Here is a 46,361-nt window from a genome sequence, read left to right as displayed (position 1 = left end):
CGAGGGCTGAGTGTCGGCGGTGATGGTTGTAGTGCCAGAGCCATCCGTCAAGGGCCGCGGTGCGTTCGTCGCTTGAGCGGTAGATCGCGCCGTAGGCCCAGCCGCCGAGCATGGTCCTGATGAACCTTTCTGCTTTGCCGTTGGTCTGGGGTCGGTAGGGCCGGGTGCGGAGGTGGCGGATGCCCAGCACGCGGCAGGCGATCGCGTGGACGGTGGAGCGATAGGCAGGCCCGTTGTCGGTCAGCAAGCGCTGTACGGTGATGCCGTGGCGCTGGTAGAAGGCGACCGCGCGGCGCAGGAACGCGACGACGGTGACGGCCTTCTCGTCGGTGAGGACTTCGGCGTAGGCCAGGCGTGTGCAGTCGTCGATGGCGATGTGGACGTAGTCCCAGCCGACGATGTTGTGGCGCTTGCCAGCTCGGTCGGTGTGCATGCCGGTGTAGTGCTGGCGCTTGGTCTGGCGGACGCGTTTGCCGGCGCCGCCCTGGATGCGTCCGAGCTTTTTGATGTCGATGTGGATCAGCTCGCCAGGACGCTGCCATTCGTAGCGCTGGACGGGCTGAAGGCCGAGCCGGCCGAGCTTGCCCATCCCGATTCGCGAGAGGATCTGGCTGACGGTCGACAGCGCCATGTTCAAGGTCTCGGCGATTTCGGGGCCGGTGAAGCGCAGCCTGCGTAACGCGGCGATCGCCTCGACCCTTTCGGCCGGTGTCTGGTTGGGCGAGTTGCTGGGCGCTGAGGAGCGATCCAGCAGTCCGAGCTCGCCGTCGGCCAGAAACCGGCGGCACCATTTCCGGCAGGTCTTGGCCGAGACGGCGAACCTCTCGGCAGCCTCGGCGATCGATGAGTCGTCCTCGATGACCATCGCAACCATGCGGCGACGGGCATTCAGACTGAGAGCGGCGTTAGCGTGAAGCTGCATCCGGTGTGCTCCTTGGGACTGGGGTGCTTGGCAGCTCTCAGCCTCCAAGAAGCCCCGGATGCAACTACCTCACCCCCGAAACAACGTCCTCAGGAACTACAGCTAGACCGTCCCCAGCGCCCGCAGCGCCAGGAACGTGATAACCAGCGCCGCGGCGGCCATGACGCCCAGCTCCCGGCGGACGATCTGCAGCACGATCGAGCGCTGCTCGTCGGCCGGAAGCCGCCCGACCGCCTGGGCGTCCTCCAGGTCCCGCGCATCGAGGACCGTCTGTGCCGAGGTCAACCGCAGTTGCTCGGCCACGAAGCCCACGGCGACCGGCAGCAAGGCGTACAACCAGTAGAGATCGTCGGCCGGTTGCAGGCCGGCCACCGCGAACACGCCAGCCCCGATCGCCTGCGCCACTGCCGCCACCTGACCGGCACGAATCAGCAGCCATGCGAAGGCATGGGGCTCGACGCGCCACCACAACCAGGCAGCCACGATCCCGGCGATCCCGTTCGAGATCGCCACAAGAAGAGCGAGGACGTGTGCAACATCGGTCACAAGGGTTGTTCGCAAGTGCGGAGCGCCACTTTGTGGCAGCAAGTTACAAGTTGGTGATACAACGGGAGGCCGAGTGCTCCGGACGTACCTTCCAGCCATCGTCTTCCTCGGACTCGGAGGCCTCGTCGGCGCGTTGTTCGTGACCGCCGGCAGCTTCCTCGGTCCGAAGCCAAAGACCCCCACGACCTATCAAGCGGACCCTTACGAGAGCGGCATGCCCTCCGAGGTCCACCAGGGCTTCCGCTTCGGGATCAGCTTCTACCTGATCGCGATGTTGTTCATCTTGTTCGACATCGAGGTGGTCTTCCTCTACCCGATCGCCGTCCAGCTGCGGTCGTTCGGCACGTTCGCGCTGATCGAAACGGTGGTCTTCATCGGATTGCTCGTGGTCGCGTTCGTCTACGTCTGGCGACGCGGCGCCCTCGAGTGGCGCTAGGACGGTAGGAACCTCATGGAGATCATCAAGCGGGAGAAGGCAGGCGAGGCGGATGACTTCCGCATCCGCCAGCTGCAGGCGCGCGACATGCTGCGCGGCGACATCGAGGGCGACGACCTCGAGCGCTACGTGCAGGAGCGCGTCATCACGACGACGCTGGACCGTGCCGCCAACTGGGCCCGCGGCAACTCGCTCTTCCCCGCCACCTTCGGCCTCGCCTGCTGCGCCATCGAGATGATGTCGGTGGTCGGCGCGCGCCTGGACATCGCCCGTTTCGGCTTTGAGGCCTTCCGCGCCTCGCCGCGCCAGGCCGACCTGCTGATCCTCTCGGGCCGCGTCTCGATCAAGATGGCGCCGATCGTCCGGCGCATCTACGACCAGATGCTCGACCCGAAGTACGCCATCGCCATGGGCGCGTGCAGCAGCTCGATGGGCGTCTTCAACAACTACGCCATCGTCCCGGCCGACAAGTTCCTGCCGGTCGACGTCCACGTGCCCGGCTGCCCGCCGCGGCCGGAGGCGCTGATGCACGGCATCCTCAAGCTCCGCTCGATGGTCCACAGCGACCCGGCCATGGGCTGGCGCGAGCGCTACGGGGCCGAGCGCACGGTCGAGGTCCTGCCCGACGAGGGCGACGAGCTGCTCCAGCGCGAGGCCGCCGTCGCGGCCGCCAACGCCGTCAACGTCCCGCTGGCCGGAGATACCGACGGTGCCTGACGCGCCCGGCACAGAGCTGCTGGCCCAGGAGCTGCGCGAGGCGCACGCCGACGCCGTCCTGGGCACCGAGTTCTTCCGCGACAAGGGCGCCATCAACATCTCTCCCGAGGCGATCGGCGAGGTCCTCGAGTACCTCCGGACCAAGGGCTATAAGCACCTCATGAGCGTCCACGGGGTCGACTACTTCCCCGAAGAACCCCGGCTCGGCGTCCAGTACGAGCTGCTGGACCGCGACGCGCTGGATCGCCTCACCGTCAAGCTCCGCGTCCCGCTCGATGCGGCGACGGTGCCGTCGGTCACCGCCAAGTGGCCGACCGCCGACCACCAAGAGCGCGAGGTCTACGACATGTTCGGCGTCGTCTTCGAGGGCCACCCGGACCTGCGTCGCATCCTCATGCCCGAGGACTACGAGGGCTTCCCGCAACGCCGCGACTTCCCGCTCGGCGGCGAGCCCGTGCTGTTCACGCACGACGAGGCCCAGGGCAAGGACTACACCATGGGAACGGGCGGCAACCCCGCATGACCGACGTCACCGACTACCGCGCCGCCGAGGATCGCGTCGACGTCTTCCAGCGCACCCAGACGCTGGCGAGTCCGGCGCCCGACCAGGAGCTGTTGACCCTCAACATGGGTCCGCACCACCCCGCCACGCACGGGGTGCTGCGCCTGCTCGTCACGCTCGAGGCCGAGATCGTCCGTGACCTCAAGCCAATCATCGGCTACGTCCACACCGGCATCGAGAAGACGGCCGAGGACAAGTCCTATTGGAAGGCCATTCCCGTCGTCGAGCGGATGGACTACCTGGCCTACTACTTCAACGCCATGGCCTTCTGCGGGGCGACCGAGACGCTGCTCGACGTCGAGGTCCCCAAGCGCGCCCAGTACCTGCGCGTCATCCACATGGAGCTCAACCGCATCATGAGCCACCTCGTGTGGCTGGGCACCTCCATGCTGGACCTCGGCGCCGTGTCGGTCTGGTGGTACTGCTTCCGCGAGCGCGAGCAGATCCTCGACCTCTTCGAGCAGTCCTCCGGCCAGCGCATGCACACGCGCTACTTCCAGGTCGGCGGCGTGATGGAGGACGTCCCCGCCGGCTGGGACGCGAAGCTGCGCCAGTTCCTGAAGAAGATGCCGTGGGCGGTCGACCAGTACCTCGACCTGCTCAACCGCAACGAGATCGCGCTGCGCCGCCTGCGCAACACCTGCCCGCTGGATGAGCAGACGCTGCTGGACCTCGGCGTCACCGGCCCGCTGCTGCGCGCCTCGGGCAACCCGTGGGACTTGCGCAAGGCCATGCCCTACTCCTCGTATGAGGACTTCGAGTTCAAGATCCCGGTCGGCACCCGCGGCGACAACTACGACCGCTTCGCCGTCCGCATGCAGGAGATGAAGGAGTCGGTGAAGATCATCGAGCAGGCGCTCGACGGTCTGCCCGAGGGGCCGTACATCACCGAGGACCGCAAGGTCGCGCTGCCGCCGCGCCATGAGCTGGCGACGTCGATGGAGGCGTTGATCCACCACTTCAAGCTCGTCACCGAGGGCTTCCGCGTCCCGCCGGGCGAGGTCTACTACCCCATCGAGGGCCCGCGCGGCGAGTACGGCATGTTCATCCGCTCCGACGGCTCCAGCAAGCCGGCGCGCGTGCACATGCGCGACCCCTCGTTCGTGAACCTCCAGGCCACGCTGCCGATGGTCAAGGACGCCTACATCGCCGACCTCATTACCACGCTGGCGATGATGGACCCCGTCTTGGGTGGAGTCGACCGCTAGATGTCGATGCCCGACGTCAAGCGCTTCTCGCACGGCTCCCGCGTCCCCGGCTGGGACGAGTCCGTCGACCTCTCCAAGGATCCGCAGGAGGTCCCGGACCCGGCGACCACGCCGGTGCCCGAGGGGCTGCGCGCCACTATCGAGGCGCACATCGCCAAGTATCCGGACCGCCGCAGCGCCGCGATCCCGGCGCTCGCCGCCGCCCAAGAGCTGCACGGCTGGTGCTCGCCCGAGGCGTTCATCCAGGTCGCCTGCGTGATGCGCCTGACGCCGGCCTACCTGATCGCCGTCGCCTCGTTCTACGACATGTTGGACACGCGGCCCGTGGGCCGTAAGCGCGTCTACGTGTGCACCAACATCTCGTGCTCGCTGCGCGGCGGCCGCAAGCTGCTGAAGGATCTCAGCGAGGCGATTGGTGACGATCCCGACGTTCAGGTGCGCGGCTTCGAGTGCCTCGGCGCCTGCGACATCGCCCCGATGGCCTCGATCAACGGCGTCTTCGTCGGGCCGATCGAGGACGACGAGATCGCCGAGCTGGCCCAGCAGGTGCGCGACGGCGCCGACCCGCTGCCGGCCAAGCAGCTGCTCAAGCGCCCGTCGGCCGACCCGCACGCCAACACACGCGCGCCCCAGGAGGGCACCGAGTGAGCACCCAGCAGCCCCTGATCTTCCACGAGATCGACGAGCCCGGCCTCAACACGATCGACGTGTACCAGCGGCGCGGCGGCTACGGCGAGCGCCTGCGCAAGGCGCTGACGATGCCGCCCGAGGCACTGGTCGAAGAGCTCAAGGCCTCGGGCCTGCGCGGCCGCGGCGGCGCAGGCTTCTCGATGGGCATGAAGGCCTCCTTCATGCCCAAGGGGACCATGGACAAGTACTTGGTCTGCAACGCGGACGAGTCCGAGCCCGGGACCTTCAAGGACCGCGAGCTCATGCAGAAGATCCCGCACCTGCTGATCGAGGGCATGATCATCGCGGCCTACGCTGCCGGCGCCAACCGGGCCTTCATCTTCATCCGCGGCGAGTACGTCCAGCAGGCCGACATCCTCGACGCCGCGCTGGTCGAGGCCTACGACGCCGGCTTGCTCGGCGAGAACATCCTCGGCACCAGCTTCGGCCTCTCGCTGGCCGTCCACCGCGGCGCCGGCGCCTACATCTGCGGCGAGGAGACGGGCCTGCTCGACTCGCTGGAGGGCAAGCGCGGCAACCCGCGCCTCAAGCCGCCGTTCCCGGCCAACCAAGGCCTCTACCAAGGCCCGACGCTCATCAACAACGTCGAGACGCTGGCCACCGTGCCGCTGATCGTCGAGATGGGCGGCGCGGAGTACGCCAAGATCGGCGCGGAGGGCTCGACGGGCACCAAGCTGATCTCGATCTCGGGCAACGTCCAGCGCCCGGGCAACTACGAGATCGAGCTGGGGATGTCGTCCAGGGACATCATCTACGGCCTCGCCGGTGGCCCGGACGAGGGCCGCGAGATCAAGCTCTGGTTCCCCGGCGGCTCGTCGTCGCCGGTCCTGACCAAGGACGACCTCGACCTCCCTTACGACTTCAACTCCATGGCCAAGGCGGGGTCGATGCTCGGCTCCGGCGCGATCATCATCGTCGACGACAGCAACTCGGTCGTCGACGTCTGCCTCTGGCTCGCCGAGTTCTACCGCCACGAGTCCTGCGGCAAGTGCACGCCGTGTCGCGAGGGCACCAACTGGACGGTGAAGATGCTCGAGCGCATCCAGTCCGGCCTCGCCACGCCGATGGACCTCGACATCATGGCCTCGGTCCAGGAGCAGATCATCGGCAACTGCCTCTGCGTGCTCGGCGACGCGATGGCGATGCCGGTCGGCTCGATGGTCGCGAAGTTCCGCGACGAGTTCGAGGCCCACATCGAGGCCGCGCGCGCGGCCAATGCCGACACCGTGGGCGACGAGCCAGCACCCGAGCTGGCTCTCCTCCAGGGAGCGGTCCTCTAGTCCTATGCCTCGCCCCGAGCAGCGCATGGTCACCTTCTCGATCGACGGTCGAGAGGTCACTGCACCCGAGAACATCATGTTGGTCGACGGCGCCAAGTACGGCGACGTCGAGATCCCCGTCTTCTGTTACGAGCCCAAGCTCGGCCAGCCGGTCGGCGCCTGCCGCATGTGCCTGGTGGAGATCGAGGGCATCCCGAAGCTCCAGACCGGCTGCTCCACGCCGGTCAAGGACGGCATGGTCGTCCACACCCAGACCGACAGGGTGAAGACCGCGCAGCAGGCGGTCGTCGAGTTCCTGCTGATCAACCACCCGCTCGACTGCCCGGTCTGCGACAAGGGCGGCGAGTGCCCGCTGCAGGACATCTCCTTCGGCTGGGGCGGCGGCCGCTCGCGCTTCATCGAGCCCAAGCGCCACTTCGAGAAGCCGCTGGAGCTGTCGCCGCTGGTCGCCATCGACCGCGAGCGCTGCATCCTCTGCTACCGCTGCGTGCGCTTCTCCCAGGAGGTCAGCGAGGACTACCAGCTGGTCTTCCAGGAGCGCGGCGCGCACACCTTCGTCGGCACCTTCGACGGCCACCCCTATGTGGCGCCGTTCAGCGGCAACATCATTGAGCTCTGCCCCGTGGGCGCGCTGACCTCGCAGCCCTACCGCTTCCGCGCACGGCCGTGGGACATCGAGGGCTCGGGCGGCATCTGCACGCTCTGTCCGGGCCAATGCAACGTCACCTTCACGGTCCGCGACGAGCGCGTCCTGCGCGTGCTCGCCCGCGACAACGCCGAGGTCGACGACGGCTGGCTCTGCGACCGCGGCCGCTTCGGCTACCAGGCGATCCACGTCGACGAGCGGATCACGCAGCCGCTGGTCCGCGATGGCGGCGAGCTGCGCCCCGTCTCCTGGGAGCGCGCGCTGGACGACGCCGCGGCCGGCCTGCGCCGCGCTGCCGGGAAGGTCGGCGTGCTCGCCGGCGGCGGCACCAGCAACGAGGAGGGCTTCCTCCTGCAGAAGATCGTCCGCGACGGCCTGGGCACCAACGACCTCGACTCGCGCACCTTCGACGCCGGCGATCGCGACGCGACGCTGGCGCTGCACGACCCGGCGCTGCAGGCGACCGTTGCCGACCTCGAGTTCGCCCACACCGTGCTGGTGCTGGGGGTCGAGCCGGTGGACGACATGCCGATCCTCGATCTGCGGATCCGCAAGGGCGTCCGCCGCCATCGGGTGAGCCTCGCCGTCGCGACGGCACGCCCGTCCTCCCTGGACGCCAATGCCAAGCAAGTCGTGCGCTTCGCGCCGGGTGACGAGGCACGGGCCGCGGCGCTGATCGCGGGGGCGCTCGGCGGCAGCTCCGACGTTCCTGAGGAACTCGCCTCGCTGGTCGCGCAGTTGCGCGACGGCGGCGAGGACGTCGTCATCCTCTACGGCGAGCGTGTGCTCGCCGATCCAGCGGGCGCCGCTGCGCTCGTCGCCATCGCCGACGCATTGAACCTCCGCGGCCGCGACGGCGCGGGCCTGCTCGGCGTGCCGTCGACCGCCAACGCGCGCGGCCTGCGCGAGGCCGGCGTCCTGCCCTTCGCCGGTCCGGGCCTGGCGCCCGTCGACCGCCCCGGGCGCAGCACATCCGAGATCGCCACGGCCGCCGCCGCGGGCGAGCTCGCCGCGCTCTGGCTGGTCGGCACCGACCCGCTGGAGACCCACCCGGAGCGCGCGACCTGGGACGCGGGCCTGGAGCGCGCCTCGACGATCATCGCGCACGCGGGCTACCTGACCGCCGGCGTGCTGGAACATGCCACCGTCGTCTTCCCCACCGAGTCGCACGCCGAGCACGAGGGCACCGTGGTGCACCCCGACGGCCGCGTGCAGCGCCTGCGCCAGGCGATCGCCAGGCCGGGCGAGGTCCGCGCGGGCTGGTGGATCCTCTCCGAGCTGGCCAAGCGCCTCGGCGTCGACGTCCGCGTCCTCACCGGCCCGATGGCCTCGACGCAGCTCTTCGCGGCGGTGCCGTTCTACGCCGGGCTGACGCTGGATGAGATCGGCGGCAAGGGCCTGCGCTGGCCGGCCGACGCGAGCGCCGCCGCGGCGTGGCCCGCAACGGAGACGGCACCCACCGCCCCCGCGGTGCCCGCCCCGGCCGCTGACGCCGACGACGGCCGCCTGCGCCTCGGCAGCTACCGCTCGATCTGGGCCGGCCCCGAGGTCGCAGCCTCCCCCGCCCTGCACTTCCTTCGCGCGCGCACGCGGGTCGAGTTGTCGCCGCACGACGCACAGCGCCTCGGCCTCTTCGACGGTGACAAGGTCACCATCGGCGACGGCGGCGGCACCGCGATCGAGGCCACGGCCAGCGTCCGCGCCGCGATCCCGGCAGGCAGCGCCTTCCTCGAGGGCAACGGCGTCGAGGGTCCCCTCGTCGACATCCGCAAGCGGCCGGCCACCGAGCCGGTCGCCCTGAACCAGTAGCCCTGAGACCGAGACCCCGTTGATCCTCGCCGACGTCTATTACTACGAGCCCTGGTGGATGCAGATCGCCAAGGCGATCGTCATCTTCGCCGTGGGCCTGCAGATCGTCCCGATTGCCCTGATGGCCGACCGCAAGGTCATGGGCCGGATGCAGAACCGCTACGGCCCCAACCGCGTCGGCCCGTTCGGCGCGCTGACGCCGATCGCCGACATCGGCAAGCTGCTCTTCAAGCAGCAGTTCCGACCGAAGACGTCGATCGGCTGGCTGTTTGCGATCGCGCCGCTGATCTCGATCATCACCGCGGTCGCCGCGCTGGCGATCGTGCCCTTCGGCGACGTCCAGGACATCTTCGGGACCAAGACGGGGCTCTACGGCGTGGACGCCTCGATCGGGCCGCTCTACCTCTTCGCCTTCGGCTCGATCGCCTTCTACGGGATCATGCTTGGCGGCTGGTCGTCGGGCTCCAAGTACTCGTTCTTGGGCGCGATGCGCGCCGCCGCGCAGCTGATCTCCTACGAGGTCTCCCAGGGCTTGGCGCTCGTCGGCGTGGTCATGACCGCGCAGTCGCTGTCGCTCGTGGACATCGTCAAGGCCCAGGCGGGCATGTGGTACATCGTGCCGCAGTTCGTCGGGTTCATCGTCTTCTTGGTGGCCTCGTTCGCGGAGACCAACCGCCCGCCCTTCGACCTGGTCGAGGCCGACGGCGAGCTGGTCGGCGGCTACAACACCGAGTACGGCGGCGGGCGCTTCGCCACGTACTACTTCGCCGAGTACCTCAACATGATCGTGGCCTCGTTCATCATGGTCACGGTCTTCCTCGGCGGTTGGTGGCTGCCCTTCGGGATCCACCCGCCCGGCTGGGTCGACCCGTTCGTCGTGATCGGCAAGACCTTGGTCTTGATCTTCGTCTTCGTCTGGGCCCGCGCTTCGTTCCCGCGCCTGCGCTACGACCAGTTGATGTCCTTGGGGTGGAAGGTGCTGTTGCCGCTGGCCACCCTCAACGCCCTTGTGACCGCGATCATCGTGGTGGTGACCGACTAAATGGCTCCCTGGCCTCCCTCAGCGGACGAACTGCACGTCGTCGACGGCCCCGACCCCGGCGGCCCCGGCGGCTTCTACCGCGCCTTCGGCGAGACGCTGCGCGGGCTGAAGACGACGCTGCGCCAGTCGGTGGCGCCGATCGAGACCGTCGCCTATCCCGAAGAGAAGATCCCGGTCTACCCGCGCTTCCGCGGCCGCCATCGCCTCCACAAATTCGAGGACACCGGTCTGGAAAAGTGCGTCGGCTGCTCGCTGTGTGCTGCCGCGTGCCCGTCGGACTGCATCCGCGTCGTCGCCGCCGAGAACACGCCGGAGAATCGCGTGTCGGCCGGTGAGCGCTACGCCGCGGTCTATGAGATCAACCTCAGCCGCTGCATCTTCTGCGGTTACTGCGAGGTCGCGTGCCCGTTCGACGCGATCACGATGGGCAACGACTTCGAGATGAGCGACTACAACCGCCACGACCTCATCTTCACCAAGGAGATGTTGTTGGCCGAGCCCTTCGAGCGGACGCCGTTGCGCGGCGAGGGCGAGTAGCCTCGGCCGCCGGCCGGTCCACGGTTCTCATGGCTGCTGTCTTCTTCTTCATCGCAGGGATCGGGGCGATCGCGGGCGCGATCGGCGTCGCCACCGTGCGCAACCCCTTCTACGCCGTGCTGGCGCTGGTCTTCCACCTGCTCTCGCTGGCCGCGCTCTTCCTGCTGCTGCGCGCCGAGTTCATCGCTGCGGCGCAGGTCGTCGTCTACGCGGGCGCCGTCATGGTGCTCTACGTGTTCGTGGTGGCCTACGTCGGCAGCCAGGACGAGCCGGTCCGTCCCGTGGGCGGCCCGGGCCTGAAGATCGCCAGCATCGTCTTCACGACGCTGCTGGCCGTTGAACTCCTCATCGCGGTGCTCGGCTCCGGCCTGAAGGGCATCGACGGCAAGGGCGCCGCCTATGAGCCCGGCTTCGGCTCGCCGGCCGCGATCGGCGAGCTGCTGCTCACGCGCTTCCTCTTCCCGTTCGAGGCCGCGTCGTTCCTGCTGCTGATGGCCGCCGTCGGTGCGGTCGTGCTGGCCCGCCGCCGCGGCGGGTTGGAGGGTGGCGAGGACGAGGTCCTGCGCGCGATCCCGACACGGCTGCCCAAGGGCGCCGGCTCGATCGCCGAGGGCGTCGGCCACATCAACCCGACCGCCGACCTCGAGCGCCCGGCCATCGGCGCGACGACCGGCGATGCCGACCAGGAGCGTGGTCGCTAGTGGCCATCGGCTGGTATCTCACCGTCAGCGCGCTGGTCTTCTGCATCGGCGCGGCCGGCGTGATGACGCGTCGCAGCCCGCTGGTCATCCTCCTTTGCCTGGAGCTGATGCTCAACGCCGCCAACCTCGACCTCATCGCGTTCAGCCGCATGTGGGGCAACGGCGACGGCCAGATCTTCGCGATCATCGTCATGGTCGTCGCGGCGTGCGAGGTCTGCATCGGCCTGGGCCTGGTGGTGGCGATGTTCCGCCGCCGCCTGCCGATCGACGTCGACGAGATGCGGGAGCTGCACGGCTAGATGAGTCCCACCACCGCCGCCTGGCTGGCGCTGGCGTGTCCCCTCGCGGGCACGATCGTCAACGGCCTCGGATACAAGCTTTGGAAGGGGAGGACCGCCGGCGTCATCGGCACCGCCGCGCTGGCCGCGGCGTTCGTCTTCGCGCTGATCACGCTCTTCTCGCTGCAGGGTCGTGGCGAGGAGCACCGCCAGCTCGTCTCCTCGCTGTATGACTACGCGGTCACCGGCACGATCGACGCGAAGATGTCGATCCTCGTCGACCCGCTGAGCATCCTGATGATGTTGGTGGTGACCGGCGTCTCGACGCTGATCCACGTCTACTCGCTGGCCTACATGAGCGGCGACCGGGGCTACACGCGCTTCTTCGCGTACCTCAACTTCTTCGTCTTCTCGATGCTGCTGCTCGTGTTGGCGGCGAACTTCTTCCTGTTGATCGTCGGCTGGGCGTTCGTCGGCGCGGCCTCCTACCTGCTGATCTCCTTCTGGTATCGCCGCACCACCGCCACGTCGGCCGGCATCAAGGCCTTCGTCATCAACGTGGTCGGCGACATCGGGCTGACGCTTGGCACGTTCTTCATCCTCAAGAACTCGCACACGCTGGACTTCCTCGGCACCTTCGCGCAGGCCAAGACGCTCGGCGCCGACCACCACGGCGACCTCACCGCCGGCCTGATCCTGCTGCTGGTCGGCGCGTTCGCGAAGTCCGCCCAGCTCCCGTTCCACACGTGGTTGCCGGACGCGATGGAGGGCCCGACGCCGGTCTCGGCCCTGATCCACGCCGCGACGATGGTCACCGCCGGCGTCTATTTGATCGCCCGCATGCACCCGCTGTTCGAGCAGTCGGTCGCCGCGGCCGACGTCGGGACGATCGTCGGCGCCGTCACGCTCTTCGTGGCCGCGACGATCGGCATGGTCGTCACCGACCTCAAGCGCGTCATCGCCTACTCGACCATGTCGCAGATCGGCTACATGATCATGGGCGTCAGTTCCGGCGCCTACGTGGCCGGTTTGTTCCACCTCATGACGCACGCCTTCTTCAAGGCCTTGCTCTTCATGTCGGCCGGCTCGCTGATCAGCGCGATGGGCGGTAACCAGAACCTCAACGACATGCGCGGCTTCCGCAAGGCGATGCCGTTCACGTTCGGCTGCTTTGTCATCGGCGGCCTGGCGCTGTCGGGCGTCCCGCCGTTCTCAGGGTTCTTCTCCAAGGACGAGATCCTGCTCTTCGAGGCCGAGGCGGGCGGCTGGCACTGGATCCTCTACGTCGTCGGCTACCTCACCGCGCTGATGACCGCCGTCTACACCTGGCGCATGATCTTCCGCGCCTTCTGGGGCGAGCCGGTCGAGCAGGCGCGTGAGCTCGAGCACGGCCATCTCTGGCACGCGCCGCAGCCGACCAACCCGGCCACCGGTGAGGTCGAGGACACCGACGTCGGCTTCCCCGGTCCCGAGCACCACATCGCCGAATGGGCGTTGCCCATGAAGATCGCGATGGGGACCCTCGCGGTGCTGGCGACCATCGGCGGGGTCGTGCTGATCCCGAAGACGACGACGTGGCTGGACACCTTCCTGGAGCCGACGTTCGCGGGCTCGACGGTGGTGGCCAACCCGAGCAACGGGCTGCTGTGGTTCGGGCTGGCGCTCGGTGCGGGGTTGGGGCTGCTGGGCATCTTCATCGCGTATCGCATCTGGGGTAAAGCGAATGGCGAGATCGCGGTCGCGATCCGCGAGCGTGTCCCGGCGTTGCACAAGCTCTTCGTCAACAAGTGGTACTTCGACGAGCTCATCGACTGGGTGGTCGTCCGCCCCTTCGCCTGGTTCGGCCGCTTCGGCCAGCAGACCTTCGAGCGCATCTTCGTCAACGGCGCGCTGATCGGCGGTCCGTCGACGCTCGTCCGTGCCGGCTCCGCCGCCGTGCGCGCCGTGCAGTCCGGCTTCCTGCGGGCCTACGCGGCGCTGCTGCTCGTCGGCGCCGGTGCCGTGATCCTGTACTTCCTCATTCAATCCTCGTGAGCATCCCTCTCTCCATCCCCCTCTGGCTGCCGGCCGCCGCGGCGTTCATCGCGCTGTTCGTTCCCGGCGTCGCCTCGCGCGCCTTGGTGATTCTCGGCGCGCTGGCCACGTTCGCGTGGTCGGTCTGGGCGATCGTCGACTTCGAGCGCGCGGCGCGCGGGCTGCAGGACGTCACCGACGAGGTCTGGATCAAGCAGCTCGGGATCCACTACAAGTTGGGCATCGACGGGTTGAACCTGTTCTTGATCGGCCTGGCGGCGTTCATCTTCTTGGTGTGCATCGTCTGGGCGGCCTTCCGAGAGTGGGAACACCCGAAGCAGTTCTTCCTGTTCTTCGCCGTCGCCGAGAGCGCGGTGCTCGGCGCGCTGATGGCCCAGGACCTCGCGCTGTTCGTGCTGTTCTTCGACCTGATGCTCTTGCCGTTCCTGTTCCTGACGGGAATCTGGGGGCCGGAGAGCACGCGGGTCGCGGCGATCACCAAGTTGTTCATCTACACCTTGGTCGGCTCGCTGCTGATGCTCGCCGCGGCGATCGCCACCGGCGTGCTCGTCTCTCAGCAGTCGGGCAACGACCTGTCTTTCGCCTTCAGTGATCTCGCCAAGGTGCCGCTGGCCAAGGGCTCGCAGGAGTGGATCTTCCTCTGCTTCGCCGCCGCGTTCTGGGTCAAGATGCCGGCCTTCCCGGTGCACGGCTGGATGCCCGACGGCTATCGCAACATGCCGCTGCCGGTACTCGCCGTCTTCTCGGCCGTGCTGTCGAAGGTCGCCGCCTACGGCTTCCTGCGCGTTGTGATCCCGATCTTCCCGGACGCGTCGGCGCACTTCCAGGACCTGATGCTGGTGCTGGCGCTGGGCTCGATCCTCTACGGCTCGGCGATGGCGTTCACGACGTCGGAGTCCCGGCTGGTGCTGGGGTACTCGTCGATCGCCCAGCTGGGCTTCATCACGCTGGGGATCTTCGCCTTGAACGGCGATGGTGCTCAGGGCGCGATCCTGCAGGCCGTCAACCACGGGTTGGTCGTCGCGCCCGCGTTCGTGATCGTCGCCTACCTGGCTGAGCGGACCGGCGGCAGCGAGGACATCCGCGACATGGGCGGCATCGCGTTCCGCGCGCCCGTGCTCGCCGCGCTGTTCTTGATCGTCGTGCTCGCGAACCTGGCGATGCCGGGCTCGTCGAACTTCGTCGGCGAGTTCCTCATCTTGCTCGGCGTGTTCCACTCCAAGCTGGTCATCGCCGCGATCGCCTTCACGGGTGTCGGGATGGCCGCGGTCTACTCGCTGCGGTTGTTCATCAAGACGATGCACAACCGCGTCGGGGCCGATGTCGACTCACGCGATGTCAGCCTCCGTGAAGGCCTCGTGCTCGTGCCGCTCGTCGCTGTGATCCTCTTCTTCGCCCTCTACCCGCAGTTGGCGCTCCACAAGGGAGAGAGGACGATCAACCGCTCGGTCAGCGCCGCCGGGGCGATCTCGGGCTCCGACAAAGCCCTCGCCACCCACCCCGAGATCACGGTGATTCGGTAGTCCATGCTTCTCGCAGCCATCTCTAAGCCAACGATCGACTGGGCCGGCGTCTCGCCGCTCCTCGCGCTGCTGGGCGGGTCGATCGTCGTGCTGCTCGCCGGCTTGCTGCGCGGGCGCTTCATCCGCGAGCAGCTCGTGCCGTTCCTGACGATCGTCGCGTTCGGCGCGACGATCGGCCTGGGGATCTGGCAGTGGGACGAGGCGAAGGACCTGTTCGTCGCCAAGGGGTCGCAGGGGGCGCTGCGCCTTGACGACCTGACGCTGATGATCACCTTCATCGTCTGCGCGACCGGGATCGGCGCGGTGCTGCTGTCGTGGCGCGCTTTGGCGCCGCGCGAGGCCGCGCACGGCGAGTACTTCGCGCTGATGCTGACCAGCGCCGCGGGCATGGTCATCCTGGCCGCCGCACAGAACCTCGTGTCGGTCTTCCTGGGGCTGGAGCTGCTGTCGGTCCCGCTCTATGTGCTGTGCGCGACCGAGATGCGGCGCGAGCGCTCGCTGGAGTCTGGGCTGAAGTACCTCATCATCGGCTCGGTCGGCTCGGCGACGTTCCTGTATGGGTTGGCGTTCATCTACGGTGGCACGGGCGGTACCGACTTCCGCGACGTCGCAGACGCCATCTCCGGCGGCGCCGCCCATGACTCGCTGCTGCTGACCGGCATCGCGCTGACGTTGGTCGGCCTGGCCTTCAAGGCCTCGATCGCCCCGTTCCACCAGTGGACGCCCGACGTCTATGAGGGCGCGCCGACGCCGGTGACCGCGTGGATGGCGGTGGCGACGAAGGCTGCTGCCTTCGGCGCCGCGCTGCGGATCTTCGATGTGGCGCTGATCGACGCGCACGCCGACTGGGCGCCGATGATCGCGGCGCTGGCCGCGATCACGATCATCGTCGGCAATGTCGGCGCGCTGTCGCAGTCGTCGCTGAAGCGGCTGCTGGCGTGGTCGTCGGTGGCGCAGGCGGGGTATCTGCTGGCGGGGTTGGTGGGTGCGTCGAAGTTGGGCGTGCAGGCCACGGTCTTCTACCTGTCGGTCTACCTGTTCATGAACCTGGCGGCGTTCGCGGTGATCGTGGCGCGTGAGCGTGAGGCGCCGTACGGCGACGACATCCGCTCGGTGGCGGGCATTGGTGTTTCGCGACCGCTGCTGGCGTGGCCGATGACGCTGGCGATGCTGTCGCTGGCGGGCATGCCGGCGACGGCAGGGTTCATCGGGAAGTTCACGCTGATCGACGCGGCGGCGGATGCGGGGTACACGTGGCTGGGGATTGTCATCGTGATTGGGTCGATGATCTCGTTGGCGTATTACTTGAAGGTCGTGGCGGCAATGTGGATGCGGCCGGCTTCGGCGGCATCCGAGATCACCACGGCCGACGGCTCACCACGGCTCGCCGGGGCGGACCCCGTGACGGAGCGAGCTGATTGGGAAGTGACGCTCGTCGCTGTCCTGGCTGGCGCTGCGATCGTCGTCTTCGGCGTGATCCCGTCGCCGTTGTTGAACCTGGCGGGCGACGCGGGGCGGGCGCTCGGGCTGCTGTAGCTGTTGGGCGCGTGGCGTGGCTGGCGCTCAGTGCGCCGCGTCGTCGTGCCGCGCCGCGTGGTTCGTTGGCAGCGAGGGAGTGAAGGCGTTCGAGCCGCGACCGCCTCGTGTCATCCGCCGCGAGGTCCGGGTCGACTGGTGGTCAACTATTCACCACGAAACGCCCCGGACCTCCCGCGCGGAGACTCCACGACCAACGCGCGCGCTGAGCGCCACTCACGCAAGCACCGGCCCCGCTGAGCGCTTCTCAGGCCGGCGGCACGGGCGCTGCAGGCGCTGCCGGCGCCGCAGGCGCCGGCACCGGCGCCTCGGCAGGCGCCACCGCACCCGCGACCAGCCCCTGCCCGCACTGCCAGCAGAACGCAGCCCCACGCGAATGCACCGCCCCACACGAGCGACACGCGCCCACGACCCCATCCTCCGACGCCGCCAGCAGCCGCTCGACCTCGCCCAGCTCCGCGTCGGCGACCTGGAGCTCAGCGGCGCGACGGGAGAGGACGTCCAGTCGATAATGATCGCGCGTTGCCATCTCGTAGGTCAACCCCCCGAGATCAAAGGTCAACGCCGCCACTCGGCGCGCCAGCTCATGCCGCCGCGCCCGCAGCTCGTCCAGCGACGTCGGCCCCGGTAGCGCGCTCATCCGATCTCCTCGAAGCCCGTGCCGCCGGCCGGCGCCTTGTTGTCCTTGGGCGGCAGCTTGCCGTTGCCGGTCGTGATCGGCTTGCCCTTCTTGACCGCGTTCTCGACGGCCTTCTTGTCAGAGAGGCTCTTGACCGACACCGCGCCCTTGTCCGGCGTCGCCTTGTCGATGGACTTCGACGAGGCCTTCGACTTCGACGAGGACTTCGAGGAGCCCGAGCCGCTGGTCGACCCGCCGCTGCCGCCGCCGTCCACCGCAGCAGCCGCCGGCGCAGCCGCCGTCCCCTCGACCTTGATGACTTGCGGCGCGGGCGTCGCGGCACTGGGCACCGATGACGTCCCTGTCGCCCAGTGCCCCAACAACAGCCCGATCAACAACGTCAACAACAGCAATGCCACCAGCGCGAGCAGGCCGGCGTTGGCCTGCAGCCGACCGTTGAACCGGCGCGGCGGTCCGGACGCGGCGGTCCACGAGGCCACCGGGTCGGCGCCGAACGGCGGAGCGGCGACGCCGAACGACCCGGCTGACGGCACCGACCGCGCCCGCACGTCGGCGTCCAACACGTCCAAGAACTCCAGCCGCGCCTCCGGCCGGCGCGCGCCGCAGTGCAGGCAGTAGCGCTGGTCACCCGCCAGCGGCGCGCCGCAGGCCGGGCAGGGCTCGCCGTCGCGCCCGAAGACGGGCGCGGATTGCGAGGACTCGATGATCACGGGATGCTCCTTCACGACGATGGTCCAGCGTTGGGCGCGACGGTCACGGCGATGCGCGCACCGCGCGGCTGACCGACGAAGAACAGGCGGAAGACGACCTTCTTGGACGAGCCGGCCGCAGGCAGCTTGGGCACGAGCGCACGTCCGGCCGCGACCACGCGCGACCCCTTCAGTGCGACGGCGAAGATCGGCACGTTGCGCAGGGCACGGCGCGACGGGTTGACGACCGTGCCGGTCAAGTAGCGCCCCGTGCTGTCGCCATCGAAGTGCACGCCGGTCACGCGGACCCGCGGGATGCGTGCCGCGGACGGCGCGGCGCCCACCCGCGCCCGGACCGACCGAGGCGCGCTCGCCACCGTCACTTGGTCGTTGACCCACCAGGCCGTGTGCCGGCCTCGCAGCGTCGCCAGCCGCTGGAGGGCGGGTTGCAGGCCGACCGCATCGTTCTTGTACAACGACGCACCGCGGCGGTCACGCACGTCGATGAGCACCGGCACGTCGCGTTGCGCCCGCGCGCCCGCGTTGCGCACCTCGACAGCCGCGGCAACCGCCCCGCCAACCCCGCGCACCACGACCGCCCGGGCCACGCGCACGTCGGCGTTGCGCCGGATCTTCAGCGTCCCGCTCGCCTGTACCGCCTGCTTGCCCTCCGCAGCGATCTGCGCGCTCTTGTCGGCCGTGCTCTCGCACGCCGACACGCCCGCCGCAACGAGCAGGGCGACAGCTGCGGCGACGGCCTTCACCGAGCGCCTCGCCAGATCGTCGCGCGCGCAGTGCGCACGGGCACTCGAACGCCTGGTCGAGCGGCCCGATTCACCCGAAGGCCCCCGCCACGTAGTCGCGCGTGCGCTCCGCACGCGGCGCCTCGAAGACCTGCTCGGTGGCCCCAAACTCGACCAGATCACCCAGGTACATGAACGCGACCTTGTCCCCCACGCGGTGCGCCTGGGCCAGGTTATGGGTGACGATCACGACCGCCAGATCGCGGCGCAGCTCACCGATCAGCTCCTCGATCACGGCCGTCGACCGCGGATCCAGCGCGCTGCACGGCTCGTCCATCAACAACACCTCGGGCCGCGTCGCGATCGCCCGCGCGATGCAGAGCCGCTGCTGCTGGCCGCCGCTGAGCCGCAGCGCGGGACGGTCGAGGTCGCCGCCGAGCTCGTCGTAGAGGCCCGCACGGCGCAGGGCATCAACCACCTGCGGCTCCAACTCCCGGACTCGGTCCCGCCCACCTCGCTTCTTGTTCTGCACCCGGATCGCATAGGCCACGTTGTCGAAGATCGACATCGGGAACGGGTTTGGCTGCTGGAAGACCATCGCCACGCGACGTCGCAGCGCGGTCACCTCGAACTGCTCGACGTCGACGCCGTCGAGCAGCACCCGGCCGTGGCGGGTCGCGCCCGCCGTCGTCTCGGTCAGGCGGTTCAAGGTCCGCAACAACGTCGTCTTGCCACAGCCCGACGGGCCGATCAGCGCCAGCGCCTCGCCGGCATGGATCGGCAAGGACACGTCCTTGACGGCGGGCTTGTCCCCGTACAAGACGCTCAGCCCCTCCACGCGCATGCGCTCCGGGGACCCGGGCCCACCCACCCCGCTTCTCCGCTCGTACGGGCGACCGCGCGGCGCGTCCTGCGTCTCGGGCACCGGGACCGGCGTGCGGTCCAGCCGCACGCGCCGCCGCGGCGGCGGCAGCGCGGGCACGGCATCGTCAAGGAACGGATCGACCACTCGGTTGTCGGTGCTCATTGAAGAGCCTTTCGAGTCGATGACTGCGTCAACGGAAAAAGAGCCCTCTGGGCGAGGCTTTCCGCGCTCATGCGCGGTTCTCCTTGCGGCGGCCGAGGAAGTCGACGGCCGCGTTCAGCGTCAGCACGATCAGCAGCAGCACAAAGGCCGCCGCGTAGGCCTTCTGCGGGGCGTTGCCCTCGCCGGCGGGCGAGGCGCCGTAGACGTAGCTGGTCAGCGTCGAGCCCGTGCCGCGCAGGTTGCCGAGGATCGGCACGTTGCCCTGGGGTTCGAGCTGCAGCGTCGCGCCGAGCAGCACGACGACGACGGCCGTGTCGCCGACGATCCGCCCCATCCCCAGGGCGGCGCCCGTCGCGATGTTCGCCCGGATCTGCGGGAGCAAGATGGTGCGGATGGTGCAGATGCGCGTCTTGCCCAGTGCCCATGACGCCTCGCGCGCGTGGGTTGGGATCGACATCAGCCCCTCGCGCGCGGCGCCGAAGACGAGCGGCAGCGCGATCAGCGACATCATCGCGCCCGCCGCGAGGAACGAGCGCCCGAAGACGCCGCCACCCGAGGCGGTGAAGGAGAGCGGCGCGAGGATCGGCAGCTGGAAGATCGCCAGGCCGAAGATCGCGATGACGATGTCGGGCGTGCCGGCGACGACCTCGATCCCGGACTCGACCGCGCGCGCCAGCGGCGCCGGCTTGCCGTACTCGACGAGCCAGACCGCCGACGCGACGGCCAGCGGCACGGCGATCGCGATCCCGATGATCGTCAGCACGATCGTCCCGAGGATCGGGTCGAGGATGCCGCCGGTCGTGTGCTGCTGCAGGCCCGGCGTGGGCCGAGTGAAGAGCAGCTCGGGGTTGAGGTACTGGATCCCGCGTACGCCCATGTAGATGACGATCGCCGCGGTGACGGCGCACAAAGCGAGTCCGCAGGCCCAGCAGGTCAAAAACGCCAGGCGGTGGCTCCACTTCCACGACCGCAGCGCGTCGCCACGCGGTGCCGGCCGCGGAGGATCGAGCAGCGGCGGAGCGGTCTCGAAGGTCGTGGCCATCAGATGCGCAGCCCCTGCCGGCGCATCGGCAGCTTCGCGATGTAGCCGCCGATCGACAGCACCAGGCTCGACAGCAGCAACAGCAAGGCGAACGCGTAGATGGAGGACTTGACCGCCGGCGCGTTGATCGCGTCGACGTTCTCGACCATCGACGCGGCGAGCGGCCGGATCGGCTCGAAGATGTAGGTGATGCCGTCGACCGGGTTCGGCGAGAAGCCGCGCGAGCCCGACACCATCGACAGCGCAACCGCTTCACCGAGTGCGCGGGCGCACGCGAGCACCGCGGCGGCGACGATCGCCGGCCGTGCGGCACGCACCGAGACGGTCCAGATCGCCTCCCAGCGGTTGGCGCCCAGCGCGCTGGCGCCCTCGGTCCACGCGGTGGGAATCGCCCGCAGCGCGTCGACCACGATCGCGATCATGATCGGCGTGATCATCACGGTCAGCACGACGATCGCCACGAGCACGCCGGTTCCATCGAGCTGGACGACGTTCTGCACCGAGTCCTTGCGCCCCGGGCTGATGAGGTGGTTGCCGACAAACGGCGCCAGCACCAGGATCCCGATCAGCCCGTAGATGACCGACGGCACGGCCGCGAGCAACCGCACCGCCGGCACCACGACGGCGCGCACGCGCGCCGGGGCGAACTCGACGATGAAGATCGCCGAGAACAGCGAGAACACAAGACCGATGACAACGGCGACGCCGGTCGTCAGCAGCGTCCCGTAGATCAGGGGCCACGCCCGCAGGTGGTATGCGGAAGCGGGCGGGTCCTGACCGGTCTTGATCATCTCGCCGAGCTGGTGATCGACGCTGCCGCCGGAGCCCAGCCAAGCAAACCAGCCGTTGGCCTGCAGCGACGGCCATGCGCGCACGGCGACGAAGCCCACCATCAACACGATGGTCAGCAGGACCAGGCAGGCCACGGCGCCGAGGCGCCACGCGGCCTGCCGGTCCGTCCACGGCTCTCGTCGCCGGGCGATCATGGGGTCCTAGCTGTCGAGCGGAATCGCGATCGACGCGATGATCTTGCGGGCGACCGGGCTCTTCTGAATCCAGTGGATGAAGGCCGACGCCGCACCGGTGGCCTTGCCGCGCGTCACCTCGTAGTAGTTGCGCACGCCCGGGTACTGGCCGGACTTCGCGTTCTGGAGGTTGCAGGCGACGCCGTTGAACGACACCGCGTGCACGTCCTTCTGCGACGCGTAGTACCCCGAGTTGAAGCCGATCGCGTTCTTGTCGGAGGCGACCGACTGCTCGACGAGACCGTCAGACGGCTTCAGCGACGCAAGGTCGGAGATCGTCTTGTTGCCGAGCAGCAACTGCTGGACGAGCGGCGGCAGCGACGAGGCGGCGGTGCGACCGATGAGGTCGATCGTGCCGGTGGCCGTCGCGCCCGGGACGTCCTCCCAATTGCGCACCTGGCCGGTCCAGATCGCCTGCGCCTGGGCGAGCGTCAGGTTCGGGAGCTTGTTGGAGGGGTTGGTGTCGAAGCAGAAGAAGTCCTTGGCGATCGGGTAGAAGACCAAGCCGGCGGGATCGCTGGCGCGCGGGTCACGCGCGGCGTTGCCGATCGTCACGCGGCCGGCGGCGGCATCTTGGATGCCGACCTCGCCGCCACCCTGGGCCAGCTTGAACTTCACCTTGCCCGGCTTGAGCTTGACGTACTTCTTGGCCAGCAGGGCGACAAGCGGCGCTGAGCCGGTCGCGCCGCTGATGGTGATCGTGCTGGCAGCCGAGGCGCCGGCGGGTGCGGCGACGGCGAGAACGCCGAGTGCGGCGAGGGCTGCGATGAGGCGTCGAGAGCGGTTCATCTCCGCGGAACTCCATTTCCCAGTTTGCATGGTCGGTTGATGGACAATAGTCTAACCACATAATTCTGATCGAGATTGAACAGAACCGATTTCGGGCATGAGCCCTCGCCCTCCAGAGAACACCGCCACCTGCGGCGAGTGCGTCGCGCCCCTGCACGCCGACCAGCGCTACTGCCTGCGCTGCGGCGCGCGCCACGGCGCGCCGCGGGTCGATCCGCTGGGTGCACTGGGGTTTGCGGTGGACGCCGAAGCGCGTCTGCCCGGCGCGGCGATCGCGGCCGGCGGTGCCTTCGCGAGCGGCGGCGATGGTACGGCGACGGACAGCGGTGCGGCGGCCGGCGGGCGGCGCGCGCCGTCGCGGCGGCTCACCGCGGCGCTGGCGGCCGTGACGCTCGCGCTCGGTGCCGCAGCCGGTGCGGCGCTCGGCCCGGGTCCGGCGCTCTCGGTCGCTGCTGCGCCGCAGCGGCTGGTCGCGCTCGTGGTGCCCAGCGCGGCGCCTGCGCCGGCCACGACGACCGCCGAGGACGAGCCGTCTGCCCCCGAGCACGAGGGTTCTTCGGACACGCCGAGCGCCAGCGACCACACGTCCACGACCGACGGTGCGTCCTCCGCGAGCGACGACAGCAGCCCGGCCGACGACAGCTCTTCCGCTGACGACTCCAAGACCAAGACCACCTCCACCAGCGACGGTGACTCCACGACCACCGGCGCCAACGAGACGACCACGACCACCAAGACGACCGCCGCAACGGTGCCCGCGCACGTCTTCGTCATCAGTCTCACGCAGCTCGACGCGACCGCGTACAGCCCGACTTCTCCCCTCGCCGACCTCGTCGCCCGGGGCACGCTGCTCTCCAACTACGCCGCCGCCGGCCCCTCCGCCGCGGCCAACGAGCTCGCGCTGCTCGGCGGCCAAGTCCCCACGGCCGACTGCGCCGCCGACCTCGCCGCATGCGTCCTACCCGCCGGCGAGACGTCGCTGCCCGACCAGTTGCGCACCACCAACCTGACGTGGCGGGCGTACGTCGAGGATCCGGCCCAGCGTTGCGCGGCAACCCCGAGCGCCCGCGTCGGCGTCTCGCTCTTCACGACGCTCGCGGCCCGCAAGGACTGCGCGAGCAACGTCGTCGACCCCGCCACGCTCGACGCCGACCTCGCCAAAAAGACCAAGACACCCGCGCTGAGCCTCTTCGTCCCCAACGCCTGCCACGACGGCAGCGCGACGCCCTGCGCCGACGGCGCGCCCGCAGGCCTCGATGGCGCCACCGCGTCGCTGCACGCGCTCGTGGCCAAGATCACCGCCAGCGCCGCCTACAAGGCCGACGGCGTCCTGCTGATCGTCAGCGACGCGCCGCCCCCGCCGAGCACCGACCCGGCGGCGCCCCCTGCGACGCCCGCCCCGCTCGGCGCGCTCGTCCTCTCGCCCCGCGCCACCGCCGCGCGCACCGTCGACGCCGCGACCGGCCCGGTCGCGCTGCTGCGCTCGATCGAGGACCTGCTCGGCCTCGACGCGCTCGGCGCCGCCGCGCAGGTCACCACGCCCGCGCTCGACGGCGTGCTCGCACCGCCGACCGCGACGGCGTCTTCCACCTTCCCCCATCGATCCCATCCCACGAACCCGACACGGAGGTCCCCTTGACCCTCGCCCGTCCCCTGCTGATCGCCGTCTTCGCCCTCGCGGTGTGGGCGCCGCTCGCAGGCGCCAGTGCCAACCCCAACAACTACGACTGCGGCGGGCACATCGAAGCCGGTCAGCCGCAGCCCGGTGACGACAGCACGCAGGTCCAGTACGTCTTCGCCTGCGGCGGCCCGATCACCGGGTACCAGATCCAGCCGCAGATCAGCGACACCGGCTTCTCGACCGACGTCTCGGTGTTCGACCAGCAGAAGAACCCGGTCACGACCGACTCGTTCACCTGCAACGGCGACTTCCCCGGCTGGGGCTTCAACTGCATCGGCAAGTACACCGGCACGACGTACGCCAACATCGTCGGCACGTTCTCGATCGACGGGAAGCTCTGCGACGAGCCGCGCGTCGACCCGCTGCTGACCGTCGTCTACGCGACCGCCGACGCCAAGGGCGTCGTCACCCAGGCGATCTCCGGCCCCTACGACCTCGGCCGCCCGCGCGGCTGCCCGAAGTCCGCACAGGGCGGCAAGACCCGGATCCCGTCGGACTCTTCGCTGGCCGGCGGCGAGACCACCAAGAAGGCCACGGCGAAGAAGAAGGCCACCAAGAAGAAGGCGACCAAGAAGACCAAGAAGCACGCGGCCGCCGCGAAGTAACCGCACACGGGCCACCGCCGCACCACGGCGGTGGCCCGGAGCCCGGCTGGGTAGGACGGAGACCATGTCCGACCACGGCCACGACCACACCGAGGACCCACGCAAGCAAGAGCAGGGCAGCGGCGGCTACCCGGAGAGCACGCCCGCGGGCACCGAGGGCGACACGACCGGCCGGCCCGACGAGCACGGCGGAGACGACCGTGCGCCCAGTCCGTCGACCGAGAAAGAGGCCGATCGCGAACACTCGACCGGCAACCCGGACGCCGCCGGCTGACGGCTGGCTCCGCGAGCTTCCGGCGCGTCTGGAACGATGCGCCGGTGCGCATTTCCGCCAAGGCCGATTACGCGGTGCGGGCAGCGATCGAGCTGGCTGTCGCCGGAACCGAGCATCCGACCAAGGGCGACAGCGTCGCGCAGGCCCAGGGCATCCCCCTGAAGTTCCTCGAGAACATCCTCGCCGACATGCGCCACGCCGGCCTGGTCACCAGCCGCCGCGGCGCTGAGGGCGGCTACTGGCTGGCGCGGCCCGCCGAGGAGATCACCGTCGCCGACATCATCCGCGCCGTCGAGGGCCCGCTGGCCTCCGTCCGCGGCGGCCGCCCCGAGGACGTGGACTACGCGGGCAGCGCCGAGCCGCTGCAGCGCGTCTGGATCGGTGTCCGCGCGAGCCTGCGCCGCGTCGTCGAGAACGTCACGCTCGCCGACCTCGCCTCGGGCAAGCTGCCCAAGGACGTCGAGGCGCTGGCGAAAGACCCCGAGGCCTGGGTGACGCGCCGCTAAGCCGCGCTCGGCAGCGACTTCACGCCGTCGCGCCGCACGTAGACGATGTCGCCCTCGTGCAGCTCCAGCTGCTCGGCCTCGTGGCGCGTCAGCTGGGCGTAGACGGCGCCGTCGCCGGCGAGGTCGAGCTCGACGCGGACCTCGAAGCCGAGGTGCACGATGCGCGAGATCTGCGCCTCGACGCCGATGCCGTCCGGATCGGTCCGCAGGACGAGGTCGTGCGGGCGCACCAGCCCGTCGCCCAACCGCGCGACCGGGCCGAGGAAGCCCATGACGAACTCGTTGGCCGGCGCGTCGTAGAGGTCGCGTGGCGCGCCGACCTGCTCGATGCGACCGCCGTTGAGCACCACGATGCGATCGGCCAGCTCCATCGCCTCCTCCTGGTCGTGGGTGACCAGGACGGTGGTGACGTGGACCTCGTCGTGCAGCCGGCGCAGCCACGCGCGCAGCTCGGCACGGACGTTGGCGTCCAGCGCGCCGAACGGCTCGTCCAACAACAACACCTTGGGCTCGACCGCCAAGGCGCGCGCCAGCGCCATCCGCTGGCGCTGGCCGCCCGACAGCTGTGACGGGTAGCGGTCCTGATAGCCCGAGAGCCCGACGATGCCCAGCAGCTCGTCGACCTTGGCCGTGATCTCCGCCTTCGGGCGCTTGCGCACCTTGAGGCCGAAGGCGACGTTGTCGCGCACCGTCATGTGCTTGAACGCGGCGTAGTGCTGGAAGACGAAGCCGATGTCGCGCTGTTGGGGCGGAAGGCCCGTGACGTCGCGATCTTCCAAGACGACGTGACCCGTGTCCGGCACCTCCAGCCCCGCGATCACGCGCAACAGCGTGGACTTGCCCGAACCCGACGGCCCGAGCAGCGCGGTCAGCGAGCCGGGCTCGATCTCCACCGAGACGTCGTGCAGCGCCGCGAACTCGCCGTAGTGCTTGGAGACCGAGGAGACGGAGATCATCGTGCATCACCCTTGCGTTGCAGGAGCGTCAACGCAAGCAGGGTCGCAAGCGCGATCACGGCCATGAGCGCCGAGGCGGCATAGGCGCCGGCGAGGTCGAAGTTCGAGAAGCGGTTCTCGACGAGCAGCGGCAGCGTGATCGTCTCGCCGGAGATCTTGCCCGACACGACGCTGACGGCGCCGAACTCGCCGATGGCGCGCGCCACCGACAGCACGACGCCGTAGGCCACACCCCAGCGGATCGCCGGCAGCGTGACGCGCAGGAACGTCTGCCAGCGTGAGGCACCGAGCGTCGCGGCCGCCTGCTCCTGCTCGTCGCCGATCTCGCGCAGCACCGGCACCACCTCGCGCACGACGAACGGCAGGCAGACGAAGATCGTCGCCAGCACCATGCCGGGCACCGAGAAGATGATCTGGATGCCGGCGTCGGTGAGCGTCGGCCCGAGCCAGCCCTGACGGCCGTAGAGCAAGAACAGCGCCAAGCCGATGACGACCGGCGAGATCGCGAACGGCAGGTCGATGAGCGCCTCGAGGATCCGCTTGCCGCGCACGCGCGAGCGGACGAGCGCAAGCGCCGCGACGATCCCGAAGATGGTGTTCAACGGGACGGCGATCGCGGTGATCTCGATCGTCAGCCAGAACGCGCTGACCGCGGCCGGCGTCGTGATCGAGGCCCAGACCGCGTCGACGCCCGGCTCGAAGGTCCGGTAGAGCACGACGCCGATCGGGACGACCAGCAGCAGGGCCAGGTAGCCGAGCGCGAAGAAGCGGATGCCGTAGCGGCTCGCACGACTAGTGATCATGCCGCGCGCCCCAGTACTCGATGAAGCGCAGCGCGATCAACATCAACAACGAGACGCCGATCAAGACCACCGCGACCGCCGCCGCGCCGCTCGCGTTGTCGCTCTCGATCTGCTTGAAGATGAAGACCGACGACACCTGTGTGTCAAACGGCTTGTTGCCCGAGATCAGGATGACCGAGCCGAACTCCCCGACGGCGCGCGCGAACGACAGCGCGGCGCCGGACAGGATCGCCGGGATCAGGTTGGGCAAGATGATCCGGCGGAAGGTGGTCAGCGGGCCGGCGCCGAGCGACGCGGCGGCCTGCTCCATCTCGGTGTCGAGCTCGATCAGCACCGGCTGCACCGCGCGCACGCCGAACGGCAGCGTGACGAACAGCAGCGCGAGCGCGACCGACAGCTGCGTGAACGCGAGGTTGACGCCGACCGGGCTCGTCGGCCCCCACAACGCCAGCAGCGTGATGCCGACGACGATCGTCGGCATCGCGAACGGCAGGTCGATGATCGCGTTGACGACCCGGCGGCCGGGGAAGTCGTCGCGCACCAGCGTCCAGGCGATCGCCACCCCGGCCACGGCGTTGATGGCCGCGACGATGACCGACACGATCAGCGTGAACTTCAGCGCGGAGACGGCTTGGCGGCTGGAGACCGAGTCCCAGAACGCCGACAGGCCGCCGTCCAGCGACTTGGCCGCCAGCGCCGCCAGCGGCAACAGCACGATCAGGCTCAGCCACAGCATCGCCAGGCCCATGCCCAGACCGCCGACGCCCCCGGACCGTGCAAGGGTCCGAGGGCGGCGGTCACGACGACGGGCGGGCGCCGGCGCGGCCGGGGTGACGGCCTGCGTGCTCACTTCGCCGTCGATACTCCGTTGTCGTCTTCGATCTTGGCGACCGCGCCCTTCTCGGGATCGAACAGGTCGGCGTTGATCTTCTTCCAGCCGCCGAAGTCGTCGACCGTCTTGACCGTGCCCGGATCCGGGAACTTGGCCTTGTTCTTGGCCAGGATCGCCGCGTTGACCGGGCGGTAGCCCCAGTCGGCGAAGTGCTGCTGCGCGCTGTCGCTCAGCGCGAACTTCACGAACGCCGCGCCCTTGGCGCCGCCCGCGGTCGTGGCCGCGATCGGGTTCTGGATCAGGAACGTGTCGTCGGGCTGGACCAACTCGATGTTCTTCTCGCCCTTCTTGACGGCCGTCGCGTACTCGTACTCATAGGAGATGAGCACGTCGCCCTCGCCGCCGGTGAAGGTCTGCAGCGCCTCGCGTCCGGACTTGGGCTGGACCGGCACGTGGTCGCTCAGGAGCTTCTTGACGTAGGCGATCCCGCCGTGCTGGTAGGCGCCCAGCAGGTTCCACTTGGCCGCGCCCGAGGTGAACGGGTTGGGCGTGACGACCTTGACGCCGGGCTTGAGCAGGTCATCCCAGCCGTGGATGCCCTTCGGGTTGCCCTTGCGCACGACGAACGAGACCAGCGACGTGGTGACGAAGCCGCCCTTGCCGCCGGCCGCCTCGGTCTGCGCGACCCAGTCGGCGGGCACGAGCTTGTCGGGCGTCAGCTTGTCGACGTCAGGCGCCAGCGAGAGGGCGACGACGTCGGCCTTCTGGCCGGCGAGCACCGCGCGGCTCTGGTCGCCCGAGGCGCCGTAGGAGGTCTTGAACGAGACGCCCTTGCCCTCAGCGGTCTTCTGGAAGTCCGGGATGATCTGGTCGTAGACGACCTCGGGGGTCGAGTAGGCGACCAGCGAGAGCGAGGACGTCGAGCCGCCCCCGCCGCCGCCCGAGGAGGCCGACGAACCGCTCGTGTCATCGGACGCGCCGCCACAACCGGCCACGGCGAGGGCGGCGACGGCAAGCGTCGAGAGCAGGATCTTGGGCGTCACAGGCACGACTCCTCGGGAAAAGGGCTAATCACAGTCAGGTTTAGGAGGTTCGGCAGTGTACAGCAAGGCGACTGAAGAGATCGGGATACTGCAGTTCATGCGCGAGACCACGCCACAGGTGTTCTTGATCGCCCGTCCCGCGCTCGATCTCGACGGCCTGCGCGGCTATCTCGACGCAGCTGGCGGCGCCTCGTGGCTGGATCGCCGGCTGGCGGAGAGCGAGGTGCTGAATCCCGGCGAGACGCTGGCCGAGTTCGCCGGGCGCGCCTGTTACCGCTCCTGGGAGCCGGGGCTCAACCCCAACGTCACGCGCGTGCGCACCGATCCGCGCGAGTACCTCGACAACGTGCTCGCCTCCGGCCACGGCTCGGTCCTGGAGCACGCCAGTTACACCTTCGCCTTCCGCGACGTCTCACGCGTCTTCACGCACGAACTGGTCCGCCACCGTGCCGGTTCGGCGTTCTCGCAGGAGAGCCTGCGCTACGTGCGGCTGACCGACATCGGCTTCCGCATCCCGCCGGCGCTGGAGCCGATCCGCGAGCAGGTGGTCTCGATCGTCGAGCAGCTCGAGGAGCTGCAGGTCAGCGCCGCGCGCGAGCTCGGCGTCGACGACGAGGGCGTGCCGTTCGCGGTCAAGAAGGAGGTGACCTCGGCGCTACGCCGGCTCGCGCCGATCGGGCTGAGCACCGACATCATCTGGACCGCCAACGTGCGGACGCTGCGCCACGTCATCGCGCTGCGCACCGCGCCCGGCGCCGAGGAGGAGCTGCGGCTCGTCTTCGACCTCGTCGCCGAGCTGGCGCTGGCCGAGGCGCCCGCGCTCTTTCAGGACTTCTCGCGCGATGACGACGGCACCTGGACGCCGGCGCACGGCAAGGTCTGACCCAATCGCAAGCAGGCCTGTCCCTGAATGGGTGCGCTGGCCGTGATTCGACACTCTCACACCGTCTGTCGAGATCGCGAAACCAGGGCGCTCTCGCGCGCTAAGTGTGAACAGTGCCCTCAATTGCCGCGATTTTCCCTGGCCAGGGGAGCCATGCGCCCAACATGGACGAGCCCTACCGCGGGCTGGCCGCCTTCGAGCGGGGGCTCGAGCTGCTCGGCTTCGACCCGTTCGAGCGCCTAGACGAGGGCACGCGCTTCCAGCAGCCCGCCATCTTCCTGTGCAGCGTCACCGCGTGGGATCTCTGGCGCGAGGCGTCGCCCGAGGAGTTCGCGCAGGTGCGCGCGGCCGCCGGCCACTCGCTCGGCGAGTACGCCGCGCTGGTCGCCGCGGGCGTGTTGTCCTTCGAGGACGCCGTCAGCCTCGTGGCCGAGCGCGCCGCGGCGATGGCCGACGCCGGCGAACTGCAGTCCGGCTCGATGGTCGCGATGCTCGGCGGCGACGACCACGCGATCCGCGCGCTGGCCGACCGCCTGGGCCTGACGATCGCCAACGACAACGCGCCCGGCCAGCTGGTGCTGAGCGGGGCGACCGAGGCCGTCGCCCAGGCCGAGGAGCTCGCCCGTGAGGAGACCGGCGCGCGCGCTCGACGGCTCGACGTCTCCGCCGCCTTCCACTCGCCGCTGATGCAGCCGGCGGCCGCGCGCTTGGCCGAGGCGCTCGCGCGCGTGGAGATTCAGCCCGGCGCCTTCCCCGTCTACGCCAACGGCAGCGCAGCCCCGTTCAAGGACGTCCGCCGCGAGCTCAGCGAGAACCTCCTGCGCGCCGTGCGCTGGCGCGAGACGATGCTGGCGCTGCGTGCCGCGGGCATCGACCGCTACGTCGAGCACGGCCCCGGCGCCGTCCTCACCGGCCTGGTCAAGCGAACGCTGGCGGCGGCGTGATGCAGGCGGGCACGGTCACCGACAGCGCCGCCACGCAGACGACGGAGCGCCGCGGCCGGATCACCCGCGCGGCCACCACCAAGCCGGGAGCGATCTCGCGCCCGCGCGCCGGGCGAGCGGGGACCGTTGCTCGCGGCCTCACCGCCGGCCTCTTCGGCGTCGGCGCCGCGCTGCCCGAGCGCGAGATCGACAACGCCTACTTCGAGCAGCGCCTCGACACCGACGACGCTTGGATCGTGCGGCGCACCGGCATCCGGACGCGCCGCTGGCTGGAGGCTGACGAGCCGCTCGCGCCGCTCGCCGCACGCGCCTGCGCCAACGCGCTGGCCGACGCCGGACGCAGCGCCGCCGAGGTCGACCAGCTCATCGTCACCACGATCACCCCGGACAAGGTCACGCCCGGCCTGGCCCCCGAGGTCGCACGGCTGATCGGCGCCCACGGCGCCGCCGCGGTCGACCTCAACGCCGCGTGTGCCGGCTTCTTGTACGGCTTGGACCAGGCCGCGGCGCTGGTCGAGACCGGCCGCGCCGGCGTCGTCCTGGTCTGCGGTGCCGAGGCGCTGAGCCGCCTGACCGACACCGAGGACCGCGGCACCGCCGTGCTCTTCGGCGACGGCGCGGGCGCGGTGGTCGTCGCCGCCGGTGAGCTGGACCGTGGCGTCTCGCGCTTCGTCCTGGGCTGCGATCCCGAGCAGGGCGGTCTGCTCTACGCCGACAACGAGGACCGCAAGCTGCGGATGGAAGGCCGCGAGGTCTACCGCCACGCGGTCGCCCGGATGGCCGAGGCGACGCGTGAAGCGCTGGACGCCGCCGCCCTGACCGTTGACGATCTCGACCTTTTTGTCGCCCACCAGGCAAACTCACGCATCATCGAGTCCGCCGCCAACGAGCTGGGTCTGCCCCACGCCAAGCTCGCGATCAACGTCGACCGCGTCGCCAACACGTCGTCGGCATCGATCCCGCTCGCGCTGGCCCAGGCTGAGCGCGACGGGTTGCTGAAGCCCGGCGCCACCGTCGGCCTGGCCGCCTTCGGCGCCGGCTTCGTCTGGGGCGCGGGCGTCGTCAGCTGGAAGGAGCGCCAGTATGTCTGCGCCTGAGGGAGCGGTCGCGCTGGTCACCGGCGGCACGCGCGGCATCGGCGCGTCGATCGCGCAGCGGCTGAAGGCCGACGGCTACAAGGTCGCAACGCTCGGGCGCAGCGGCGGCGACGTGCAGGCCGACGTCGCTGACCCGGCAGCCGTCCAGGCGGCCTTCGACGAGGTCCGCGAGCGCTTCGGCCCCGTGCTGATCTTGGTCAACAACGCCGGCGTCACCGCCGACGGGCTGGCCATCCGCATGCCCGACGATGACTGGGCGCGCGTGATCGACACCAACTTGAACGGCGCCTTCAACTGCACCAAGCGCGGCCTCGAGGACATGTTGAAGGCCCGCTGGGGCCGCATCGTCAACGTGTCGTCGATCTCCGCGCAGCGCGCCAACTCCGGCCAGGCCAACTACGCCGCCTCCAAGGCGGGGCTGCTCGGCTTCACCCGGGTCGTCGCCAAGGAGATGGGCAAGCGCAACATCACGTCCAACGCCGTGACGCCCGGCTTCATCGAGACCGAGATGACCGCTGAGCTGCCGGCCAAGGAGCTGGCGGCCGCGATCCCGGCGGCGCGCATCGGTCAACCCGAGGAGGTCGCCGCCGCGGTGAGCTTCCTCGTCAGCGACGACGCGGCCTACATCAACGGCGCAACGCTGGCCGTCGACGGCGGCCTCGGCGCCTAGCACCACCTGTCCCGACCAAGAACCCGAAGAACCAGGAGAACACCACCATCATGGCCAGCCAGCAAGAGATCCTCGAAGCCATCCGCGCCGAGCTCACCGCCATCAAGGTGCCCGACGCCGAGACGGCGCAGCCCGACACGACGTGGGAGCAGCTCGACGTCGACTCGCTCGATCTCGTCGAGCTCGTCAAGGCGCTCGAGGACCGCTTCGAGGTCCAGATCGCCGATCCGGATCTCAAGGGCATTGCCTCGGTCGGCGACGCGATCACGCTCGTCGAGCGCCTGCAGACCGCGACGGCCTAAGAGCTATATGGACGGCATCGTCATCACCGGACGGGGCGTCGTCTCCCCCGTCGCCACGGGCGTCGAGGCGTTCTTCGACGCCCTGCTCGGCATGGAGGGCGGCATCACCGACGAGGGTGTCGCGCCGTGCGGCGAGTTTGACCCCGAGGTCGTGATGACCCCGAAGGAGGCGCGGCGGATGGACCGCTTCGCGCAGCTCGCGGTCGCGGCCGCCGACCAGGCGGCCGACGAGGCGGGCCTACTCGGCGAGGTCGACCCGGCGCGCGTCGGGGTGATCGTCGGCACCGGCGTCGGCGGGTTGACCACCCTGCAGGCGGAGTGCAAGACGTGGCTGGAGGAGGGCGACCGTGCGGTCTCACCCCTCTTCGTTCCGATGATGATGCCCAACGCCGCCGCCGGCCAGATCGCGATGCGCCGCGGCCTGCATGGCCCGGGCTTCTCGATCGCGTCGGCATGCTCGACGGGCGCGCACTCCATCGGCGAGGCCGCCCGGTTGATCGCGCGCGGCGAGGCCGATGTGATGATCTCCGGTGGCACCGAGGCCGCGCTCGTCGGCCTCTGCCTGGCCGCCTTCAAGCGCATGGGCGCGCTGTCGCGCGTCGGCGAGTCGCGCCCGTTTGACACGCGCCGCGACGGCTTCGTCATGGGCGAGGGCTCCGCGGTCCTGGTGTTGGAGCGCGAGGAGCATGCCCGCGCCCGCGGCGCGCACATCTACGCGCGCGTGACCGGCTACGGCGCGTCCAACGACGCGTTCCACATCACCCAGCCCGAGGCCAACGGCCGCGGCGCAGTCGAGGCCATGACTGCGGCGCTGCGCGACGCCGACCTCGCGCCGGCCGACGTGGGCTACGTCAACGCGCACGGCACGAGCACGCCGATCAACGACCGCGTCGAGACGCTGGCCCTGCGCCAGGTCCTCGGCGAGGACGGTCCGCCGGTCTCCTCCTGCAAGGGCGCCGTCGGGCACACGCTCGGCGCCGCCGGCGCCATCGAGGCGCTGGCGTGCGTGGAGGCGCTGCGCCGCGGTGCGCTGCCACCGACGCTCGGGCTCGAGGACATCGACCCCGAGTGCGCCGCGGATCACATCGCCGGCGCGCCGCGCGAGGCGCCGGATCTCAAGGTCGCGCTGAGCAACTCGTTTGCCTTCGGCGGCCAGAACGCGACGCTCGTCCTCCAGGCGGCCTAGGGGAGAACCATGAGCGCGTCGACTGCGTCGATTGAGAAGGACAACAACAAGTGAGCGCGGTCTTCGACGTCCGGGAGGGTGGGACCGACATCCTCGCCGCGCGTGCGCGGCTGGAGCTGCTGTTCGACGCCGGCACCTTCCGGCCGATCCGCACCGCGGTCGGCGACGGCGTGCTGTCGGGCAGCGGGCGCGTCCAGGGTCGTGCGGTGGTCGCGTGGGCCCAGGACGGAACGTTCAAGGGCGGGTCGCTGGGCTCCTCGGGCGGCGAGACGATCGCACGGACGATCCAGCGCGCGAACGCGCTCGGCGTCCCGGTCGTCGGCTTCCCCCACTCCGGTGGCGCGCGGCTGCAGGAGGGTGTCGCGGCCCTGAGCGCCTACGCGGCGATCTTCCGCGCCCAGGCCCTGGCGACGGTCCCGATGATCAACGTCGTGTCGGGCCCCTGCGCTGGCGGTGCGGCCTACTCGCCAGCATTGGGCGACTTCGTGGTCATGACCGCTGAGGCCGTGATGTTCCTGACCGGCCCGAAGATCATCGAGCGCGTGACGCGCGAGGTCATCTCGGCGGCCGAGCTCGGCGGGACCAAGGTGCACGGCGCCAACGGCGTCTCGCACCTGGTCGCGCGCGACGACGTCCACGCCGCCGAATTGGTCCGCGAGCTGCTGACGTTCCTGCCCGACCGCGTCGGCAACGGCACCCCGCTGGTGCCGCCGGCCGATGCGCCCGGCGAGGACCCGGGCGACGTGCTGCCGGCGAGCAACCGCAAGGTCTACGACGTGCGCGAGGTCGCCGCCCGCCTGCTGGACCGCGGCGCGCTGCTGGAGCTCTCACCGCGCTGGGCGCGCAACCTCGTCGTCGGCTTCGGCCGCGTCGAGGGCCGGGCGGTTGGCGTGATCGCCAACCAGCCCAAGCACCTCGGCGGCTGCCTCGACGCCGATGCGGCCGAGAAGGGCGCGTGGTTCGTCGATCTCTGCGACCGCTTCGGCATCCCACTCGTCGTCCTGGCCGACACGCCGGGCTTCCTGCCGGGTGCCACGCAGGAGGCCGCCGGAGTGCTGCGCCATGGCGCGGCGCTCCTGCGGGCCTTCGGACGCGCCTCGGTCCCGAGGGTCACGGTGACGTTGCGGCAGGCGTATGGTGGAGCGCACATCGTCATGAACTCCCGCGATCTCGGTGCGACCCTCACGCTTGCCTGGCCTGACGCCCGGATCGGCGTCATGGGCGCGCGCCAGGCCGTCGAGCTGGTCGGCCGCCGCGAGATCGAGGCGGGCGCCGACGCAGCGGTGCTGGCCGACGCGTACGAGGCCGAGCACCTGCCGGTGCGCATCGCGGCCGCCGCGGGGTTCGTGGACGAAGTCGTCGCGCCGTCGGAGACGCGCGACCGCATCGCCCACGTCCTCGAGCTGGCGCAGACGTGAGCCCAGGCGGCGAGCCGCTCGAGCTCAACGAGTCGCGCAACGCGACCGAGGAGGCCATCCTCGACGCTGCGCGCGACGCGCTCGCCGACACCGAGTACCGCCGCCTGACGATGGACGTCATCGCCAAGCGGGCGTTCGTGTCCCGCACCGCGTTGTACTTCTACTTCCCCAACAAGCGCGCGCTGGTCGACCGGCTGATCCTGCGCGCGTTCTTGGACATGTACGAGGCGGCGGCGCCGTACCTGGACGGCAGCGGCGACCCGCGCGCCGAGCTCCGCCGCGGCCTGGCGCGGACCGTCAAGGTCATCGACCGCGATGCCCACGTGCTGACGCTGGCGGCGATGCTGAGCGGCGAGGAGGATCGCCTGCCGCCGCAATGGGCGCCCTACGTCGTGCGCTTCGTCGAGGGCGCGACGGCGCGGATCGCCCGCGACCAGACGCGCGGCATCGCTCCGTCAGACATCCCACCGCGGCTGGCCGCCCAGGCGCTGCTGGCGATGGTCGAGCGCCACGTGACGTTGGAGCTCATCCAGGGCGGCGGCGACGCCCACCAGTCGATCCGCGTGCTCGCCGAGCTGTGGTGGCGCGCGGTGTACTCCAAGCCGGCTGACCCGCTGCCGGCGTAGGTCGTCGGCTCCGAGCGCGCGGAACCCGCGATATGCGCGGGTTCGACGCGTTCGACGATCGCGCTGGACCCCTAGCGCCCGCGCGCGGCGTCGCCGCCGGTCGCCTGCTCGGCGAAGCGGCGGGCGAGGGCTGCGCGGATGGAGAGGACCATCGAGTCGAGGTGGTCGCGGGAAGCGGGGTCGATCTCGGTGAAGTGGATGGCGGTGCCCTCGGGGATGGTCCGCACGATGATGCCGGTGGCCTTGACCTCGGGGCCGCCCTGGGGCATCTCGATGGTCACCTCGACGGCGGCGTCGCGCTCGCCGAACGCAGCGCCCTCCAGCAGCGCGCCGCCGGCTGAGACGTTGACGGTGCGCGAGGTGATCGTCTGGCCGCCCGCGTTGACCGTGACCGGGAGCTGGACGTCGAGCCGCGGGCTCTCGCGCAGGTTGTCGATGCGGCCCTCGCGGTTGGCGGTGAAGGCCACGCAGCCCTGCTGAGCGCGCGCGGCGTTTCCGTGGAGGACGACGAGGTGGCCCTGATGGCGGAACGAGAGCTGCGCCGACCGCGGCAGCAGGCCGGGCGTCAAGTCGCGCGGATCTCGTGGCAAAAGCCACGCGATGTCCTTCCCCGTGGCCGCGACGATCCCCTCCATGGGACGCACGCCGACGCTCAGCGTGGCGGGCATGAAGTCGCGAATTCGACGCACTGCTCAGCATCGTGCCAAACGGCGCGGTTGTTCGCGGGCAGACCGGGCGGCGTGGGGCGCAGCACATCTCACCGCTCGGGACGGGTTGAGCTACGATGCCCCGGAATTCGAATCGGTCGTCGACGACGAAGGCAAGGACGCACATGTCCCTCGATGCATCAGAGGACTGGCGCGAGCGGTTCGAGCGCGCGCATGACAGCCGGGAACTCAGCCTCACCGGCCTACACCTTGAAGAGCTCCCCGCCGAAGTCCACCAGCTGCGCACGCTCACGCGCCTGTCGCTGGTGGACTGCGGGCTCCGCAGGCTGCCGGAGTGGCTCGGCGACCTCGAAGCACTCGAGGTCATCGACCTCGGCAGCAACCCACTCGAGATCCTGCCGGAGTCGATGGGACATCTCACCCGCCTCCGGGCGCTTGGTCTATCGACCACCGGACTCACTGAGGTGCCGGCATCGCTCGCCGGCCATCCGAGTCTGCTGGCGCTCATCGCGCCAGGCAACCACATTGCGGCGGTTCCCTCTTGGATTGGCACGCTGGAGCGGCTCGAAGCGCTCGACCTGGGCTTCAACCAGCTCCAACATCTTCCCGACGAGATCGCGCGGCTGAGACATCTCCGTATCTTGCGGCTCTGGGGCCATGCCTTCGATGCCGTACCAGAGGCGATCAGAGGGCTCGATGCGCTCGAGCTGCTCGACCTCAGCCAGGGGGGCGAGAACCTCACCGATGACGGTAACGAGGACTTTCGTGGATCGGCATTTCGGGGACAGCGCCTCATGGGCAGCGCCTACGCCGACAACGGCAAGATCACGTCGGTGCCGCACTGGCTGGCCGACGGGCTCCCGTCGCTCCGCTACCTCCATCTCGACGGGCAGCGCCTCACCAGCCTGCCAAGGCTTCCCCCGCGACTGACCGTCCTGACCTTGGAGGACAACAACTTCGCCGCGATTGCCCCTTCGATCTGCGATCTCGTCGCGTTGGACACGCTCCTACTGGCCGGCAACCAGGTGCGAGAGCTTCCTGATCGCATTCGAACGATGTCCAGCCTCGATGTGCTGGACGTGACCTACAACGCGCTGCGGATCCCGCCCGAGGTGCTCGGACAAGCCGACGCCCGCGTGATCTTCGACTTCCTCGCGCGCGTCCAGGGCCCAACGCAGCGCCTGAATGAGGCCAAGCTCGTCGTCGTCGGCGAAGGCTCCGTCGGCAAGACGTCGCTGATCAAGCGGCTGGTCTCCGGCGGCTTCTCCCCGCACGAGACCATGACCGAGGGAATCGAGGTCACCCGCTGGCAGACCGGCGACGGCAGCGATCAGGTCGCGCTCAACATCTGGGACTTCGGCGGGCAGGAGATCATGCACGCCACGCACCAGTTCTTCCTGACGCGCCGCAGCGTTTACGTGCTTGTCCTGGACGCCCGCCAGAGCGACGAGCAGAACCGCGTCGAGTACTGGCTCAAGCTGATCCAGGGCTTCTCCGATGGCTCGCCGGTCATCATCGTCGCCAACAAGACCGAGCAGTCACCGCTAGACATCGACGAACGCGGACTGCGAGCCAAGTACGCGAACCTGGTTGAGATCGTCTCGGCCTCCTGCCAGACCGGCGTCGGCATCGACCAGGTCGAGGCCGCCCTGGCTCAGACGGTCGCCGGTCTCGCGCATGTGCACGACGTGCTGCCCACGGCGTTCTTCGACGTCAAATCCGAACTGGAGGCCATGGACGGCAACTACCTCGCCTACGACCGCTACCAGCAATTGTGCGAAGAGCACGGCGTTGCCGACCAGGCCTCACAGGAGTTGCTCGTCGGCTTCCTGCACGACCTCGGCACGGTGCTCTGCTTCCGCGACGATCCGCGACTCTCAGACACCAACATCCTCAACCCGCAGTGGGTCACGGCCGGGGTCTACCGGATCCTCAACTCGCACCTTGCCGCCCAGCGCAAGGGCTTGCTGCGCTGGGCCGATATCAACGCGATCCTCAATGATGTTGATTACCCATCGGAACGGCGCTCGTTCATCATCGACATGATGAAGCGCTTCGAGCTCTGCTACGAGGCCGACGACATGTTCCTGGTGCCCGACCTGCTGACCAAGCAGGAGCCCGACACCGGCGACTGGTCCGACGCGCTGCGCTTCGAGGTGCAGCACGACGTCCTGCCGTCCAGCGTCATCTCCCGGCTCGTCGTGCGGATGAACCACATGATCAGCAGCGGGACGGTGTGGCGCACCGGCGTAGTTCTGGCCGTCGACGGCAACCGCGCGCTGGTCAAGGGCGATCGCGAGGACGCGACCATTCGCATTGCGGTCTCTGGAGCGAAGGCCGGCCGCCGCGGGCTCCTGACGGCTATCCGCACCGAGCTGCGCTCTATCGCGGACACCATGCCGGGGATGGAGGGCGAGGAGCGGGTTCCGATCCCGAGACAGCCCGGCGTCTGGGTGCCCTACGGCCATCTCCTCAACCTGGAGGCCGCCGGGCACTCGGAGGTCGTGCCCAACGGCATGACCGACAGCCTGAGCATCCGCTCGCTGCTCGACGGGATCGAGCAGCGCAGCGCGGAGGGTCGTGACAGCGTGATCACCGTGCCGCGCATGCAGAGCCCCGAACCGGCCGTGAAGATCGTTCCGATGGCCGGATCCGCGCCATGGACACCCGCGGAGGGCTTGCGCTTCGGGCGCTTCCTGGTCCTCGCGCTCTGCCTCATCGCCGCGGTCTTCGTGGGTGCGGCGGTCGTCGCCGGCCAGGGCGCGGCAGTGTTCCTCGCAGCCGCCGTCTGCGCGCTCGGGCTCATCGCGATCCTGGTGCTCAGATCCGGCGACCGGATGAGCGAGCAGACGTTCCTCGAGGCGCTGAAGTCCCTGTTACGTGCGCCCCGCGAGCGCGACGACGCGCCTGCGGAGGAGAGCTAGTCGCCTGCCGTGACGGCCGCCTGCACCACAGCCCCGCCGTGGACGCCCAGCGCGTGGAAGCCGCCGTCGACGTGGAGGATCTCACCGGTCACCGCTCGTGAGAGCGAGGAGAACAGGAAAAGGACGGCGTCGGCGACGGGCTCGGGGTCGTCGAGGTCCCAGGGCAGCGGTGCGCCCTGCTCCCACGCCTGGGCGAGCACGTCGAAGCCCTCGATGGCGCCTGCAGCCATCGTGCGCAGTGGACCGGCCGCGATGAGATTGGAGCGGATCCCGCGCGGGCCGAGGTACTGCGCGAGGTAGCGGTTGACCGACTCCAGCGCGGCCTTCGAGACGCCGGCCCAGTCGTAGATTGGCCAGGCCTTGCTGGCGTCAAAGTCGAGGCCGACGAGCGAGCCGCCACCCTCGGCGCGCTCCAGCAGCGGCGCGAACGCGGCGCCCAGCGACTTCAGCGAGAACGCGCTGATCTCGAACGCGCTGACCGCGGAGGCGACCGGCGCCTCCAAGAAGCGGCCGCCGAGCGCGTCGCCGGGCACGAAGGCGATCGCGTGCAACACACCATCGACGACGCCCCAGCGCTCCTCGAGCTCGGCGGCCACCGCCGCGATCTGCGCCTCGTCGGTCACGTCGAGCTCCAGCACGTCGGGCGGCTGGGGCAGCCGCTGCGCCATCCGCTGGGTCAGCCGCAGCGCGCGACCGAAGCCGGTGAGGACGATCTCGGCGCCCTCCTCCTGCGCGCGCCGGGCGACCGTGTAGGCGATCGAGCGATCGGTCAGCACGCCGGTGATCAGGAGCTTCTTGCCGTCCAGGAGAGCCATCACCCCATCCTTACCGACGCGGCGCCCCGAGGTTCCTCGGGTTCGACGGTGCTGCAGGAGATGTCGAGCCTCAAACGGGTGAGCGACCGCCTGATTGCGGGCATGATGGGCGCGTGGATGCCCGCACCGTGCGCCGGCGGCGACTCACCGCCCTGGGTGCGGTGGCGCTGCTGGCCGTCGCCGGCGGGGCGGTGGCCGGCGCGGGCGGCGGCGGGTCTAGCGGCGAGAGCGCGGGCGCGACGAGCACCCCGGCCGCCGCCGACACACCCAGGCCGGCCCAACTCCCGGGCGGCGGACGGCGCCTGTTCCCCGACCGTCGCGTCGTCGCCTTCTACGGCAACCCGCGCGACGATGAGCTCGGCGCGCTCGGGATCGGCACGCCCGCCCAGGCGGCCAAGCGCCTGCTCAAGCAGGCCAAGCCCTACAACCTGAAGGCGCGGCCCGTGCTGCCGGCGATGGAGTTGATCTCCACCGTGGCGACCGCCGCGCCCGGCGACGCCGGCCTCTACCGCGACCACATCTCCTTCGCCAAGATCCGCAGCTACCTGGCCGCCGCGCGCAAGATCCATGCCTTGCTGATCCTCGACATCCAGCCCGGCCGCGGCGAGTTCGGCCCCGAGATCACGCGGCTGGCGCCGTTCCTGCGTGAGCCGGACGTCGGCCTCGCGCTGGATCCTGAGTGGCACGTCGGCCCCGATGCCCTGCCAGGCAAGGTGATCGGGTCGACCGACGCCGATGTCGTCAACGCCGCCGCGACCTACCTGAGCAAGATCGTGCGCGAGCGCGACCTGCCCGAGAAGCTGCTGATCGTCCATCGCTTCACCGACGACATGATCGCCCGCGCCGACCGCCTGCGTCAGGTGCCCGGCGTGCAGACCGTGGTCAACGTCGACGGCTTCGGCTCCACCAGCGTCAAGGTCGCCAAGTACCACTCCTTCGTTCACACGACGCCGCAGATGCGACGCGGCTTCAAGTTGTTCTACAAGGAGGACGTCAAGACCATGTCCCCCAAGTCGGTCATGGCGCTGTCGCCGCGGCCCGACGTGGTGGTCTACGAGTAGCTATCGCCGCGCGCGGTCAGACACCGGCCCGAGATGGGCGAGCTTGTCGGGGTTGACGATCGAGTTGATCGCGGTGACCCGGCCACCGGCGATGTCGAGCGCCATGACGACGATGACCTTGTCCTCGCTGTCGTGCGCGATCCAGCCGGGCTGACCGTTGACGGTGGTCGGCGTGACGGTGACCGCACCGTCGCCGCGGGCGGCCTGGCGGAACAGCGCGCGGACGGCGTGGGCGATGCGGTCCGCGCCGACGAGCGGCTGTGGAAACGCCGTCGCCTTGCCGCCGCCGTCGCCGGTGAAGACCGCGTCGTCGGCGAGCAGTTCGATCAGACCGTCGAGATCGTCGCCCTGGGCGGCGGCGAGGAAGCGCGCGGCGAGCTCTTCACGTGCCGCGCGTGAGGGCTCGAAGCGCGGGCGCTCGGTGAGGACGTGACGGCGGGCGCGCGCACCGATCTGCCGGCAGTTGGCCGGGCTCTTGCCGACGATGTCGGCGATCTCTCCGAACTTGTAGTCGAAGGCCTCGCGCAGGAGGAAGACCGCGCGCTCGTCCGGTGTCAGTCGCTCCAACACCACCAGGAACGCGAGCGAGAGGTCGTCGGCCAGCTCGGCGTCGGCGGCGATGTCGACCCCGTCGTCGGCCAGCAGCGGTTCGGGCAGCCACGGGCCGACGTAGGCCTCGCGGCGCACGCGCGCGGAGCGCAGGTGGTCGATGGACAGGCGCGTCGCGATCGCCGTCATGTAGGCCTTGGGCGAGGCGATCTCGGTGCCGTCGCGCAGCTCGCGGTGCGCACGCAGCAGCGTCTCCTGCGTGATGTCCTCGGCCTCGGCGACCGAGCCGAGCATCCGATAGGCGATGGAGAACACCAGCGGGCGTAGCTCGGTTAGCTCTGACGATCGCGTCATGTCCACGGAGACGATCTTGCCCGCTTGGATGTGACATGTCACACCTGAGCGGCCTGTCTCGTCAGAGGGCCCATGAGAATCTTTCTGGCAGGTGCAACAGGTGCGGTGGGGCAGCGGCTGGTGCCGGCGCTCCTTGAGGACGGCCACGAGGTGGTGGCCATGACGCGGACGGCGGCCAAGGCGGACGGGCTGCGAGCGGTCGGCGCGCTGCCGGTGGTGGCCGACGCGCTGGATCGCGAGGCTGTGATGGGCGCGGTGCTCGGCGCCGAGCCCGAGGTGATCATCCATCAGATGACGGCGCTGACGGGCGCGACCGACATGAAGCACTTCGACCGCGTCTTCGCGACGACCAATCGACTGCGGACCGAGGGCACGCGCCATCTACTCGACGCCGCGCGTGCGGCCGGCACGCGGCGGCTGATCGCGCAGAGCTTCACGGGTTGGCCATTCGCGCGGGAGGGCGGGCCGGTGAAGGATGAGAAGGCACCGCTGGATTCGGACCCACCGCGTGCGCAGCGGGAAACGTTGGCGGCGATTCGGGAGTTGGAGGCGCTGGTCGGTGACGCCGACGGCGTGGAAGGTGTCGTGCTGCGCTACGGCGGCTTTTACGGGCCGGGAACGAGCCTGGGCGCCGACGGCGAGGTGACCGAATTGGTGCGCCGCCGACGGCTGCCAGTGGTGGGCAGCGGCGACGGGCGCTGGTCGTTCACGCACATCGACGACGCGGCCGGCGGCGTGCTCGCGACGCTGGCGCCGGGCGGGCCGACAGGAGTGTTCGCAATCGTCGACGACGAGCCGGCGCGGACGGCCGATTGGCTGCCGGCGCTGGCGTCGGCGCTTGGCGCGCCCGCGCCGCGGAGGGTTCCCGCATGGCTGGGCCGCCTCGCGGCGGGCGACGCGGCGGTGACGATGATGACCGCGTCGCGGGGTGCCTCGAACGAGCGCGCGCGATCGGTGCTTGGGTGGACGCCGCGGTGGCCGACGTGGCGTGAGGGGTTTCGGGAGGGGTTGTAGGCGGGTTGCGCGCACGTCATTTCGTTGACAGTGCGCGGCGCCGGCGTAGGTGCGTAGCGTGGTCTGCCGGCACCGAGGGAGTGAAGCGAAGCGACACCTCGCGGCGCGGCCCGTCATCCGCCAGCGTCCGGGAGGGTGGGCCCGTTTGCCGCGACGGGCTCGCGCTCAACAGGCCCACCCCCTACGCCAACACCTCACGACGACCGGTGAGCAACACGGAGCACATGTTACCCGCGATATGCGCGGGTTACGCGCGATCGAGTCCCGGCGGTCAACGACATCGAACCCGCGCATATCGCGGGTTAGGTGCCATCGAGTGTTGTTCGGGCCCGAATCACCTGCCCAGAGGCCAACGGACGACGAGCCAGCGCACCGAACGCCACTTCCCGCTCGCTCTCCTCGGTGCCGACAGATCACGCAGCGCACCACGACCACGCCGCGCACTGCGCGCCACCGACGCCCGCAGCTACTCCCCAGACGCAGCCGCCGCCTCGCGCTCGCGCAGCTCGATCCGCCGGATCTTGCCCGTCAGCGTCTTAGGCAAGTCCTCCACGAACTCGACCCGCCTCGGATACGCGTAGGCCGACAACCGATCGCGCACAAAGACCTTGATCTCGTCGCCCAACTCATCCGACGGCTCGCGCCCCTCAACCAACACGATGAAGGCCTTGACGATCGTGCCGCGGCGCTCATCGGGCGCCGCGACCGCAGCAGCCTCCCGCACGGCCGGATGCTCGATGCAGGCCGACTCCACCTCGAACGGCCCGATCCGATACCCGGCCGAGATGATGACGTCGTCGGCGCGGCCGGCGTACCAGATGTAGCCGTCCTCGTCGGCGGTCGCCGCGTCCTTGGTGTGGAACCAGTCGCCGCCGAAGGTCTCGGCCGCCGCCGCGTCGTTGTTCCAGTAGCCCAACGGGTAGTGCGGGTTGGACCGCGCCCGCAGACAGATCTCCCCGCGCTCGCCCTGGGCGACCTCGTGCTCGTCCTCGTCGAGGATCCGCACGTCCCAGCCGGGCATCGGGCGCCCCATCGAGCCCTCGCGCACCTCCATCCACGGGAAGTTCCCGCACAACGGGTAGGACTCCGTCAACCCGTAGTAGTCGAGCACGGTCAACCCGTACTGGTCGCGGAACCAGCGGATCGCCTCCGGGTTCAGCGGCTCGCCGGCCGAGCAGACGCGGCGGAAGTCGCACGGGTAGCGCGTGCCGGCATCCTCGATGGCCATCATCGAGCGCATCGCGGTCGGCGTCGTGAAGACGTTGGTGACCGCGTTGCGGCTGAGGAAGTCGAGCTGCCCCCGTGGGTCAAAGCCGCCCTCCCGCTGCAGCACCACCTGCACCGCCCCCAGGCGCCACGGGCCCAGCAGCGGCGCGATCCCCGCCGCCCACGCCCACTCACCCATGCCGTGAAAGCGCTCGCCGTCGGCCACCTCGTGGCAGAGCTCGAACTCGTTGTGCGCCAGGAGGTAGCGGTGGGCGTGCACGATGCCCTTGGCCAGCCCGGTCGTTCCCGAGGTGTAGTACAACTGCGCCGGGTCGTCAGCGGCGCTGTCGTAGGACACCATGTCGGTCGGTGCGCCCGCTAGGAGACCGTCATCCGCGTCGAGAATCAGCAGCTCGCCGACCGTCTCCCCCACGTGCGCGCGGAACCGCTCGGCGTTGGCCTCGTCGGTGACGAGCACCCGCGGCTTGGAGTCCTTCAGGCGGTGCGCGATCCCATCGTCGCCGTAGAGCACCGACATCGACAGCAGGATCGCGCCGCGCTTCCAGGCGCCAAAGAAGATCGCCGCGGTCTCCGGCGTCGGCGGCAGCACGACCGCCACCCGCTCGCCCGGGTCGACGCCGTGCTCGCCGAGCACGTGCGCCGCCTGGTTGGACAGATCCTGCAGCTCGCCCCAGTTCAGCTCCCGCCGCGCGCCATCAAAGCGCTCCCACACCATCGCCGGCTTGTCGCGCGGATGCTTGTCGCAGACGTCCTGAGCGATGTTGTAGCGCTCGGGTACATGCCATTCATGTCCAGCGCGGAGCTCTTCGTAGCGACCCATGGAGGGAAGCTACTCCTCGTCAGCGCGCTCTTGGATCTTGCTCTGCAACTGCGCCATGACGTCGGGGTCGCGCAGCGTCGTGACGTCACCGAGCTCGCGCCCCTCGGCGATGTCCTTCAACAACCGCCGCATGATCTTGCCGCTGCGCGTCTTGGGCAGGTCGTCGGCCCAGATGATGCGCTTGGGACGGGCGAACTTCCCGATCCGGTCGGCCACCCGGTCGCGGATCTCGACGATCAGCTCGTCGGAGCCCTCGAGGTCGCCCTCGAGGGTCACGAACGCGCAGATCGCCTGTCCGGTGTCCTCGTCGGACTGACCGATCACCGCCGACTCGGCCACCTTGCCGTGGGAGACGATCGCCGACTCCACCTCGGCCGTCGACAGGCGGTGTCCGGAGACGTTTACCACGTCGTCGATCCGCCCGATGACCCAGAAGTAGCCGTCCTCATCCTTGCGGGCGGCGTCGCCGACGACGTAGGTCTCGGTGCCGAACTTGGAGAAGTAGGTCTCGATGAACCGGTCGTCCTCCTTGTACAGCGTGCGTAGCATCGACGGCCACGGGCGCTGCAGAACCAGCAATCCCTGGCCCTCGTCCAGCGGCTTGCCCTCGCGCTCGTCGACGACGTCGGCCTTGACCCCCGGAAACGGCCGCGTTGCCGAGCCCGGCTTCGTTGCGACGAT

General features: G+C 69.8%; 47 protein-coding genes. 29 read left to right on the top strand and 18 right to left on the bottom strand.

What is annotated here, in order from left to right:
* Together VGO10_RS15900 and VGO10_RS15895 are read right to left on the bottom strand one after the other, a co-directional pair.
* The coding region (locus tag VGO10_RS15900; RefSeq protein ID WP_327470090.1) for an IS481 family transposase at positions 1-922 on the bottom strand (922 nt) is incomplete at its 3' end.
* 102 nt (positions 923-1,024) lie between these two features.
* Positions 1,025-1,435: a hypothetical protein gene (locus VGO10_RS15895; protein ID WP_327470088.1), complete on the bottom strand. Its 411-nt coding sequence runs from the start codon at positions 1,433-1,435 to the stop codon at positions 1,025-1,027.
* A 106-nt stretch (positions 1,436-1,541) separates the two neighbouring features.
* Here VGO10_RS15895 and VGO10_RS15890 point away from each other — a divergent pair, with 106 nt between their 5' ends.
* The 14 genes from VGO10_RS15890 (at position 1,542) to VGO10_RS15825 (ending at position 16,467) form a co-directional block, all read left to right on the top strand.
* Positions 1,542-1,904: an NADH-quinone oxidoreductase subunit A gene (locus VGO10_RS15890; protein WP_327470086.1), complete on the top strand. Its 363-nt coding sequence runs from the start codon at positions 1,542-1,544 to the stop codon at positions 1,902-1,904.
* An 87-nt stretch (positions 1,905-1,991) separates the two neighbouring features.
* The gene (locus VGO10_RS15885; protein ID WP_349258953.1) at positions 1,992-2,621 is read left to right on the top strand and encodes an NADH-quinone oxidoreductase subunit B family protein; all 630 of its coding nucleotides are present in this window, start codon (positions 1,992-1,994) and stop codon (positions 2,619-2,621) included.
* Positions 2,614-3,144, top strand: a complete 531-nt coding sequence (locus VGO10_RS15880) for an NADH-quinone oxidoreductase subunit C (protein WP_327470082.1) — start codon at positions 2,614-2,616, stop codon at positions 3,142-3,144. The genes VGO10_RS15885 and VGO10_RS15880 overlap by 8 nt, the downstream gene beginning before the upstream one ends.
* Positions 3,141-4,391, top strand: coding sequence for an NADH dehydrogenase (quinone) subunit D (nuoD, locus tag VGO10_RS15875; protein ID WP_327470080.1), 1,251 nt, complete (start codon positions 3,141-3,143; stop codon positions 4,389-4,391). The genes VGO10_RS15880 and nuoD overlap by 4 nt, the downstream gene beginning before the upstream one ends.
* Positions 4,392-5,039: an NAD(P)H-dependent oxidoreductase subunit E gene (locus VGO10_RS15870; protein ID WP_327470078.1), complete on the top strand. Its 648-nt coding sequence runs from the start codon at positions 4,392-4,394 to the stop codon at positions 5,037-5,039.
* A complete protein-coding gene (gene nuoF, locus VGO10_RS15865) occupies positions 5,036-6,361 on the top strand; it encodes an NADH-quinone oxidoreductase subunit NuoF (RefSeq protein WP_327470076.1) in 1,326 nt (441 codons plus the stop codon). Before VGO10_RS15870 ends, nuoF begins: the two co-directional genes overlap by 4 nt.
* A gap of 4 nt (positions 6,362-6,365) precedes the next feature.
* Positions 6,366-8,816: an NADH-quinone oxidoreductase subunit NuoG gene (nuoG, locus tag VGO10_RS15860; protein ID WP_327470074.1), complete on the top strand. Its 2,451-nt coding sequence runs from the start codon at positions 6,366-6,368 to the stop codon at positions 8,814-8,816.
* A 19-nt stretch (positions 8,817-8,835) separates the two neighbouring features.
* Positions 8,836-9,858 carry an NADH-quinone oxidoreductase subunit NuoH gene (nuoH, locus tag VGO10_RS15855; protein ID WP_327470072.1) on the top strand — a complete coding sequence of 341 codons (1,023 nt, stop codon included), beginning with the start codon at positions 8,836-8,838 and terminating at the stop codon, positions 9,856-9,858.
* The gene (gene nuoI / locus VGO10_RS15850) at positions 9,859-10,395 is read left to right on the top strand and encodes an NADH-quinone oxidoreductase subunit NuoI (protein WP_327470070.1); all 537 of its coding nucleotides are present in this window, start codon (positions 9,859-9,861) and stop codon (positions 10,393-10,395) included.
* A gap of 29 nt (positions 10,396-10,424) precedes the next feature.
* Positions 10,425-11,096 carry an NADH-quinone oxidoreductase subunit J gene (locus VGO10_RS15845; RefSeq protein ID WP_327470068.1) on the top strand — a complete coding sequence of 224 codons (672 nt, stop codon included), beginning with the start codon at positions 10,425-10,427 and terminating at the stop codon, positions 11,094-11,096.
* Complete coding sequence (gene nuoK / locus VGO10_RS15840) at positions 11,096-11,395, top strand: NADH-quinone oxidoreductase subunit NuoK (RefSeq protein WP_327470066.1); 300 nt, start codon at positions 11,096-11,098, stop codon at positions 11,393-11,395. The genes VGO10_RS15845 and nuoK overlap by 1 nt, the downstream gene beginning before the upstream one ends.
* A complete protein-coding gene (gene nuoL, locus VGO10_RS15835) occupies positions 11,396-13,408 on the top strand; it encodes an NADH-quinone oxidoreductase subunit L (RefSeq protein WP_327470064.1) in 2,013 nt (670 codons plus the stop codon).
* Positions 13,405-14,931, top strand: coding sequence for an NADH-quinone oxidoreductase subunit M (locus VGO10_RS15830; RefSeq protein ID WP_327470062.1), 1,527 nt, complete (start codon positions 13,405-13,407; stop codon positions 14,929-14,931). The genes nuoL and VGO10_RS15830 overlap by 4 nt, the downstream gene beginning before the upstream one ends.
* 3 nt (positions 14,932-14,934) lie before the next feature.
* A complete protein-coding gene (locus VGO10_RS15825; RefSeq protein WP_327470060.1) occupies positions 14,935-16,467 on the top strand; it encodes an NADH-quinone oxidoreductase subunit N in 1,533 nt (510 codons plus the stop codon).
* A gap of 247 nt (positions 16,468-16,714) precedes the next feature.
* On the opposite strand, the gene VGO10_RS15820 is transcribed toward VGO10_RS15825, so the two are convergent.
* The 7 genes from VGO10_RS15820 to VGO10_RS15790 all read right to left on the bottom strand — a co-directional run bounded on the left by VGO10_RS15820 (position 16,715) and on the right by VGO10_RS15790 (position 22,422).
* Entirely contained in the window at positions 16,715-17,107 is a 393-nt protein-coding gene (locus VGO10_RS15820; protein ID WP_327470058.1) for a hypothetical protein, read from the bottom strand.
* Entirely contained in the window at positions 17,104-17,832 is a 729-nt protein-coding gene (locus tag VGO10_RS15815; protein WP_327470056.1) for a hypothetical protein, read from the bottom strand. The genes VGO10_RS15820 and VGO10_RS15815 overlap by 4 nt, the downstream gene beginning before the upstream one ends.
* A complete protein-coding gene (locus tag VGO10_RS15810) occupies positions 17,829-18,560 on the bottom strand; it encodes a hypothetical protein (protein WP_327470054.1) in 732 nt (243 codons plus the stop codon). Before VGO10_RS15810 ends, VGO10_RS15815 begins: the two co-directional genes overlap by 4 nt.
* Positions 18,561-18,630: 70 nt before the next feature.
* Complete coding sequence (locus tag VGO10_RS15805) at positions 18,631-19,566, bottom strand: phosphate ABC transporter ATP-binding protein (RefSeq protein ID WP_327470052.1); 936 nt, start codon at positions 19,564-19,566, stop codon at positions 18,631-18,633.
* A 67-nt stretch (positions 19,567-19,633) separates the two neighbouring features.
* On the bottom strand, positions 19,634-20,608 hold the full coding sequence (locus VGO10_RS15800; RefSeq protein ID WP_327470050.1) for a PstA family ABC transporter permease: 975 nt from the start codon (positions 20,606-20,608) through the stop codon (positions 19,634-19,636).
* Positions 20,608-21,594 carry a phosphate ABC transporter permease subunit PstC gene (pstC, locus tag VGO10_RS15795; protein WP_327470048.1) on the bottom strand — a complete coding sequence of 329 codons (987 nt, stop codon included), beginning with the start codon at positions 21,592-21,594 and terminating at the stop codon, positions 20,608-20,610. The genes VGO10_RS15800 and pstC overlap by 1 nt, the downstream gene beginning before the upstream one ends.
* A gap of 6 nt (positions 21,595-21,600) precedes the next feature.
* Positions 21,601-22,422 carry a substrate-binding domain-containing protein gene (locus tag VGO10_RS15790; RefSeq protein WP_327470046.1) on the bottom strand — a complete coding sequence of 274 codons (822 nt, stop codon included), beginning with the start codon at positions 22,420-22,422 and terminating at the stop codon, positions 21,601-21,603.
* A 97-nt stretch (positions 22,423-22,519) separates the two neighbouring features.
* On the opposite strand from VGO10_RS15790, the gene VGO10_RS15785 reads away from it, so the two are divergent.
* From VGO10_RS15785 to VGO10_RS15770, 4 genes are all read left to right on the top strand, one after another.
* Positions 22,520-24,061 carry a hypothetical protein gene (locus tag VGO10_RS15785; RefSeq protein WP_327470044.1) on the top strand — a complete coding sequence of 514 codons (1,542 nt, stop codon included), beginning with the start codon at positions 22,520-22,522 and terminating at the stop codon, positions 24,059-24,061.
* Positions 24,058-24,708: a hypothetical protein gene (locus tag VGO10_RS15780; protein WP_327470042.1), complete on the top strand. Its 651-nt coding sequence runs from the start codon at positions 24,058-24,060 to the stop codon at positions 24,706-24,708. The genes VGO10_RS15785 and VGO10_RS15780 overlap by 4 nt, the downstream gene beginning before the upstream one ends.
* Before the next feature lie 64 nt (positions 24,709-24,772).
* A complete protein-coding gene (locus VGO10_RS15775) occupies positions 24,773-24,982 on the top strand; it encodes a hypothetical protein (RefSeq protein WP_327470040.1) in 210 nt (69 codons plus the stop codon).
* Positions 24,983-25,026: 44 nt separating this feature from the next.
* A complete protein-coding gene (locus VGO10_RS15770; RefSeq protein ID WP_327470038.1) occupies positions 25,027-25,488 on the top strand; it encodes an Rrf2 family transcriptional regulator in 462 nt (153 codons plus the stop codon).
* Here the strand turns inward: VGO10_RS15770 and VGO10_RS15765 are convergent.
* The 4 genes from VGO10_RS15765 to VGO10_RS15750 are packed head-to-tail and all read right to left on the bottom strand — an operon-like array spanning position 25,485 to position 29,122.
* Positions 25,485-26,444, bottom strand: coding sequence for a sulfate ABC transporter ATP-binding protein (locus VGO10_RS15765; RefSeq protein WP_327470036.1), 960 nt, complete (start codon positions 26,442-26,444; stop codon positions 25,485-25,487). The genes VGO10_RS15770 and VGO10_RS15765 overlap by 4 nt on opposite strands.
* Positions 26,441-27,247, bottom strand: coding sequence for a sulfate ABC transporter permease subunit CysW (cysW, locus tag VGO10_RS15760; protein WP_327470034.1), 807 nt, complete (start codon positions 27,245-27,247; stop codon positions 26,441-26,443). Before cysW ends, VGO10_RS15765 begins: the two co-directional genes overlap by 4 nt.
* A complete protein-coding gene (cysT, locus tag VGO10_RS15755; RefSeq protein ID WP_327470032.1) occupies positions 27,237-28,097 on the bottom strand; it encodes a sulfate ABC transporter permease subunit CysT in 861 nt (286 codons plus the stop codon). Before cysT ends, cysW begins: the two co-directional genes overlap by 11 nt.
* Positions 28,094-29,122, bottom strand: coding sequence for a substrate-binding domain-containing protein (locus VGO10_RS15750; RefSeq protein ID WP_327470031.1), 1,029 nt, complete (start codon positions 29,120-29,122; stop codon positions 28,094-28,096). Before VGO10_RS15750 ends, cysT begins: the two co-directional genes overlap by 4 nt.
* Before the next feature lie 97 nt (positions 29,123-29,219).
* Here VGO10_RS15750 and thyX point away from each other — a divergent pair, with 97 nt between their 5' ends.
* The 8 genes from thyX (at position 29,220) to VGO10_RS15710 (ending at position 36,248) form a co-directional block, all read left to right on the top strand.
* Positions 29,220-30,005, top strand: coding sequence for an FAD-dependent thymidylate synthase (gene thyX / locus VGO10_RS15745; RefSeq protein WP_327470029.1), 786 nt, complete (start codon positions 29,220-29,222; stop codon positions 30,003-30,005).
* 164 nt (positions 30,006-30,169) lie between these two features.
* Positions 30,170-30,949, top strand: coding sequence for an ACP S-malonyltransferase (locus VGO10_RS15740; RefSeq protein ID WP_327470027.1), 780 nt, complete (start codon positions 30,170-30,172; stop codon positions 30,947-30,949).
* Positions 30,949-32,046 (top strand): beta-ketoacyl-ACP synthase 3, encoded by a 1,098-nt coding sequence (locus tag VGO10_RS15735; RefSeq protein ID WP_327470025.1) that lies wholly within the window; start codon positions 30,949-30,951, stop codon positions 32,044-32,046. The genes VGO10_RS15740 and VGO10_RS15735 overlap by 1 nt, the downstream gene beginning before the upstream one ends.
* Positions 32,033-32,716, top strand: a complete 684-nt coding sequence (fabG, locus tag VGO10_RS15730) for a 3-oxoacyl-ACP reductase FabG (protein ID WP_327470023.1) — start codon at positions 32,033-32,035, stop codon at positions 32,714-32,716. Before VGO10_RS15735 ends, fabG begins: the two co-directional genes overlap by 14 nt.
* 50 nt (positions 32,717-32,766) lie before the next feature.
* Positions 32,767-33,018 carry a phosphopantetheine-binding protein gene (locus tag VGO10_RS15725; RefSeq protein ID WP_327470021.1) on the top strand — a complete coding sequence of 84 codons (252 nt, stop codon included), beginning with the start codon at positions 32,767-32,769 and terminating at the stop codon, positions 33,016-33,018.
* A gap of 7 nt (positions 33,019-33,025) precedes the next feature.
* Positions 33,026-34,204 (top strand): beta-ketoacyl-[acyl-carrier-protein] synthase family protein, encoded by a 1,179-nt coding sequence (locus tag VGO10_RS15720; protein ID WP_327470019.1) that lies wholly within the window; start codon positions 33,026-33,028, stop codon positions 34,202-34,204.
* A gap of 50 nt (positions 34,205-34,254) precedes the next feature.
* Entirely contained in the window at positions 34,255-35,622 is a 1,368-nt protein-coding gene (locus VGO10_RS15715) for an acyl-CoA carboxylase subunit beta (RefSeq protein WP_327470017.1), read from the top strand.
* Positions 35,619-36,248 (top strand): TetR/AcrR family transcriptional regulator, encoded by a 630-nt coding sequence (locus VGO10_RS15710; RefSeq protein WP_327470015.1) that lies wholly within the window; start codon positions 35,619-35,621, stop codon positions 36,246-36,248. The genes VGO10_RS15715 and VGO10_RS15710 overlap by 4 nt, the downstream gene beginning before the upstream one ends.
* Before the next feature lie 71 nt (positions 36,249-36,319).
* On the opposite strand, the gene VGO10_RS15705 is transcribed toward VGO10_RS15710, so the two are convergent.
* Positions 36,320-36,916: a PilZ domain-containing protein gene (locus VGO10_RS15705; RefSeq protein WP_327470013.1), complete on the bottom strand. Its 597-nt coding sequence runs from the start codon at positions 36,914-36,916 to the stop codon at positions 36,320-36,322.
* Between the two features lie 164 nt (positions 36,917-37,080).
* Between VGO10_RS15705 and VGO10_RS15700 the strand changes: the two genes are divergently transcribed.
* On the top strand, positions 37,081-39,840 hold the full coding sequence (locus VGO10_RS15700; protein ID WP_327470010.1) for a COR domain-containing protein: 2,760 nt from the start codon (positions 37,081-37,083) through the stop codon (positions 39,838-39,840).
* Here the strand turns inward: VGO10_RS15700 and fabI are convergent.
* Entirely contained in the window at positions 39,837-40,655 is an 819-nt protein-coding gene (gene fabI / locus VGO10_RS15695; protein WP_327470008.1) for an enoyl-ACP reductase FabI, read from the bottom strand. The two genes, VGO10_RS15700 and fabI, sit on opposite strands and share 4 nt — an antisense overlap.
* Positions 40,656-40,768: 113 nt before the next feature.
* Here fabI and VGO10_RS15690 point away from each other — a divergent pair, with 113 nt between their 5' ends.
* The gene (locus VGO10_RS15690; RefSeq protein ID WP_327470006.1) at positions 40,769-41,716 is read left to right on the top strand and encodes a hypothetical protein; all 948 of its coding nucleotides are present in this window, start codon (positions 40,769-40,771) and stop codon (positions 41,714-41,716) included.
* Here the strand turns inward: VGO10_RS15690 and VGO10_RS15685 are convergent, their stop codons facing one another.
* Complete coding sequence (locus tag VGO10_RS15685) at positions 41,717-42,619, bottom strand: RNA polymerase sigma-70 factor (protein ID WP_327470004.1); 903 nt, start codon at positions 42,617-42,619, stop codon at positions 41,717-41,719.
* A gap of 72 nt (positions 42,620-42,691) precedes the next feature.
* Here VGO10_RS15685 and VGO10_RS15680 point away from each other — a divergent pair, with 72 nt between their 5' ends.
* Entirely contained in the window at positions 42,692-43,633 is a 942-nt protein-coding gene (locus VGO10_RS15680) for an NAD(P)-dependent oxidoreductase (protein ID WP_327470002.1), read from the top strand.
* Between the two features lie 466 nt (positions 43,634-44,099).
* On the opposite strand, the gene VGO10_RS15675 is transcribed toward VGO10_RS15680, so the two are convergent.
* A complete protein-coding gene (locus tag VGO10_RS15675; protein ID WP_327470000.1) occupies positions 44,100-45,680 on the bottom strand; it encodes an acyl-CoA synthetase in 1,581 nt (526 codons plus the stop codon).
* Positions 45,681-45,689: 9 nt separating this feature from the next.
* The coding region (locus VGO10_RS15670) for an AMP-binding enzyme (RefSeq protein ID WP_414642246.1) at positions 45,690-46,361 on the bottom strand (672 nt) is incomplete at its 5' end.

It is taken from the genome of Baekduia sp. (assembly GCF_035996765.1).
Taxonomy (GTDB): Bacteria; Actinomycetota; Thermoleophilia; order Solirubrobacterales; family Solirubrobacteraceae; genus Baekduia.
The sequence above is the reverse complement of the archived record's forward strand: the minus strand, read 5'-3'. Positions and strand labels throughout refer to the sequence as shown.

Excerpts from the sequence above, each read along its gene's own strand:
- VGO10_RS15885 (WP_349258953.1), top strand. The coding sequence starts at position 1,992 with ATGCTGCGCGGCGACATCGAGGGCGACGACCTCGAGCGCTACGTGCAG.
- nuoD (WP_327470080.1), top strand. The coding sequence starts at position 3,141 with ATGACCGACGTCACCGACTACCGCGCCGCCGAGGATCGCGTCGACGTC.
- VGO10_RS15870 (WP_327470078.1), top strand. The coding sequence starts at position 4,392 with ATGTCGATGCCCGACGTCAAGCGCTTCTCGCACGGCTCCCGCGTCCCC.
- nuoG (WP_327470074.1), top strand. The coding sequence starts at position 6,366 with ATGCCTCGCCCCGAGCAGCGCATGGTCACCTTCTCGATCGACGGTCGA.
- nuoI (WP_327470070.1), top strand. The coding sequence starts at position 9,859 with ATGGCTCCCTGGCCTCCCTCAGCGGACGAACTGCACGTCGTCGACGGC.
- VGO10_RS15845 (WP_327470068.1), top strand. The coding sequence starts at position 10,425 with ATGGCTGCTGTCTTCTTCTTCATCGCAGGGATCGGGGCGATCGCGGGC.
- nuoL (WP_327470064.1), top strand. The coding sequence starts at position 11,396 with ATGAGTCCCACCACCGCCGCCTGGCTGGCGCTGGCGTGTCCCCTCGCG.
- VGO10_RS15825 (WP_327470060.1), top strand. The coding sequence starts at position 14,935 with ATGCTTCTCGCAGCCATCTCTAAGCCAACGATCGACTGGGCCGGCGTC.
- VGO10_RS15820 (WP_327470058.1), bottom strand. The coding sequence starts at position 17,107 with ATGAGCGCGCTACCGGGGCCGACGTCGCTGGACGAGCTGCGGGCGCGG.
- VGO10_RS15805 (WP_327470052.1), bottom strand. The coding sequence starts at position 19,566 with ATGAGCACCGACAACCGAGTGGTCGATCCGTTCCTTGACGATGCCGTG.
- VGO10_RS15800 (WP_327470050.1), bottom strand. The coding sequence starts at position 20,608 with ATGGCCACGACCTTCGAGACCGCTCCGCCGCTGCTCGATCCTCCGCGG.
- pstC (WP_327470048.1), bottom strand. The coding sequence starts at position 21,594 with ATGATCGCCCGGCGACGAGAGCCGTGGACGGACCGGCAGGCCGCGTGG.
- VGO10_RS15790 (WP_327470046.1), bottom strand. The coding sequence starts at position 22,422 with ATGAACCGCTCTCGACGCCTCATCGCAGCCCTCGCCGCACTCGGCGTT.
- VGO10_RS15785 (WP_327470044.1), top strand. The coding sequence starts at position 22,520 with ATGAGCCCTCGCCCTCCAGAGAACACCGCCACCTGCGGCGAGTGCGTC.
- VGO10_RS15775 (WP_327470040.1), top strand. The coding sequence starts at position 24,773 with ATGTCCGACCACGGCCACGACCACACCGAGGACCCACGCAAGCAAGAG.
- VGO10_RS15765 (WP_327470036.1), bottom strand. The coding sequence starts at position 26,444 with ATGATCTCCGTCTCCTCGGTCTCCAAGCACTACGGCGAGTTCGCGGCG.
- cysW (WP_327470034.1), bottom strand. The coding sequence starts at position 27,247 with ATGATCACTAGTCGTGCGAGCCGCTACGGCATCCGCTTCTTCGCGCTC.
- thyX (WP_327470029.1), top strand. The coding sequence starts at position 29,220 with ATGCGCGAGACCACGCCACAGGTGTTCTTGATCGCCCGTCCCGCGCTC.
- VGO10_RS15740 (WP_327470027.1), top strand. The coding sequence starts at position 30,170 with ATGGACGAGCCCTACCGCGGGCTGGCCGCCTTCGAGCGGGGGCTCGAG.
- VGO10_RS15735 (WP_327470025.1), top strand. The coding sequence starts at position 30,949 with ATGCAGGCGGGCACGGTCACCGACAGCGCCGCCACGCAGACGACGGAG.
- fabG (WP_327470023.1), top strand. The coding sequence starts at position 32,033 with ATGTCTGCGCCTGAGGGAGCGGTCGCGCTGGTCACCGGCGGCACGCGC.
- VGO10_RS15725 (WP_327470021.1), top strand. The coding sequence starts at position 32,767 with ATGGCCAGCCAGCAAGAGATCCTCGAAGCCATCCGCGCCGAGCTCACC.
- VGO10_RS15720 (WP_327470019.1), top strand. The coding sequence starts at position 33,026 with ATGGACGGCATCGTCATCACCGGACGGGGCGTCGTCTCCCCCGTCGCC.
- VGO10_RS15705 (WP_327470013.1), bottom strand. The coding sequence starts at position 36,916 with ATGCCCGCCACGCTGAGCGTCGGCGTGCGTCCCATGGAGGGGATCGTC.
- VGO10_RS15700 (WP_327470010.1), top strand. The coding sequence starts at position 37,081 with ATGTCCCTCGATGCATCAGAGGACTGGCGCGAGCGGTTCGAGCGCGCG.
- fabI (WP_327470008.1), bottom strand. The coding sequence starts at position 40,655 with ATGGCTCTCCTGGACGGCAAGAAGCTCCTGATCACCGGCGTGCTGACC.
- VGO10_RS15685 (WP_327470004.1), bottom strand. The coding sequence starts at position 42,619 with ATGACGCGATCGTCAGAGCTAACCGAGCTACGCCCGCTGGTGTTCTCC.
- VGO10_RS15680 (WP_327470002.1), top strand. The coding sequence starts at position 42,692 with ATGAGAATCTTTCTGGCAGGTGCAACAGGTGCGGTGGGGCAGCGGCTG.
- VGO10_RS15675 (WP_327470000.1), bottom strand. The coding sequence starts at position 45,680 with ATGGGTCGCTACGAAGAGCTCCGCGCTGGACATGAATGGCATGTACCC.